Annotated in this window: 49 protein-coding genes (1 of these 49 running past the window's edge); 15 read left to right on the plus strand and 34 right to left on the minus strand. The window is 55.0% G+C overall.

Translation table 11 applies throughout. The features are described from left to right. Positions 1 to 227: 227 nt before the first annotated feature. The 4 genes from PZBJ_RS14405 to PZBJ_RS14420 all read right to left on the minus strand — a co-directional run bounded on the left by PZBJ_RS14405 (position 228) and on the right by PZBJ_RS14420 (position 4,923). Positions 228 to 1,868, minus strand: a complete 1,641-nt coding sequence (locus PZBJ_RS14405; protein WP_101763032.1) for a dihydroxyacetone kinase subunit DhaK — start codon at positions 1,866 to 1,868, stop codon at positions 228 to 230. A 122-nt stretch (positions 1,869 to 1,990) separates the two neighbouring features. After that, positions 1,991 to 3,043 carry a 7-bladed beta-propeller protein YncE gene (gene yncE / locus PZBJ_RS14410; RefSeq protein ID WP_101763033.1) on the minus strand — a complete coding sequence of 351 codons (1,053 nt, stop codon included), beginning with the start codon at positions 3,041 to 3,043 and terminating at the stop codon, positions 1,991 to 1,993. Between the two features lie 214 nt (positions 3,044 to 3,257). Next, a complete protein-coding gene (locus PZBJ_RS14415; RefSeq protein ID WP_101763034.1) occupies positions 3,258 to 3,467 on the minus strand; it encodes a YdgH/BhsA/McbA family protein in 210 nt (69 codons plus the stop codon). 268 nt (positions 3,468 to 3,735) lie between these two features. Further along, a complete protein-coding gene (locus tag PZBJ_RS14420; protein WP_101763035.1) occupies positions 3,736 to 4,923 on the minus strand; it encodes an MFS transporter in 1,188 nt (395 codons plus the stop codon). 104 nt (positions 4,924 to 5,027) lie between these two features. On the opposite strand from PZBJ_RS14420, the gene PZBJ_RS14425 reads away from it, so the two are divergent. Further along, positions 5,028 to 5,978, plus strand: a complete 951-nt coding sequence (locus tag PZBJ_RS14425) for an AraC family transcriptional regulator (protein WP_101763127.1) — start codon at positions 5,028 to 5,030, stop codon at positions 5,976 to 5,978. On the opposite strand, the gene PZBJ_RS14430 is transcribed toward PZBJ_RS14425, so the two are convergent. The 6 genes from PZBJ_RS14430 to gltP form a co-directional block, all read right to left on the minus strand. Further along, positions 5,975 to 7,519 (minus strand): methyl-accepting chemotaxis protein, encoded by a 1,545-nt coding sequence (locus PZBJ_RS14430; protein WP_101763036.1) that lies wholly within the window; start codon positions 7,517 to 7,519, stop codon positions 5,975 to 5,977. The genes PZBJ_RS14425 and PZBJ_RS14430 overlap by 4 nt on opposite strands. 501 nt (positions 7,520 to 8,020) lie before the next feature. After that, positions 8,021 to 14,092 carry an autotransporter outer membrane beta-barrel domain-containing protein gene (locus PZBJ_RS14435; RefSeq protein WP_101763037.1) on the minus strand — a complete coding sequence of 2,024 codons (6,072 nt, stop codon included), beginning with the start codon at positions 14,090 to 14,092 and terminating at the stop codon, positions 8,021 to 8,023. A gap of 489 nt (positions 14,093 to 14,581) precedes the next feature. Further along, positions 14,582 to 16,012, minus strand: a complete 1,431-nt coding sequence (gene murP / locus PZBJ_RS14440) for a PTS N-acetylmuramic acid transporter subunit IIBC (RefSeq protein ID WP_101763038.1) — start codon at positions 16,010 to 16,012, stop codon at positions 14,582 to 14,584. After that, positions 16,012 to 16,923, minus strand: coding sequence for an N-acetylmuramic acid 6-phosphate etherase (gene murQ / locus PZBJ_RS14445; RefSeq protein ID WP_101763039.1), 912 nt, complete (start codon positions 16,921 to 16,923; stop codon positions 16,012 to 16,014). Before murQ ends, murP begins: the two co-directional genes overlap by 1 nt. Before the next feature lie 140 nt (positions 16,924 to 17,063). Beyond that, complete coding sequence (locus tag PZBJ_RS14450) at positions 17,064 to 17,468, minus strand: type II toxin-antitoxin system HicB family antitoxin (protein ID WP_101763040.1); 405 nt, start codon at positions 17,466 to 17,468, stop codon at positions 17,064 to 17,066. A 193-nt stretch (positions 17,469 to 17,661) separates the two neighbouring features. Then, positions 17,662 to 18,963 (minus strand): glutamate/aspartate:proton symporter GltP, encoded by a 1,302-nt coding sequence (gene gltP, locus PZBJ_RS14455; RefSeq protein ID WP_007888562.1) that lies wholly within the window; start codon positions 18,961 to 18,963, stop codon positions 17,662 to 17,664. Positions 18,964 to 19,544: 581 nt separating this feature from the next. Between gltP and acs the strand changes: the two genes are divergently transcribed. From acs to actP, 3 genes are all read left to right on the plus strand, one after another. After that, positions 19,545 to 21,500, plus strand: a complete 1,956-nt coding sequence (acs, locus tag PZBJ_RS14460; protein ID WP_101763041.1) for an acetate--CoA ligase — start codon at positions 19,545 to 19,547, stop codon at positions 21,498 to 21,500. A 146-nt stretch (positions 21,501 to 21,646) separates the two neighbouring features. Next, positions 21,647 to 21,973, plus strand: a complete 327-nt coding sequence (locus PZBJ_RS14465) for a DUF485 domain-containing protein (protein WP_008109989.1) — start codon at positions 21,647 to 21,649, stop codon at positions 21,971 to 21,973. After that, complete coding sequence (gene actP / locus PZBJ_RS14470) at positions 21,970 to 23,622, plus strand: cation/acetate symporter ActP (RefSeq protein ID WP_101763042.1); 1,653 nt, start codon at positions 21,970 to 21,972, stop codon at positions 23,620 to 23,622. Before PZBJ_RS14465 ends, actP begins: the two co-directional genes overlap by 4 nt. Positions 23,623 to 23,794: 172 nt before the next feature. Here actP and PZBJ_RS14475 read toward each other — a convergent pair whose 3' ends face one another. The 4 genes from PZBJ_RS14475 to PZBJ_RS14490 form a co-directional block, all read right to left on the minus strand. After that, positions 23,795 to 24,340, minus strand: a complete 546-nt coding sequence (locus tag PZBJ_RS14475; protein ID WP_008109987.1) for a YfaZ family outer membrane protein — start codon at positions 24,338 to 24,340, stop codon at positions 23,795 to 23,797. A gap of 140 nt (positions 24,341 to 24,480) precedes the next feature. Then, positions 24,481 to 25,023, minus strand: coding sequence for a YfaZ family outer membrane protein (locus PZBJ_RS14480; protein ID WP_101763043.1), 543 nt, complete (start codon positions 25,021 to 25,023; stop codon positions 24,481 to 24,483). 84 nt (positions 25,024 to 25,107) lie between these two features. Next, entirely contained in the window at positions 25,108 to 25,803 is a 696-nt protein-coding gene (locus tag PZBJ_RS14485; protein WP_101763044.1) for an LrgB family protein, read from the minus strand. After that, complete coding sequence (locus PZBJ_RS14490) at positions 25,796 to 26,218, minus strand: CidA/LrgA family protein (protein ID WP_101763045.1); 423 nt, start codon at positions 26,216 to 26,218, stop codon at positions 25,796 to 25,798. Before PZBJ_RS14490 ends, PZBJ_RS14485 begins: the two co-directional genes overlap by 8 nt. A gap of 104 nt (positions 26,219 to 26,322) precedes the next feature. Here PZBJ_RS14490 and PZBJ_RS14495 point away from each other — a divergent pair, with 104 nt between their 5' ends. Next, complete coding sequence (locus tag PZBJ_RS14495) at positions 26,323 to 27,225, plus strand: LysR family transcriptional regulator (RefSeq protein ID WP_101763046.1); 903 nt, start codon at positions 26,323 to 26,325, stop codon at positions 27,223 to 27,225. Between the two features lie 71 nt (positions 27,226 to 27,296). Here the strand turns inward: PZBJ_RS14495 and PZBJ_RS14500 are convergent, their stop codons facing one another. The 4 genes from PZBJ_RS14500 to soxR form a co-directional block, all read right to left on the minus strand. Next, positions 27,297 to 28,946 (minus strand): Na+/H+ antiporter, encoded by a 1,650-nt coding sequence (locus PZBJ_RS14500; protein WP_101763047.1) that lies wholly within the window; start codon positions 28,944 to 28,946, stop codon positions 27,297 to 27,299. A 139-nt stretch (positions 28,947 to 29,085) separates the two neighbouring features. Then, complete coding sequence (locus PZBJ_RS14505; RefSeq protein ID WP_101763048.1) at positions 29,086 to 30,435, minus strand: NCS2 family permease; 1,350 nt, start codon at positions 30,433 to 30,435, stop codon at positions 29,086 to 29,088. 358 nt (positions 30,436 to 30,793) lie between these two features. Continuing rightward, positions 30,794 to 31,459, minus strand: a complete 666-nt coding sequence (locus PZBJ_RS14510; protein ID WP_101763049.1) for a glutathione S-transferase family protein — start codon at positions 31,457 to 31,459, stop codon at positions 30,794 to 30,796. 43 nt (positions 31,460 to 31,502) lie between these two features. Continuing rightward, positions 31,503 to 31,979: a redox-sensitive transcriptional activator SoxR gene (gene soxR, locus PZBJ_RS14515; RefSeq protein WP_101763050.1), complete on the minus strand. Its 477-nt coding sequence runs from the start codon at positions 31,977 to 31,979 to the stop codon at positions 31,503 to 31,505. Positions 31,980 to 32,077: 98 nt separating this feature from the next. Between soxR and soxS the strand changes: the two genes are divergently transcribed. Together soxS and PZBJ_RS14525 are read left to right on the plus strand one after the other, a co-directional pair. Beyond that, a complete protein-coding gene (gene soxS / locus PZBJ_RS14520; RefSeq protein ID WP_036649992.1) occupies positions 32,078 to 32,509 on the plus strand; it encodes a superoxide response transcriptional regulator SoxS in 432 nt (143 codons plus the stop codon). Positions 32,510 to 32,763: 254 nt separating this feature from the next. Then, positions 32,764 to 33,045 (plus strand): YjcB family protein, encoded by a 282-nt coding sequence (locus tag PZBJ_RS14525; RefSeq protein WP_008109973.1) that lies wholly within the window; start codon positions 32,764 to 32,766, stop codon positions 33,043 to 33,045. A gap of 55 nt (positions 33,046 to 33,100) precedes the next feature. On the opposite strand, the gene PZBJ_RS14530 is transcribed toward PZBJ_RS14525, so the two are convergent. Together PZBJ_RS14530 and PZBJ_RS14535 are read right to left on the minus strand one after the other, a co-directional pair. Continuing rightward, positions 33,101 to 34,051, minus strand: a complete 951-nt coding sequence (locus PZBJ_RS14530) for an ATP-grasp fold amidoligase family protein (protein ID WP_101763051.1) — start codon at positions 34,049 to 34,051, stop codon at positions 33,101 to 33,103. A gap of 8 nt (positions 34,052 to 34,059) precedes the next feature. After that, positions 34,060 to 35,316, minus strand: coding sequence for an oligosaccharide flippase family protein (locus PZBJ_RS14535; protein ID WP_101763052.1), 1,257 nt, complete (start codon positions 35,314 to 35,316; stop codon positions 34,060 to 34,062). A 526-nt stretch (positions 35,317 to 35,842) separates the two neighbouring features. Here PZBJ_RS14535 and PZBJ_RS14540 point away from each other — a divergent pair. After that, positions 35,843 to 36,238, plus strand: coding sequence for an IS3 family transposase (locus tag PZBJ_RS14540; protein ID WP_008109970.1), 396 nt, complete (start codon positions 35,843 to 35,845; stop codon positions 36,236 to 36,238). 934 nt (positions 36,239 to 37,172) lie between these two features. Here the strand turns inward: PZBJ_RS14540 and PZBJ_RS14545 are convergent. Next, positions 37,173 to 38,126, minus strand: a complete 954-nt coding sequence (locus tag PZBJ_RS14545; RefSeq protein WP_101763053.1) for a DMT family transporter — start codon at positions 38,124 to 38,126, stop codon at positions 37,173 to 37,175. Between the two features lie 72 nt (positions 38,127 to 38,198). Further along, the gene (locus tag PZBJ_RS14550; protein ID WP_101763054.1) at positions 38,199 to 39,029 is read right to left on the minus strand and encodes an AraC family transcriptional regulator; all 831 of its coding nucleotides are present in this window, start codon (positions 39,027 to 39,029) and stop codon (positions 38,199 to 38,201) included. Positions 39,030 to 39,150: 121 nt separating this feature from the next. Between PZBJ_RS14550 and PZBJ_RS14555 the strand changes: the two genes are divergently transcribed. The 3 genes from PZBJ_RS14555 to PZBJ_RS14565 all read left to right on the plus strand — a co-directional run bounded on the left by PZBJ_RS14555 (position 39,151) and on the right by PZBJ_RS14565 (position 40,652). Next, a complete protein-coding gene (locus PZBJ_RS14555; RefSeq protein ID WP_101763055.1) occupies positions 39,151 to 39,678 on the plus strand; it encodes an isochorismatase family protein in 528 nt (175 codons plus the stop codon). Between the two features lie 72 nt (positions 39,679 to 39,750). Beyond that, the gene (gene parS, locus PZBJ_RS14560; RefSeq protein ID WP_101763056.1) at positions 39,751 to 40,194 is read left to right on the plus strand and encodes an Xre family toxin-antitoxin system antitoxin; all 444 of its coding nucleotides are present in this window, start codon (positions 39,751 to 39,753) and stop codon (positions 40,192 to 40,194) included. Next, positions 40,191 to 40,652, plus strand: coding sequence for an RES family NAD+ phosphorylase (locus PZBJ_RS14565; protein WP_101763057.1), 462 nt, complete (start codon positions 40,191 to 40,193; stop codon positions 40,650 to 40,652). The genes parS and PZBJ_RS14565 overlap by 4 nt, the downstream gene beginning before the upstream one ends. A gap of 72 nt (positions 40,653 to 40,724) precedes the next feature. Here the strand turns inward: PZBJ_RS14565 and ssb1 are convergent, their stop codons facing one another. Then, on the minus strand, positions 40,725 to 41,279 hold the full coding sequence (ssb1, locus tag PZBJ_RS14570; RefSeq protein WP_061718369.1) for a single-stranded DNA-binding protein SSB1: 555 nt from the start codon (positions 41,277 to 41,279) through the stop codon (positions 40,725 to 40,727). Between the two features lie 222 nt (positions 41,280 to 41,501). On the opposite strand from ssb1, the gene uvrA reads away from it, so the two are divergent. Next, positions 41,502 to 44,330, plus strand: coding sequence for an excinuclease ABC subunit UvrA (gene uvrA / locus PZBJ_RS14575; RefSeq protein ID WP_101763058.1), 2,829 nt, complete (start codon positions 41,502 to 41,504; stop codon positions 44,328 to 44,330). Positions 44,331 to 44,549: 219 nt separating this feature from the next. After that, the gene (locus tag PZBJ_RS14580) at positions 44,550 to 45,614 is read left to right on the plus strand and encodes an NAD(P)-dependent alcohol dehydrogenase (protein ID WP_101763059.1); all 1,065 of its coding nucleotides are present in this window, start codon (positions 44,550 to 44,552) and stop codon (positions 45,612 to 45,614) included. Between the two features lie 6 nt (positions 45,615 to 45,620). On the opposite strand, the gene PZBJ_RS14585 is transcribed toward PZBJ_RS14580, so the two are convergent. The 7 genes from PZBJ_RS14585 to dnaB all read right to left on the minus strand — a co-directional run bounded on the left by PZBJ_RS14585 (position 45,621) and on the right by dnaB (position 52,337). Further along, the gene (locus tag PZBJ_RS14585; RefSeq protein ID WP_101763060.1) at positions 45,621 to 45,971 is read right to left on the minus strand and encodes an MmcQ/YjbR family DNA-binding protein; all 351 of its coding nucleotides are present in this window, start codon (positions 45,969 to 45,971) and stop codon (positions 45,621 to 45,623) included. A 3-nt stretch (positions 45,972 to 45,974) separates the two neighbouring features. Further along, complete coding sequence (locus tag PZBJ_RS14590; RefSeq protein WP_061718371.1) at positions 45,975 to 46,391, minus strand: secondary thiamine-phosphate synthase enzyme YjbQ; 417 nt, start codon at positions 46,389 to 46,391, stop codon at positions 45,975 to 45,977. Positions 46,392 to 46,499: 108 nt separating this feature from the next. Continuing rightward, on the minus strand, positions 46,500 to 48,035 hold the full coding sequence (locus PZBJ_RS14595; protein ID WP_101763061.1) for a catalase: 1,536 nt from the start codon (positions 48,033 to 48,035) through the stop codon (positions 46,500 to 46,502). A gap of 190 nt (positions 48,036 to 48,225) precedes the next feature. Further along, entirely contained in the window at positions 48,226 to 49,419 is a 1,194-nt protein-coding gene (locus PZBJ_RS14600; RefSeq protein ID WP_101763128.1) for an amino acid aminotransferase, read from the minus strand. 48 nt (positions 49,420 to 49,467) lie between these two features. Further along, a complete protein-coding gene (locus PZBJ_RS14605) occupies positions 49,468 to 50,082 on the minus strand; it encodes a YitT family protein (protein ID WP_008109953.1) in 615 nt (204 codons plus the stop codon). 228 nt (positions 50,083 to 50,310) lie between these two features. Then, complete coding sequence (locus PZBJ_RS14610) at positions 50,311 to 50,802, minus strand: Lrp/AsnC family transcriptional regulator (protein WP_097095220.1); 492 nt, start codon at positions 50,800 to 50,802, stop codon at positions 50,311 to 50,313. Between the two features lie 128 nt (positions 50,803 to 50,930). Continuing rightward, complete coding sequence (gene dnaB / locus PZBJ_RS14615) at positions 50,931 to 52,337, minus strand: replicative DNA helicase (RefSeq protein ID WP_101763062.1); 1,407 nt, start codon at positions 52,335 to 52,337, stop codon at positions 50,931 to 50,933. A 73-nt stretch (positions 52,338 to 52,410) separates the two neighbouring features. On the opposite strand from dnaB, the gene PZBJ_RS14620 reads away from it, so the two are divergent. Continuing rightward, positions 52,411 to 53,394, plus strand: a complete 984-nt coding sequence (locus PZBJ_RS14620; RefSeq protein WP_101763063.1) for a quinone oxidoreductase — start codon at positions 52,411 to 52,413, stop codon at positions 53,392 to 53,394. A 194-nt stretch (positions 53,395 to 53,588) separates the two neighbouring features. Here the strand turns inward: PZBJ_RS14620 and pspG are convergent, their stop codons facing one another. The 3 genes from pspG to PZBJ_RS14635 form a co-directional block, all read right to left on the minus strand. Continuing rightward, positions 53,589 to 53,855: an envelope stress response protein PspG gene (gene pspG / locus PZBJ_RS14625; protein WP_101763064.1), complete on the minus strand. Its 267-nt coding sequence runs from the start codon at positions 53,853 to 53,855 to the stop codon at positions 53,589 to 53,591. A gap of 234 nt (positions 53,856 to 54,089) precedes the next feature. Continuing rightward, positions 54,090 to 55,088, minus strand: coding sequence for a tRNA dihydrouridine(20/20a) synthase DusA (dusA, locus tag PZBJ_RS14630; RefSeq protein ID WP_101763065.1), 999 nt, complete (start codon positions 55,086 to 55,088; stop codon positions 54,090 to 54,092). 96 nt (positions 55,089 to 55,184) lie between these two features. Next, positions 55,185 to 56,435 carry a conjugal transfer protein TraF gene (locus tag PZBJ_RS14635; RefSeq protein ID WP_101763066.1) on the minus strand — a complete coding sequence of 417 codons (1,251 nt, stop codon included), beginning with the start codon at positions 56,433 to 56,435 and terminating at the stop codon, positions 55,185 to 55,187. Positions 56,436 to 56,886: 451 nt separating this feature from the next. Between PZBJ_RS14635 and zur the strand changes: the two genes are divergently transcribed. Continuing rightward, positions 56,887 to 57,405, plus strand: a complete 519-nt coding sequence (gene zur / locus PZBJ_RS14640) for a zinc uptake transcriptional repressor Zur (protein WP_101763067.1) — start codon at positions 56,887 to 56,889, stop codon at positions 57,403 to 57,405. A 75-nt stretch (positions 57,406 to 57,480) separates the two neighbouring features. On the opposite strand, the gene PZBJ_RS14645 is transcribed toward zur, so the two are convergent. Further along, positions 57,481 to 57,671 carry the 3' portion of a CsbD family protein gene (locus PZBJ_RS14645; protein WP_101763068.1) on the minus strand. Its footprint extends 22 nt past the window's final position, so the window shows 191 of its 213 coding nt (coding positions 23-213); its start codon lies beyond the right edge, outside the window — the gene reads right to left on this strand; its stop codon occupies positions 57,481 to 57,483.

The raw sequence follows: 57,671 nt of genomic DNA on the forward strand, positions 1-57,671 counted from the left end.
AATGACATGGTATCTCTCGCATCCCAGGACATAAGCGACTCCATAAACGGGTTCTTATGCCTTAGTTGTAAGTGTCTACCATGTCCCCGAACAAGTGTTCACCATGTCCCCGGACTGTACACTCCCACGGGGAGAGGGAGACACTGCCAAATGTCAAATATGTGCTCGGTCAGTCCCCTCTCCCGCTTGCGGGAGAGGGTTAGGGTGAGGGGCCAGGCGCACTCTGTTTAACCCGCCAACACCGCAAACACCTTCTCAATCGCATACGCGCCCGGATCTTTCACCCCATCCAGACTCTGCTGATTCAGATACGCGGAACGCCCCGCTTTGGCGCTCTGCATCTGCGCAGTGGCGTCGGCGCCTTTCTGCGCCGCTTCTGCCGCCGCAGCCAGCGACTCGCCCGCCACTAACGCTTCCAGCGCCGGTTGCAGCGCATCCACCAACGTACGATGACCCGGCTGCGCGCCGCCGTAATGTTTCATGCGCTCCAGCCCGTGCATCAATGCCTGCGGCAGCGCGCTGCCCTCTTCCAGCTGCTGGCCGGCGCTGGTGAACAGAATTGACATCAACACGCCGCTCGATCCCCCCATCACCGTCGCCAGCTGCTCGCCAATCAGCGCCAGCAAGGTTGGCAGCTCATCCAGCGGCAGCTGTTTTTCCTGCAGGCCGCGCTGAATTTTCTTCGCCCCGGCGGCAAAGGTTGAGCCGGTATCGCCATCGCCCACTTTGGCATCCAGCGCGTTCAGCTCGCTTTCCAGATCGATCAGCGTCTGCGTGACGCTGGCGACGATGCGCGCCACCTCCGCATTCTCAGAGGCATCAAAATCCAGCACACTGCCGATTTTCTCTGCACGTTGCAGGCTGATCGGCGCAAAGTCATACACCGGCACCCAACCCAGCACCTGAACCGGCGCGTTTAACGCTTCAAGGAACGGCTCCTCCAGCGCCAGCAGCGTCAGCGAGAAACCTTTCATATCCAGCGCGCTGACCAGCGTTGCCGGCCCCAGCAGATGCGTGATTCGTGCCGCCAGCGGCGACTGCAACACTTCACGCGTTAACAGCGCCAGCTCCAGCTGCGAGAAGCCACCGAGATTGTTGATCAGCAACAGCGCTTGCTTGCCGTCCGGCAGCGCCTGCGCCAGTTTATCGGTCATGATGCTGGTGATTTGGCGGCTGTCTTGCGTATCCAGCGTGATTACACCCGGCTCGCCATGAATGCCCATGCCGAGCTCGCTGTGCCCGGGCGCGACGCGCTCATCGCGTTTTTCGCCCGGCACATGACAAGTGGCAAAAGCCAAACCGATGGACGATGTGGCATCAATCGCACGCTGTGCCAGCGCTTTGACCTCATCCAGCGATTGTCCCTGCTCCGCCGCAAAGCCAGCGATTTTGTGCACCAGCACAGTCCCGGCGATACCGCGCGGCTGCGGGTTTTCCGGCAGCGCGATATCATCCTGCACCATCACCAGCTCAACTTTGTAGCCGAGGTTTTTGGCTTTCTCTGCCGCCAGACCGAAGTTAAGACGGTCGCCGGTATAGTTCTTCACAATCAGCAGGCAACCGGCATCGCTGGTGACGTTAACAATGGCGTTCAACACCGCATCGACGCTCGGCGAGGCGAAAATATCGCCGCACACCGCCGCCGTCAGCATGCCTTTGCCGACAAATCCGGCATGCGCCGGTTCATGGCCAGAACCGCCGCCCGAGATCAGCGCCACTTTGCTTTTATCCCAGTCCGAACGCACCACCACGCGAATCTCATCACCGAGATCGAGGCGACTGAGGTTGTGCCACGGCGTACTCAGCAAAACCCCTTCGATGGCTTCGTTAACCAGATCGTTTTTCTCATGCATAAAAAACTGGCTCATTGCATCCTCTCCATTGGTGTTGTCGTCCTACAAGGTAGCGTATGTGCGTAAAGAATAGGCGCAGCGAAGTGCGGAAATGCAAAGGGCGGCACAAGCCGCCCTTTAATTCAGACTATTACCGCTTATAAAGCGATACGCAGCACGCTATCTGGATTCTTTGGTGGTTCTTTGCGTGAACCCGGCTGCTTGATGCTGACAAACAGGGTTTTGCCATCGGCGGAAAGCGCCAGGCTGTTTGGCAGGCCCGGCGCTTTCACCGTGCGTTTTACTTTGTAACTGCTGGCGTCGATGATACTGATTTCGCCCGCTTTACGGTGCGTGACGTACAGCTCATCACGATCGGCATTAAACAATACCGCCAGCGATTCCGGCACATCGATCTTGTGGATCACCTGCTGGGTGCGGGTATCCAGCACCAGCACCTGCGGTTGTTTTGAGTCGCTGAGGAAGGCGCGATGGCCTTTGGTATCCAGCGAGATATTGAGGAAGAAGTGATCGTTGTCGCCATCGATTTTCTGACGCTTTTCAATCGCGTTCAGGCGCGTATTGATGGTCACCAGTTCGCCATCGGAGTTAGTGACGTACAGTTTTTGCGCCGCAGAATCGATCGCTAAACCGGTGCCCATTTTACCGGTGTTCGGCACGGTGCTGATCAGTTGCAGGGTTTTGCCATCCACCACCCACACCACGCTCTGCTCACCGAGGCCAGTGATGTAAACGCGATCGGTCGCCGGATCAACCGCCAACTGGCGCGGCTGCAGCGGACGCACGGTTTCACTGCGCTGACGACCATCCAGCACCAGCGTGTTGATCACCTTGCCGCTGGTGGCATCCACTGCAGTCAGTGCAGCATCGCGGGTGTTACCCAAATAGAGAATGTTGGTTTTCTGGTTGATCGCCGCGCCAAAGGTCGGCAGATCGGTGTTAATGGTTTGCTTTACCGCCAGATCCTGCGGATCGAGACGATAAACGGTGCCGCCTTTTTTGTCGGTGGTGCTCTGCGCGGTCGCCAGGAACAGCGCATTATCGCTGTTGCTGAACGCCAACTCGTAAGCGCCTTTTGAGATCGCCTGGTTCAACGGCTGAGACTCCGCCGCCATCACCGCAGAGGTTGAGAACAGCGCTGTTGCCAGCAGCAGTGGACGCAGCGCCCACGATTTTTTATTCGCCTTCATAACTTCTCCATAGCAAAAACACCGCCTGATGGCAGTGAAGTGAAAGCCCGACATTACAACCAATGTTAAAAAGACAGCCCGAGGCGAGCCGACGAAGGGTGCTACTTTTTGAGAATAGTAATCATTTCGAAGGGAAAGTGACAGGATTTTATCGGCTTACCAACGCCGCCAGGGCGCCCGAGGGCACCCTGTCAGCACAGAACATTAATGCAACTTATTTGGTTAGTTCAGCAGTCATGTGCACGCCGTTGTTGAAGTTGGCTTCGGTCACTTTATACGAAGCACCAGCTTCATGCGCCTGAGCAGCGATTTGCGCTTCTGCTCCATCCAGCGTTGAAGCGGTTGCAGTGATGCTTTGCGCAAAAGTAGCGAATGGCAGAACGGTCAGAGCAACAACAGCAGCAAAAGTTTTGATGGTTTTCATGGTCAATTCCTTAATGTACGTTTGATTGAGTAAGGCGTCATCGCCTTGTTGAGAGATATAATAGGCGCAGAATTGATCAGTAAAAAGCGGAGAGATTTGCCGTTGTAATTCGAATATTTTGAACATAAAAAGCACGTTTGGATTAACCTTTGTGCAAAGGGTTAAAAATCTGACATCTAATTAAAAGGCAGGATATATGGCTGTGATAGGCAGAGCGTACAACGCTGTCGCGGCGCGATTAATCGCGCCGCGACGGATGGCATAGGTGTTAACCGTGATGACGAACACGGGTGAAGATGGTGATGGCCGCCAGCAGCATCAGCACGCCGCTGGCGAGGAACACGCCGCCAGCGCCTTGCAGATCAAACATCCAGCCGCCGGCTGCGGCACCGGCGGTGATCGCCAGCTGAATGGTGGCGACCAGCAAACCGCCGCCTGATTCCGCATCGTCTGGCACCGCGCGGGAGATCCACGTTGACCAGCCGGTTGGCATCGAACCAAACGCCAGGCCCCACAGCGCCACGCCCGCCGCCACCAGCCACGACACCTCGCCGAAGCTCACCAGCAGCAGCGCGGTCACGCTCATCACCAGCGCCATCGCGGTTAACGTCAGCGATACGCTGCGCGTCACCAGATATCCTGCCAGCGAAGTACCGAAGAAGTTCGCCACGCCAAACGCCAGCAGCACCAGCGACAGCTGATTGACGTTCAGCTGCGCGCTGCCTTCGAGGAACGGACGCAGATAAGTAAAGAAGGCGAAGTGGCCGGTAAACATCATGATCACCGCCAGCATGCCCCAGCGCATCACGCTTTTACGCAGCAGATCCAGCACGCCACCGCTGCGCGCTTTATTAATCGGCGGCATCGCGGGCAAGGTGAAGAACTGCCACAGCAGCGCCAGCACGCCTAATGCGGCGGTCAGAATGAAGATGTTACGCCAGCCAATAATGCCGCCCAGATAGCTGCCGAGCGGCGCAGCAATAATGGTCGCCAGCGAAATACCGCTAAACACGATGGACAGCGCGCGCGGCACCTGATCGCTCGGCACCAGACGCATGGTAATCGCGGTCGAGAGCGTCCAGAAGCCGCCAATTGCCACGCCCAGCAGCACGCGGGCCAGCAGAATCATCGGCAGATTCTCGGCAAAAGCCACCAATAGCGCCGAGGCAATCAGCAGCAGCGTAAAGGCCAGCATCACCACGCGACGATCGAGCTGGCGCGTCACGTTGCCAATCACCAGGCTGGTGAGCAGCGCCACCAGCGCAGTGACGGTCACGGTTTGTCCCGCCTGCCCTTCGCTGATACGCAGCGTGTCGGCGATGGGCGTCAGCAAGCTGACCGGCAGAAATTCTGCGGTAATCAGGCCGAACACGCCAAAGGCCATGGCAAACACCGCGCCCCAGGCCGGTTTATCCACGTCTAACGGTGTTTCGACTATTTCAGTATCCAGGCTTATCTGTGATCCCCATCACAAAATATTTAGCGTTAAGCATAGTGACTGATCACCAGACGATCTATGATGCAGAAACTTTGTTTTTTGATTATTCGTCTGGGATTGGTATGAGTCGCTATGAAGATCTGACCAGTGAATTGCTGATGGGCATGCGCCTGTACGGCGTCAAATACCAGCGTATCGCGCTGCACGCGCCTTTTGGCCTGCAATATGACGACGCGCCTGGTCGCGCGCAGCTGCATTTTGTTGGGCGCGGATCGTTACTGATTCGCTCGGCGTCAGGCGTGATTTATCCGCTGCAGGCGGGCGATGCGCTGCTGATCCCGCACGGCAAACCGCACGCGCTGATCTCCAGCGAAGAGGCCGTTTGCGAACCCATTTCGACGTTTAATAGCCGCCCGATTTGCGCCAGCGTCTGCGCCATCGACGACAGCACCGAACTCTGCCCGGATAACAGCGATGTGATTCTGTTCAGCGCCTGCATGGCGTTTGAACTGGGCGGCATGCAGCCGCTGGTGCACACCATGCCAGACGTGATGCTGGTGAGTACGCTGCTGGCGCAGTACCCGGAAATTCAGCCGATTCTCGATGCGATGGAACGCGAAACGCGGCAGCGCAAAGCCGGTTTCGCCGGGATTTTGTCGCGGCTGGCGGATGTGGTGGCGGCGCAAATTGTGCGGGGCTGGGTGGAGAACGGCTGCGGCAAAGGCAGCGGCCTGGTGCAGGCGCTGCGCGATCCGCGTCTCAGCCTGGCGATGGCGGCGATGCATCGCGCACCCGGCGAAAATTGGACGGTGGAGCGGCTGGCGCGCGAATCCGGCAGTTCACGCTCGGTGTTTGCCGCGCGTTTCCAGACGGCAACCGGCATGACGCCGCTGCGCTATCTTACCGAGCTGCGCATGCGGCTGGCGGTGGAACGTATCGTGAACGAGGGCGAAGCGGTGGAAAGCGTCGCCTTCCACCTCGGTTACGGTTCGCTGGCGGCGTTTAGCCGCGCCTTCAAACGCATTGTTGGCACGCCACCCGGCGCACTGCGCGCCGAACGCGACATGCGTTAACGGAACACGCTGATCGCTTCCACCAGACGATTGGCCTGATGCTTCATGCGACCGGACGCTTCGGCGCTTTCCGCCACGCGCGCGGCGTTTTGATGGGTGATATCGTCGAGATCTTCCACCGCTGTGCTGACCTGCGTTAGGGCGATGGCCTGCTCGGCGGTCGCGCCGCTGATTTGCGCGATCAGCGCAGTGACATTCTGCACCTGATCGACAATCTCCTGCATGGTGTGCCCAGCGGCATCGGCGTGGTCGCTGCCCGATTGCACGCGGCTGGCGCTGGTTTCCACCAGATGTTTGATTTCGCTGGCGGCTTTGGCGCTGCGTTGCGCGAGATTGCGCACTTCACCGGCCACCACCGCAAATCCTTTGCCCTGCTCACCGGCGCGCGCGGCTTCCACTGCGGCGTTAAGCGCCAGAATATTGGTCTGGAAAGCGATACCGTCAATCACGCTGGTGATGTTGGCGATGCGCTTCGAGCTGTCGGCGATCTCCGCCATCATGCCCACCATCTCCTGCATCACTTCGCCGCCTTTGATCGCCGCATGACTGGTGTTTTCCGACAGCCCATTGACCTCTTTGGCGGTATCGGTGTTGCTCTTCACCGTGGCGGTCATTTCGTTCATGGTGGCGGCGGTTTGCTGCACGTTAGCCGCTGCTTGTTCGGTGCGGCGGCTCAATTCGTCGTTGCTGCGCGCAATGGCATCGCTGGCGCTCAGCACGTTGATCGCCTGGCCGCTGACATCATCCACCAGCCAGCGGAACATCAGACCAAGTTGGCCGATGGCGCGCAGCGTCACGCCAATCTCATCGACGCGATCGATCTGCTCCACTTTATGGCTGGCACCGGTCGCCACGCTCAATGCTTGACGGCACATGCGCTCCATCGGACGCGAAATTTGCTGCTCCAGCCACAGACTCGCCAGCAGTAAAAGGCCCGCCATACCGCCGGCAAAGCAGCCAACGGCAAGAGGTGCAAGGCCCAGCAGCCAGACGCCAATCACCGAGAGCGGCAGCAGCGTTAATAAGGTTGAGCGGATGCGCCAGCGCAGCGGCAGAGTTTTCAGGATCGAGCCCAGCCGACGCCAGCCGGTGCCGACCATCAAGCCTTTATGGAAGCGGCGTCCTTTGACGCGTCCTTCGCGGAAGTCGCGGTACAGCGCTTCGGTCTGGCGAACCTCCTCCACCGACGGCTTGGTGCGCACCGACATAAAACCCTGCACTTTGCCTTCACGCACCACCGGAATGGCGTTGGCGCGCACCCAATAGTGATCGCCATTTTTACGGCGGTTTTTCACCAGCGCCGTCCACGGCTCGCCCTGTTTGAGGGTCGCCCACATATCGGCAAAGGCTTCCGGCGGCATATCCGGGTGGCGCACCATGTTGTGTGGCTGGCCATTCACCTCTTCCGGACTGAAGCCACTGACTTCAATAAAGGCATCGTTGGCATAGGTGATGTAGCTGTTGAGATCGGTAGTCGACATCAATGTGGCGTCATCGTCAAAAGCGAATTCACGCTGAGTGACGGGCTGGTTGTTACGCATGTGTGTGTCCTTGCAATACGCAGGCGAAAAGAAGCAATCGATAATACTTTTTTATCTTTTCGGCATCGTACGGCTTGAGCTTTAGCACCAGTTTCAAATTCAGGGCAATAAAAAAGCCGCTTTGCAGCGGCTTTCACACTTTTTCACTTAGCTCATCGATTAACCGGGTTTTACAGTAAACCAAATCAATCTTTAATTTAAACGCATTCATCAGACCTGCAGCGCAAAGGGCGCAGAGAGATGGGATTCCCCAAAGCCATTTGTGTCGCAGGAAGGCGGCAAGCTCGTTCATCCCCGGGAGCAGAGTGAACTCTGTGACCGGGGTGAGCGAGCGCAGCCAACGCACCTGCAACGCAAAGGGCGCAGGGAGATGGGATTTCCCAAAGCCATTTGTGTCGCAGGAAGGCGGCAAGCTCGCTCATCCCCGGGAGCAGAGTGAACTCTGTGACCGGGGTGAGCGAGCGCAGCCAACGCACCTGCAACGCAAAGGGCGCAGGGAAATCAGAATTGCCAGCGGACCCCCACGTTATACCGCCACCCTTTGGCACCATTACCATCAATCTCTTTGCGATAATCCGCTTCCGCATACAACGAAACATCCTTCTGCAAGGTTGCGGTGCCGCCTGCGCCCACTTCCCACATTTGACCAAATTTTCCGCTGCTGAAGGTTGCGCCAAACGCCGGATTATCCACCGAAGACACTGACGTATCCGCAGAGCCGCCCCAACCTTTGTAGTAGTTCGCGCGCAGATAAGGAGTGTATTGACGATTGCTGTCGTCGGTCCAGGTACGGTCGAGGCGCGCGCCGAGACGACCAATAGTTTGGTTATAGTCGCCGTAACGCACGTTGTTGCCGTCTTTATCGGTGAAATCATTCATATTCAGCTTCATGTACATCAGCTGCGCCTGCGGCTCAAGCTTATAGCCATCGCCCAACGCAAACGGATAGCCGCTCTCCAGCGATGCCGTCCAGCCGTGGCCTTTCAGCTTCGCTACTTCTTGCGTGCGGGCGATATCGGTTTCGCCGCGATGCCAGTCAAATGACAACACACCGTCCAGATAGAAGCCGCTCTGACGCTGCCAGGTGCCGTAAAACGCCAGGCTGTCGCTGTCGAAAGTGGTGCTGCTGTAACCGTCGGCCGCATGCGGACGAATGCGCGTATTACCGCGCGTATAGGCTAAACCGCCGCGCAGGCTATCCTGCTCGCCATCGAGTCGCAGCAGATTGCCGCCCACCTGCACCGCACTGTAATCAAGGTCAAAGTCATAACCGAAGTCACGGAAACTCTTATCGCTCTTGTACTTCAGGTTCGAGCCGATATAGCGCAGGAACATCTCGCCGTCGTTGCCTTGCGGACGTGTCTGCTCGTGGCGCAGTTCACCAAGACGTTTATGCAGATCGTCGATAATCGCCGAGGTGTAATAGGCCAGGCCAACCGGTGCCGACACATAAGATGGCACCTGCGGCACCACCGCCGGACGCGAATCGTAGCTTTGCGGCGTGCCAAAGGCATCGGTGACGAAGGTCGGCTGACAGTTAGCGCTATCCTCACACACGTAGTAGTTCGCCAGACGGTAATCCCAATAGTTATTGCCGCTGCCGCTGACTAAACGCTGGCTGGGATCGCTGCTGCCCGGTGCAAAGGTGTAGAGCCGATATTGCCACGGCCCGGCACCGAGATAGCCATCCTTCAACGCGAAGCTGTTGGCGCTGGCATTACCGCCTACCTGCGCCAGCGAGATCCCTTCGTTGCCCTCTACCCCTCCATTTTGATTGAGATCGGTGAGTGCGCCGGTGCTGGCATCCGCCAGTTTCACATTCACCAGCGTGGTACCGCTGGCATTACCGGTGACGTTAATGTGGTCGGTGAACTGATTGCTTAGCGCACCACCCTGGTTGAGGTTAGTGATCAGATTGAGCTGGCCGCCGCTCGACGCCAGCGAGCCAGCAATATCCAGCGTGTTGCCTGGCGAACCCGCACCGTTGGTGAGATCCAGCGTACCGGCGTTGTTCACCAGCAGCGAATCGGCGGTGCCGCCGGATAGCGTCGGATGCACGTTATCGCCGGCATACAGTGTGGAATCCGCATCGACATTGATGGTGCTGTGCGCCAGCTGCAGGTTATCGGTTAGTGTCCATTGGGTATTGGCGAAGTTGATGGTGCTCCAGCCGCTGCCAAGATTAACGCCTTTGCTGAGATCGTCGGCGCTGAAGCTGCCGCCGCGCGCGCCAATCTGATTGAAGGTCAAGGTGTTGCCGGTGCCATTACCGCTGGTGAGATGGTAGGTGGTGCCGAGATCGACATTGCTCACTTCAGCGGTGTTGTTGTTGTCGTTGCCCATGGTCAGGCTGCCGTTGAGCGTTCCGCCCGTCCAGCGGAACCGATCCGATCCGCCGCCCGGATTGATATCGCCCTGCACCGCGCCTTCGGTCAGCAGAATTTCGTCATCGGCGTTGCTGCCCGCTACCGCCACGGTTTGTGGATTAGCGGTGATGATGTTGCCGAGGTTCTCGAAGATGGTTTTACCGCCGCGCAGATCCACCACCGGCGCCGTCAGGCTGTTGGAGGTGAAGTTGCCGGTATTGACGATGGTGCCCGCCGTGCTGGAGACCAGCGCCGATCCGCCCGCCGCATTGTCGATATTGACGTTGGCGGCGGTGGTGACATTGCCGGTGGTATTGGCGCGAATACCGGTGCCGCCTGCGCCGGTAACATTAAATTGATAGCCCGACCCCAACGTCAGATCGCCGCGGGTGGTGGAACCATCGGCATTGGCGATATTCAGGCCGCTGCCGCTGCCGGAGACGTTGGTGGTCACCGTCGAAGCCGGATCAAATGGCACGGCGGTGCGAATCCCGTTGCCGTCGCCGACGTTAATGGTGAGATTGCTCAGACCAACGTTGCTCAGTTCGGCGCGGTTTTCGATGCCGTTGCCACTGCCCAGCACGTTCACCGTGGCGTCGCTGGCGCTGAGAGCGGTCGCACCGCTGTCCAGCAGGATGCCGTGCGCATTGCCGCGCGTGGTGATCACCGTGTCGCTGCCGGTAAGCGCCAGCTGCGCGTCGTCGCTGATGCGCACGCCCGCGATACCGTTATCGACATTGATGGTGCCGCCTTTCGCCAGCGTGCTGCCGCTGCCGGAGACATCCAGCCCGGTGCCGTTGGCTACGTTGACCACGCCGTTGTTGGTCAGCGTGCTGCCGGCGCGCGAACGGATCCCAATATTGTTGCTGCCGGTGAGGTTCACATTGCCGTTGTTGACCAGCTCTGCGCCGTTAGTGACATCAAAACCCATCGCGCCATTGCCCGCGCCGCTCACATTGCCGTTGCTGGTAACGCGGGTGGCCGCCGCGCTGCCATCCAGCGCGTTACTCAAATCGGTACGCAGATTATTAATCAGCACGCCGACCGCGTTGCTGCCGCTGAGATTGATGCTGCTGCCGCTATCGAGCGTGGCGTTCGCACCGCCTTCGGCACGGATCGCCGTACTGCCCTGGCCGCTGGCGGTGAAGTTGGCGTTGCTGCTATTCAGGCTGCTGCCGCTGCCGGAGATAATCGCGCCGGTGCTGTTGCTGGCGCTGGCGGTGAGGGTGGTCGGCGTGGTGAAACTCAGCGCCGCGCCGTCATCAATGCGATAGCCGGTTGAGCCGCTACTGTTGATATTTAACGCATTGGTGGCGGAGCTAATGCGCGATCCGCTGCCCGCCGCGTGATAGGCAATTTGGTCACTGTTATTGAGTACCGGCGCTGAACCGGCGGCGATATTCACCAGCGCGCCGTTGAGCGCTTCCGCCCCAATCGCGCCGGTGCCGTTGAGATTCAGCGTGCCAGCGTTCAGGTTGGCTACCGCGCGATTGCCGCTGGCGCTGACGCCTCGGCTGCGGTTAGTGGTGCTGCCGCCATTAACATTGATGGTGCCGGTGTTATTGGCGGTGGTGGCAAAGGTGCTGCTGCCGCTGTTCACCGCGATGCCGGTGCCGCCATCGTTGATGTTGATATTGCCGCTGTTGGTGCCGGTCGCACCGCTCTCGACGCGAATGCCGGTGGCGTTGGCGCCGCTGAAGGTGATATCGCCGCTGTTGGTCAACTGCGCGCGATTGCGGGCCAGATAACCAGTCAATCCACTCTGTGACGCATTCAATGACGCCGCAGAGTTCAGGCGGGTGCTGGTCACCGGCGAGCCGCTGTTTCTGCCAAAGATATCGTGTTTTTGTCCGTCAACGATCGCGCCAATTGCGTTGCTACCGGTGAGATTCATGGTGGTTGCGGCATCAATAATACCCGTTGCGCCCCCTTCCACCGTGATGCCATTGGCACCGCTGCCGCTGACGTTGATCACCGCCGCATCGCTGCTCACTTCGGTGCCTGCGCCGCTACCGAGCACGGCGGTAGAACCGGCACCCGACGCGGTGAGCGACAAGGCGTTACCGTTGAAGTCTGCGCCCTGCTCAACACGAAACAGCGTGGAGTTCTGCGTGGTGACATCAAACGGATTGTTGCCCAGCACGTTAATCAGCGCATTGGGGCCGTAGGCAAAGAAGGCGATCTGATTGGTACCGTTAGAAAAGGTCGGCACGGCAGCCGGGTCCACGGTCACCGTGGAATTGCCGCGCGCATGTACGCCGATCGCGCCATTGCCGCTGAGATTGATCGGGCCATCGACGGTGGCCTGCGCCGTGCCGGTTGCACCTTGCCCTTCCACCCACACGCCATAGTTGCGCGTGCCGCTGGCCGGATCGGCCCCGCCCGCCACGTTGATGGTGCCGGTTGAGGTGGCGCTGGCGGTGTTGCCATTGGTCGCCAGCACTTTCAGGCCGGTGCCGTTCACGCCATTCAGGTTAATGGTACCCGCGTTATTGATGTTGCCGGCACTGTTGGTCACCAGCATGCCGACGTTTTCACGCGGAATGGTGGCAGCCGCACCGTTCACATTGATGGTGCCGGTGTTGATCATGGTGGCGTTATTTGCGCCGGTCGCCGACATCCCCGCCGCATTTTGCGTTCTCGTGCCGAGGGTAATGCTGCCGTTGTTAACCGCGTTGCCGTTGGCGACCAGGGCGATACCGCTGGTCAACCCGCTTTGGTTCATCGCGGTATCCGCAGTCGCTTCACCCAGGCTGTTTTGCGGTCCGCGACCAATGTAGATATTGCCGCTGGCGTTATTGGTGAAGCTGGAAGTGGCGTCGGTCAGTAACACGCCAGACGCGGTACCGCGCGCGCTCGAACCGTTGACGCCGACGTTGATATTGCCGCTGTTATTGGCGGTGGATGACACGCCAAGATTGATGCCCGCCACGCCATACTGTGAATTGCTGCCGGTGGTGGCGAGGTTGAGGATGCCGTTGTTGTTAAAGGTGCTACCGGTTTGCACGGCTACGCCATTGGCACCGTAGCCGGTCGAGCCAATGCCGGTACCATCCTGACGATTGAGGAAGCCGCCGTTAATTACCCCATTATTGGTTCCACTGCTGTTATCGGTTAACACCAGCGCCGTGCCGTTATTGGTGATGCTGCCGCGACTCGCCAGTTTGCCATCAATCACCGCTTGCGCGCCGTTGGAGGCTTTGATCGCACCGCCCGTCGCGCCCACCACTTCCAGCGTTTTACCCGCCGCCAGATTGACCCTCGCGTCCGCGCCATTGGCATTGATCACAATGCGATTGCCGATCGCCTGCGTCACCTCGTCTGGCGGCGTGGCGCTAACGTTGTAGACGATGTTGGCATTGGTGAAGGTGACAGCTTTATTGAACTCAGGCAGATAACGGGTTTTATCAAGATTGCCCGCCTGCAGCTGACCGATCAGCCAGTTGTTGTAGTTTTGCAGCTGGCTGGCGTTGGTGACGGTAAAGCTGGTGCTTTTGCCATCCAGCGTCTGCACGCTGAATGCGCCGTTATAGGTGGCGAGGTTTTGCACCTGATAGCTGCTGGTGGCCGATCCCGCGCCGTCCGGCGTGGCGGTGGCACCGAAAAAGCTGATGCGGTTATTGCTGTTCCAGTTCACCGTGCCAGTGCCGCTCACATCAAATAGCTGTGTCTGTTTGGCGGCCATGGTCCAGCTGTTGGTGCTGGCGCTGCTGAGCGCATTCGCCTGGCCGATATTCACATCCAGCGTGCCGCCGGTGACATCCGCAATGCGCGCATCGATGTACTGCGCATCATTGACGTTCTGCACATCCGGCACGCTGGTGGCGCTGGTGACGGGCGCTAAGGCGACAAGACTGGCGGAGTTATATACCTGGAATGTGCTGTTGGTGCCGGTTGCGGGATCGGGCGTGGTGATCGCAAAGTTTTGCGGGCCGGGATCCAGGCGATCCTGATTGAGATACTGCGATCCCGAGGTGATCGCCACTTGCCCGAGCGTGGTGGTGACCGCGCCATCCGTTCCTGCCGTGAATGCCTGATTGCCGGTCAAAGTTTCATTGCCGCTGCTAACGGTAATTTTACCGGTTTGGTTGTCATTATTTTCTGGTGTGTAAGTCCCCAACGTAACAGCCTGACTTTGCATTGCTGGATAGATCAGCAATTGCGCCGCCAACATCCCTAATGCGATAGGATTTAATGTAAACCTCATACTTCCTCCAGTGGGCGTGCAGCGTCCGCGCTGTTATTGCAACAGCGTTAAATTCTTCGCGTGGGGATAAAGCGGCAGATAATGACCAATCCCGTGTAGCATTTAATTTGAGAACAACTGTGTGAAGAAATATGGTGCAGCGAAAAAAGGGATGGAATTGTTGTTATAGATTAATTGGCTTTAGGTATAGACTTTTTCGCTGGTGAGTGCAAAAGACAATTATGAGTAACCTATTGTCATCTCGGGGAATTAATTGCGATGCAGGTTGGATATTCTAAATAAATTGAGGCCATTTTAAATTTAAGGCCTGACCTTCTATCTCCTTAATAAAACCTTTATTTTTTGCTAACGCTTTACTTACAAACGGTACTTAAGTGGTGAATGTGGCTGTGACGGGTTAAGCGACTTGAGAGAGTTTAAAAGCGTGATCGTGATCACGGTTAGACCAGGTCACGCTTTATGCCGACCTGGTCGAAATCCGTACTTCACTCAACTTAAATCCACATTGCGGGTGCCGCCCCACCAGGTAAAGGCGAACCCGCCAATCCATGCCACGATCAGCCCGGCGAGATACACCGCCATGCCGGCAAAAATGCCCTGCGATGAGGTCATTAGCGGCAATGTGACTAATCCTGAAGGGCCAAACACGGTGTTCATTCCCACTGGTAATCCCAGCCATGCCACCAGCCCGATAAAGAAGCCGCCCAGCGCACCGCCAAAACAGGCGGTGATAAAGGGTTTCAGACGCGGCAGCGTGACGCCATAAATCAGCGGTTCGCCGACACCGAGCAAGCCCGGCACAATGGCGCCTTTGATCTGTTTACGCAGCAGTGAGTCTTTATCCGCTTTGCACCATAACGCCAGTGACGCGCCGACCTGCCCGGCGCCGGCCATCGCCAGAATTGGGAAGAGCGAGTTAAAGCCCTGGGTTTCCATTAGCGCGAAATAGACCGGAATAAAGCCTTGATGAATGCCAAACATCACCGCGATCAAAAACAGTCCGGCCAGAATAGCGCAACCAAACGGATTGTTATTTAGATGAATGAACAACCACGACATGCCTTTAAATAATTCGCCGCCGATTGGCATAATCACCAGGAAAGTCACCGCGCCGGTAATTAATAACGTCAGCAACGATGTCAGGATCATATCGAGATTATCGGGAATGATTTTTCGCAGCTGTTTCTCAATCCAGGCACCAAATATTGCCGCCAGCAGCACGCCAATAATATTGCCGCGCGGATCGATCACCATGCCGAAGAAATCCTGCATCCCGCTGTAATAACCGACCTTCGCGTCAGGGATATAACCGAGCACAAACAGCGAGGCGATAATGGCCCCGTTGACGCCGGTACCGCCAAAGGCTTTCTGCGCGTTATAGCCAATCAAAATACTCAGGAAGGTGAACAACCCTTTGCCAAACACCTTCATGTACGCCACGGTATCCAGCAGCCAGCGTGCATGATCGCCAGGCTGATTAAGGTGGAAGATCTGCTCAATCAGCGTGGCGAAACCCAGCAGCAAGCCGGCACCGATAAAACCGGGGATCAGCGGCGTAAAGATGGTGGCGAAGCAGGAGAGAAAACGGTGCAATGCGCTGGTCTGCTTCGCCTTCATCTGCTGCTTTTGCGCGCTGGCGATGGCCTGCAGATCGCCCGGCGCCTGTTGATTAAGCAGTGCCTGCATTTTCTCTGCTGCAGTTTGCGCTTTACCGGGACCGAGCACGATCTGCAGCTGCGCATCGCTGTCGATCACGCCCAGCACGCCCGGCAGCGTTTTGAGTGTGGCGCTATCCACTCGCGCGGCATCGTTTAGTGTCAGACGCAGGCGCGTCATGCAGTTGCCGCACTGCACCACATTATTGGCGCCGCCCACCGCCAGCAAAATGTCGCGCACCAGATCTTCGGTAATGGCCGCCATTATTGCGCTCCTGCGTCACGCAAAGCGTTGCGAATGAAGCCCTGATTCTGACTCAGCAGCGATTTTGCTTCATCGGCCGTTAATCCCGCCAGCACCATGACAATCGCGGTTTTACAGTGCCCATTACTCGCCGCCAACGCCTGCTGTGCGGTAGCATCGTCACAGTCGGAGGCTTGTTTGACGATGTTCACCTGGCGCTGCACCAGCTTCTGGTTGGTGGCTTCCACATCGACCATCAGATTGCCGTACACCTTGCCGCTGCGAATCATCGCGCCGGTGGTGAGCATATTTAGCACCAGCTTCTGCGCCGTGCCGGCTTTCATGCGCGAAGAACCGGTGACCACTTCCGGGCCGACCACCGGGGTCAACGCCACATCCGCGGCCTGCGACATTGGACTGTTGGGATTACAGGTTAACGCTGCGGTAAATGCGCCTTGCTGACGCGCGTACGCCAGCGCGCCCAGCACATAGGGCGTGCGGCCGCTGGCGGCAATCCCGACCAGCACATCGTTAGCGTTGAAATTGATATCACGCAGATCCTGCGCGCCCTGCTCCACGTTGTCTTCGGCGTTTTCCACCGCCTGCAGAATTGCGGTGTGGCCGCCAGCAATTAGCCCAACCACCTGGCTGCGCGGCGTGCCGAAGGTCGGCGGACATTCGCTGGCATCCAGAATCCCCAGACGACCCGACGTGCCTGCGCCGCAATAGATCAGGCGACCGCCTTTGCTGAAGGCGTGGGTGATGGCATCCACCACCTGCGCAATCTGCGGCACGATGGCTTCCACCGCCAGCGCCACTTTTTTGTCTTCATCATTGATCACCCGCAGCATCGCTTCGGTGGTCAGCTCATCAATGTTCTGACTGGCGGGATTACGACCTTCGGTGATCATCTGGCTCAGATCGATCTGCATGAGACACTCCTGTGTGAGAATAATTTATTCGTGAAACTATATATCACACAGAATTGTTAATTCCTCTGCTGCGCGGGATTTTTTTGTTTTTTGCCGCAGCGGACATAAAAAAACCCGCCGAAGCGGGTCGTTTTCGTGGTTCAGGCGTTTGCCAATTCTTTGCGCGCTAACGCGGCCAAAAAACCGCTTCTGGAACCATATTCACGATGGTGATCGACATAGCTATCAATTTTAGTTAACAGATTCTGCGGCAAGGTGATGTTGAGCTTTACTGCTTTGCCTTCATAGCGACTGAGATCGATATCGACAAAGGCCCAATAACCACCCTGACAATTTTCATCCTCAATATGCGTTTCAATGTTCGTTGCCACCGGCACCTCGTAACCCGCATCAGTCGACGACTCAACATGCGAATCAATCGCAGCAGAAGCATCGGTTAATGCATCATCCACTGTCTCGCCAGCAAAAAAACATCCAACAACGTCCGGTACAAAGCCAGAATAGGTGTTGCTTTCTGTCTTATGAAGATAAACGGGGAATCTCATGTTGAGCCCTCACTTGAAAATGATTTTAAAAGACTTGAAGAAAATATGGGTAGTTATAGTGGGTATGGATTTAAGCAAGGGTTTGAGGCAAAGGGTTATAAGACTTGTCTGTAGCAGGCATAAAAAAACCCGCCGAAGCGGGTTTCTGTGCGTAGTGGTCGCCATGAATATCGACCACTACGGCGCAGGTGCGTTAGCTGGCGCTTTGCGTGCGCAGCTGCTGCTCGTAGGCGGCGGCTTGTTTGGTGTCGAACTGGTCTTCCCAGCGCGCAATCACCAGCACCGCCAGCGCGTTACCGATCACGTTCAGCGCGGTACGCGCCATGTCCATGATGCGATCGACACCAGCGATAAATGCCAGGCCTTCCAGCGGAATGCCCACGCTGCCCAGCGTTGCCAGCAGCACCACGAAGGAGACGCCCGGCACGCCAGCGATGCCTTTCGAGGTCACCATCAGCGTCAGCACCAGAATGATCTCGTCGGTCAGCGACAGATCGATGCCATACAGCTGGGCGATAAAGATCGCCGCGATGCTCTGATACAGCGTTGAACCGTCAAGGTTGAACGAGTAACCGGTCGGCACCACGAAACTGGTGATGGCTTTCGGCGCACCGTAGGCTTCCATCTTCTGCATAATGCGCGGCAGCACGGTTTCTGAGCTGGAGGTAGAATAGGCAAGAATCAGCTCATCTTTGAGAATGCGCATTAGCGTGGTAATGCGCAGCTTACAGAAGCGCGCCACCGTGCCGAGCACCACGAAAGCAAAGAACAGAATCGCCACGTACACCAGCAGCACCAGCTTGGCGAGCGGATAGAGCGACGCAAAACCGAAGTTCGCAATGGTGACCGCAATCAGCGCAAACACGCCGACTGGCGCATAACGCATGATCATGTGCGTCACTTTAAACATGGTTTCGGAAATCGAACGGAATACCGTGACCAGCGGATCGCGATGTTCCGATGGCAGCGCCGATAAGCCCATACCAAACAGCACCGAGAAGAAGATAATCGGCAGCATGTCGCCCTTCACCAGCGAGGCGAAGATGTTCTGTGGGATCAGCGACAGAATGGTGGTGACCAGACCGTGCGGTGCACCCTGAACCGCTTCGGTGGTGGCTTCGTATTTAGAGATGTCCACCGTTGCCAGCGTTGACATATCTATGCCGCTGCCGGGTTGGAATACGTTGGCCAGCGTAATGCCGACCACAATGGCAAGGGTGGTGATCACTTCAAAATAGATAATGGTTTTAACACCAATACGTCCGAGCTTTTTCGCATCACCCACGCCAGCAATGCCGACAATCAGTGAGGAGATAACAATCGGTACCACGATCATCTTGATCAGATGAATAAAGATGTCACCCGCTGGCGTCAGAATGTTAGTGATTAACCATTCACGATCGTCGGGCTGATTATGCAGCACGGTTCCCACAATCACGCCCAGAATCAGCGCGACTAAAATCTGCCATGCAAGGGTGAACTTAAAACCTTTCATAACGCGTTATTTCCTCAGTTAAAAACCCCTTTGCTCTGCTGCGAAGGTGCAGGAGAAATGTCACACAGGGAAGTGAGCAAAAGCCCGATAAAATAGAGGGTTATTTATGACTACGTCGGTTACAGCTGTGCAGGCATTTTGCGCCTGCGGGGTGATGCAGTCTGAGTTGATACCTGCTGAACAGGGCCGAGATAAGTACCATTTTCACTACGGTAAATGCAACCCCCGGCGCGATAGCGCAAATCTTATTCAGGTTAGTAGCACAAAATGCTGACGAAGGTTAACGGCCATAACTCGCTGTTATGAAAAGTGTTAATTCGATAAGTTTCAGCATAGCTATGCATTATTGCGCAAAAAGCGGCCCGGCTCGTTTGCTGATTATTTGCACAGCAGAGGCAGAGATCTCGTAGGCTTAAAGCAGAAGATCACGCTGCTGGCGCGGCGTTTTTGCCCGCCGTTCGCCGGGGATTTGGCAGTGATAAAAGGTCGTGATCCAGACTACAAAACAGAAACAAAGCCCTGTCGTGGTCTTCAATTAACCATTGATTGACATATGATTAACATCTTCAAGGAGGTCAGCCATGAGCCAAATACACAAGCATCCCGTACCCGCTGCCATTGCAGCGAATGCTCTCATTAATGCCGATCAGTATGCGGCGCTGTATCAACAATCGGTTGACGATCCCGACACCTTTTGGGGTGAGCAAGGCAAAATCCTCGACTGGATTAAGCCTTACAGCAAAGTGAAAAATACCTCCTTTGCCCCCGGCAATATTTCGATTCGCTGGTATGAAGATGGCGCACTGAACCTCGCCGCGAACTGCCTCGATCGCCATCTCGCCACGCGTGGCGACCATCCCGCCATCATCTGGGAAGGCGACGACGCCAGCGAAAGCAAAACCATTACCTTCCGCGAACTGCATGCGGACGTCTGCCGCTTTGCCAATGTGCTCGGCAGCCTGGGCGTGAAGAAAGGCGACGTGGTGGCGATCTACATGCCGATGGTGCCTGAAGCCGCCGTTGCGATGCTGGCCTGTGCGCGCATTGGCGCAGTGCATTCGGTGATCTTCGGTGGCTTCTCACCGGAAGCCGTCGCCGGGCGCGTGGTCGATTCCAACGCCAAACTGATTATTACCGCCGATGAAGGCGTACGCGCCGGACGCAGTATCCCGCTGAAGAAAAACGTTGATGATGCCCTGAACAATCCAAACGTCACCACGGTGAAAAATGTGGTGGTGTTTAAGCGCACCGGTAAAGACACCGGCTGGCGCGAAGGCCGCGATCTGTGGTGGCACGATTTAGCGGCAAAGGCCAGCGATCAGCATGAACCGGTCGCCGTTGATGCCGAACATCCGCTGTTTATCCTATATACCTCCGGTTCCACCGGCAAACCGAAAGGCGTGCTGCACACTACCGGCGGTTATCTGGTGTATGCCGCCAGCACCTTTAAGTACGTGTTTGATTATCATCCTGATGATGTTTACTGGTGTACCGCCGACGTCGGCTGGATCACCGGCCACAGCTATCTAATTTACGGTCCGCTGGCGTGCGGCGCGACCACGCTGATGTTTGAAGGCGTGCCGAACTGGCCGAAGCCGAGCCGCATGGCGGAAGTGGTGGATAAACATAAGGTGACGCTGCTGTATACCGCGCCAACCGCGATTCGCGCGCTGATGGCCGAAGGCGATAAAGCGATTGAAGGCACCGATCGCAGCAGCCTGCGCATCATGGGTTCGGTGGGTGAACCGATCAACCCGGAAGCTTGGGAGTGGTACTACAAAAAGATTGGCGACAGCCGTTGCCCGATCGTCGATACCTGGTGGCAAACCGAAACCGGCGGCTTCATGATCACGCCGCTGCCGGGCGCGACCGAACTGAAAGCCGGTTCCGCTACTAAACCGTTCTTCGGTGTGCAGCCAGCGCTGGTGGATAACGAAGGCAATCCACTTGAGGGTGCCACCGAAGGAAACCTGGTGATTGTCGATTCCTGGCCAGGCCAGGCGCGTACGCTGTATGGCGATCACGATCGTTTCGAACAGACCTACTTCTCCACCTTCAAAAATCGCTACTTCAGCGGTGACGGCGCGCGCCGTGATGAAGAGGGTTATTACTGGATCACCGGCCGCGTCGATGACGTGCTGAACGTCTCCGGCCACCGTCTCGGCACCGCCGAGATTGAATCGGCGCTGGTGTCGCATCCGAAGATTGCCGAAGCGGCGGTGGTGGGCATTCCGCACAGCATCAAAGGCCAGGCAATCTATGCGTATATCACGCTTAACCACGGCGAAGAGCCTTCGCCAGAGCTGTATACCGAAGTGCGTAACTGGGTGCGTAAAGAGATTGGCCCGATTGCCACGCCGGATGTGCTGCACTGGACCGACTCGCTGCCAAAAACCCGCTCCGGCAAGATTATGCGTCGCATTCTGCGCAAAATCGCTACGGGCGATACCAGCAATCTCGGCGATACCTCTACGCTGGCCGATCCGGGCGTGGTAGAGAAATTGCTGGAGGAGAAACAGTCCATCACCATGCCGTAACCGGCTTCTGTTGTAGGGGCGACCATTTGGCCGCCCTTATATGCCACGTATTTCTGAGTTCGCACAACTTATAAAACTAGAATATTCAGACAGTTAAATCATTTAATCGTGAGTATGCTGGCCGCCTTGCCTCTGGAGAAAATGTGATGAACGAAACCCCTGAACAGGAAGCAGTCTGGCAACAAGTCGAGAATAATCCGCGCTTTCATGAATTGGTGCATAAGCGACAGGCGTTTGCGCTGCTGCTCAGCGTGATCATGCTGGTGCTCTATATCGGCTTTATTCTGCTGATCGCTTTTGCGCCCGCCTGGCTCGGTACGCCGCTGCACGCGGGCACTAACGTTACGCGCGGCATTCCGATTGGTGTCGGTTTGATCGTGATGTCATTCGTGCTGACCGGCGTCTACGTGTGGCGCGCCAACGGCGAGTTTGATCGTCTGACCAAACAGATCCTGAGCGAGGTAAAATCATGAAGCGCCTGCTTTCGATATTTCTCGCGGTAGTGCCCGCCAGCGTGTTTGCCGCCGATGCCATTACCGGCGCGGTGCAACGGCAAGCCACCAACTATGAAGCCATCATCATGTTCGTGGTGTTTGTCGCGGCGACGCTCGGCATCACCTATTGGGCCTCGAAACGCACCCGCTCGCGCAGCGATTACTACACTGCAGGCGGCAATATCACCGGTTTCCAGAATGGCCTCGCCATCGCCGGTGACTTTATGTCCGCCGCCTCCTTCCTCGGTATTTCTGCGCTGGTTTACACCTCGGGTTACGACGGTCTGATCTACTCGCTCGGCTTCCTCGTCGGCTGGCCGATGATCCTGTTTTTGATTGCCGAACGTCTGCGTAATCTCGGACGCTATACCTTCGCCGATGTCGCCTCCTATCGCCTCGCGCAGAAACCGATTCGTACGCTGTCAGCCTGCGGCTCGCTGGTGGTGGTGGCGCTGTATCTGATCGCGCAGATGGTGGGTGCGGGTAAGCTGATCCAGCTGCTGTTCGGCCTCGATTACCATATCGCGGTAGTGATGGTCGGGATTCTGATGGTGCTGTACGTGCTGTTCGGCGGCATGCTGGCGACCACCTGGGTGCAGATCATTAAAGCGGTGCTGCTGCTGTTTGGTGCCAGCTTTATGGCGATTATGGTGATGAAAGCCACCGGCTTTAGCTTCAATACGCTGTTCACCGAAGCGATGGCGGTGCACCCGAAAGGCGCGGCGATTATGCAGCCGGGCGGGCTGGTGAAAGATCCCATCTCGGCGTTGTCATTGGGTCTCGGCTTGATGTTCGGTACCGCCGGTTTGCCGCATATTCTGATGCGCTTCTTCACCGTGGCCGATGCGCGTGAAGCACGTAAAAGCGTGTTCTGGGCCACCGGCTTTATGGGCTACTTCTACTTCCTGACCTTTATTATCGGCTTCGGCGCGATTTTGCTGGTGGGATCGAACCCAGCCTTTAAAGACGCCAGCGGCGCGTTGCTCGGCGGCACCAACATGGCAGCGGTGCATCTGGCGAACGCGGTCGGCGGCAGCCTGTTCCTCGGCTTTATCTCGGCCGTGGCCTTCGCCACTATTCTGGCGGTGGTGGCAGGTCTGACGCTGGCGGGAGCTTCGGCAGTTTCACACGATCTCTATGCCAGCGTGATCCGTGAAGGTAAAGCGACCGAACGCGATGAACTGCGCATCTCGAAGATCACCGTGCTGGTGTTAGGTGTGGTGGCGATTGCGCTGGGGATTCTGTTTGAGAAACAGAACATTGCCTTTATGGTCGGTTTGGCGTTCTCGATTGCTGCCAGCTGTAACTTCCCGATTATTCTGCTGTCGATGTACTGGTCAAAACTGACCACGCGCGGCGCGATGGTGGGCGGTTGGCTGGGACTCGTTACTGCGGTACTGCTGATGATCCTTGGCCCAACGATTTGGGTGCAGGTGCTCGGGCATGAGAAACCGATCTATCCGTATGAGTATCCGGCGCTGTTCTCAATGCTGGCGGCATTTATCGGTATCTGGCTGTTCTCAATTACCGACCATTCTGCACGCGGTGCCCAGGAACGTGCCCGCTTCCGTGGGCAGTTTATTCGCTCACAGACGGGGATTGGGATTTCGCAGGGGAAATCGCATTAAGTCCGTGCTGGCTTCCCCTCACCCTAACCCTCTCCCATAAATGGGAGAGGGAACCGATCGGCGCGTTTTCTCCTTCTCCCGCTTGCGGGAGAAGGCCGGGATGAGGGACAGACCGCACCCAAACAAAAATGGCGACCCATTGGGCCGCCATTTTTCATTCTAATTTAAACAATTAGAAACGCAGTGATGCGCCAACATACGGGCCATCGACCAGTACGTTATCTTTACGGCTACCTTTGTTGTTCAGCTCAATGTACTGATAACCCACACGCAGGTTCAGCAGCGAAATCGGCGTGAAGCTCAGGCCACCTGAGGCTTCCTGGTAGCTATCCAGACGATCGGAGAACGCTTCTGGCGCATAGTAATATTCGCCGTACAGGCCCCACATGCTGTTGAAGCTGTATTGCGCTGCGCCACCGACTGCCACGGTGAAGCCATCACGACCATCTTCCGGATGGGTGAACAGCGCTTTCGCAGTAGGCGCAATGCGGAAATCACCCACGTCGATGTTATAGCCGAGGCCCGCACCGTAGGTGCTGCCATCGTGATCGCTGCGCAGCCAGTTGCCTTTCAGGAACAGGCCCGGTGAAGTGGTGCCGAGGCCAAGGTTCAGGTTGGTGCTATGCTCACCCACGTCAACACTGCCCTCAATTGCCTGTGCGCCGCTGCTCAGCAGTGCCAGACCCAAAACGCTTCCAGTAACAAGTTGCTTTAACATGTGATTCCACTCCATGAAGGACAATTAATTCGGCGGCAAGGGTACCAGCCTGGCGACGAGAGACAACATTATTTGGAAAGCTTTACGTAAAAATGGATTACGGCGGGGAAAAAAGTGGCCCTTAAAGGCCACTTTTCAGATTAGAAGCGCCAGGCTGCGCCGATAAAAAGACCATCAATCGCACGATGGGTTTTATATTCGTGCAAGCCACTGCCGAGATAGCGGTAACCGGAACTCAGCGTTAACCAGTGGGCCGGTTGGTAGTAAACTCCGGCCTCAAACTGATGCAGATGATCGAGCTTATAGGTGCTGAAGTTAGGCGCCATGCTGAAATCGAGATAGAGCCAGGTATGGCGCGCTTGTGGCAGTGGAGCCATCGCGCGTATACCCGCGTTAACGCCGTAGCTGGACGTTTTATCGTGGTTCAATTCAGCCCAGAACAAACCGACGCGCGGCACAATGCGCATTGCGCCTACAGCCACGCCGTAACCCAGATTGGCGTCCAGCAATTCTGACTGATGTTTGGCATTCACGTATTCCACGCCATATTGCAGGCCTGGCGCGGTTTTTTGGCTGTTGATGGCGGCCGCAAAGAAATCATTGCCCCCCTTCACGCCGATTTCCTGAGCAGTTACCCCAGCGGAGGCCAACAGGAGCCCCATTGCAAAATACTGACTTTTCATTTTTCGCTTCCTTATCGTTTAAGCGGGCAAACAATAAGCAAAGCGATCGGGCTGCTGTATGAGCAATGACTCAAAACCAGCGGATTACGATACCCACAGTAAGTGGCTTAACAGCGGCGCGAGAATGACGGTGACGACGCCAGACAGCATCATCACCAGGCTCGACACCACGCCTTCCTGCTGGCCGAGTTGATACGCGCGTGCGGTGCCTGCGCCATGTGATGCAGCACCAAAACCGGCGCCTTTAGCCACGCCCTGCTTGATGGCGAGACGCAGAAACAGCACGTCGCCCACCGCCATACCAAACACACCGGTGATCACCACAAACAGCGCCACCAGATCCGGCTGGCCGCCAATCGGCTGCGCGGCTGCCAGCGCAAACGGCGTGGTGATTGAGCGTACCGCCAGGCTGCGCTGAATGGTTTCCGGTAACGTCAGCCAGCGCGCCAGCCACACCGAACTGCATACCGCCACCAGCGTGGCCGTCAGCACGCCCACGCTCAGCGACAGCCAGTGACGCTTGATGATCTCAAGATTCTCATACACCGGCACGGCAAATGCCAGCGTCGCCGGGCCAAGCAGCCAAATCAGCCAGTGGCTTTCAGCGATGTAATTTTTCCAGCTGACGTGAGTGAGCAGCAACAGCGCCACCAGCACCAGCGGCGTCAATACCAGCGGCATCAACAGCAGCGTGCGCCAGCGGCGATAAAGAATTTTGTTGAGGTAGTAGACCAGCAGCGTGAACGCCAGACACAGCAGACTAATCAGCAGATCATTCATGATGCGCCTGCTTGCGTGCGGCGCGCGCCAGTTCGAAGCAATATAAACGATCAACCACCAGTGACGTCGAAGCCAGCACCAGCAAGGTACTGACGCCGATCACCACGCAGATGCGCCAGCCTTCACTGCGCAGCAAATCGCTGTAGTTCACTACCGCCACCACCGCTGGAATAAAGAACAGCAGCATTTCTGCCAGTAGCCAGTTGGCGCCAGCTTTTACCCAGCGCAGCGGCACGATGCGCGTCATGATCAACACCAGCAGCAGCACCATGCCCACTACGTTGGCGGGCAGCGGCAGATGCAGCCAGCTCACCAGCCTGTCGCTGAAAATAAACAAACCGACATACAGCACCAGCTGCAGCGGAACAAACGTACGTTGCAGGAGATCCGTTCTGCGCGGACTTAATGCCATCATTGCTTGTTACCTGGATGAAGAATTGAGGTGACCAGTATAAATCCGCCGCAAACTGTGAAAGAAATGAATTAAAATTATTCAAACTATGCCAAAAAGGAATGTTTATGGATGTGCGCGCCCTGCGCTACTTCACTGAAGTGGTGCGCCAGCAAAGCTTCACCCGCGCCGCTGAGAAGCTTTTCGTGACGCAGCCGACCATCAGCAAAATGCTGCGTCAGCTGGAAGAGGAGCTCGGCTGCACCTTACTGCTGCGCGAGGGCCGCAAACTGCATCTAACGGATAGCGGTCAGGCGGTTTACCAACGCGGACTGGTGATTCTGCAAGAGTTCCACCAGCTTGAAGCGCAGTTGGGCGATATCAACCAGCTGAAAACCGGCGAGCTGCGGCTGGGTATTCCGCCGATGGTCGGCATGCAGATGGCCGGATCGATCTCCGCCTTTCGCCGCCGTTATCCTGGCGTACAGCTGAAAATATCCGAGTTCGGCGGACTGACGGCGCAGCAAGCGGTGCTGAGTGGCGCGCTGGATATCGCCCTCACCGCACTGCCGATCGAATCCGAACTGCCGCTCAATACGCTGGAGTTGATGCACCATCCGCTGTGCGTGCTGCTGCCGCGCAGTGAACAATGGCGCGATCACCGTAAAGTCGGTTTGGCAGAGTTAGCCGAACATCCGCTGCTGATCCTCAATGAAGAGTTCGCCTTGAATCGCCAGATTCGTAAAGCGTTTCAACGCCAGAACCTGACGCCAACTATTGCGCTGCGCAGCGCGCAGTGGGATTTTCTCGCCGCGATGGTGCAGGCGGGTATGGGACTGGCGATTCTGCCGGAGCCCATTTGTCAGCGGCTGGATAAGCAGTCGCTGCTGTGGCTGCCACTGGAATCGGAGCTGCAGTGGAGTTTGGGGTTGATTTGGCGGGAAGGCAGTTATCTGTCGCGCAGCGCCGAGGCGTGGATTGCGTGCTGCCGTGAACACTGGCCGGATAGTGCGCCGCGGCTGTCGGTGTGAAAATAACCGCAGCACATTAGCGTAGCGGCGCAATGAATTGCGCCGCTACCGATGAACAATATAGCTTGCCTCTATTCCTCTTTCTCAATCAGCAGCGCTTCCAGCAGATCAAGATCGTGCAGCAGTTTCTGCATTGTCTCGTTAGAGATCTCCTGCGTGGCGCGCAGATGATAGACCTCGGCGCGCTCGGCGCGCAGCGCATTGAGGCGGAAACGACGCTCGAGATTTTCGGCAAATTGCGCCTGCTCGATATCGTTTTTCCCCTCCGCGCGACGACGCAGATTACCAATCACGCGCAGGCTGACCTCTTTCAGCAGCTCAGGATCGATGTTCTCTTCGGTGTCGCTCTCAAGACGCTGCTCCATTTTATGCAGGCTCTCAATCGCCACACCCGCCATCGCGGCACGCGCAAACTGAATCTCACGACGATGGCCGACCTTATCGATGCTTTCCACGTCGCGCAGCAGAATCGGCAGCAGCACCACGCCAACCAGCAGCGACACCAGAATCACGCCGGTAGCGATGAAAACCAACTCATAGCGCGCCGGGAACGGATCGCCGTTGCTCAGGAACAGCGGAATCGACAGCACACCGGCCAAGGTAATGGCACCGCGCACGCCGGCAAAAGAGGCAATCAGCAATTCACGCAGTGAGTAATTGGTAAACTCCAGCGGCTTCTTCTTCAGCAGACGCATGCTGGTGCGCTTCATGATCCACAACCAACCGAAACGCACCACCATCAGCGCGGCGTACACCAACAGAACGTCGGTAAACAGCATCCACAGTTCCACGTTAGGATCGGCTTGCGCCTGCGCAATCGAGGTGGAAAGGATGTCGGGCAGCTGCAGGCCGAGCATCAGGAACACCATGCCGTTGAACACGAACTCCAGCATCTGCCACACGCTGTTCGCGCGCAGACGCATCGCCAGCGGTGCCTGGCGAATAATGCCGGAACGCGTAATGGTCATACCGGCGGCGACGGCGGCGAGAATGCCCGACACGCCAAGGTGTTCCGCAATCAGGTACGAGGCGAACGGTAACAGCAGCAGCAGCACGGTTTGTGTTGCCGGGTCATCCCCGCTCCAGCGGCTCAGCAGACGCAGCGAGCGGCCATACAGCCAGCATATCGCCACACCAGCGACCAAACCGCCGACCGCCACTTTGAGAAACTCAACGCTGGCGCCGCCCCACGTAAACACCATGGTGCCCATCGCCACCGCGACGGCAAACTTCAGCGATACCAGGCCCGACGCGTCGTTCATCAGGGCTTCGCCCTGCACAATCGACATGATTTTTTTCGGGATGCGTCCTTCACCGACAATGCCGGACAGCGCCACGGCATCGGTTGGCGAAAGCACCGCCGCCAGCGCGAAGGCGGGAATCAGCGGAATCCCTGGCACCAGCCAGTAGATCAGGTAGCCAATCCCGACCACCGTGATCAGCACCAGAACCAGCGCCAGCCCCATGATTTCGCGACCGTGATGCAGGAACTCGTTTATCGGCGTTTTCCAGCCATCCGCAAACAGCAGCGGCGGAATGAACAGCACGAGGAACAGTTCCGGATCAAAATCGACATGCAGGCCGAAGACGGGAAATGCGAGCAGTGCACCGGCGGCAATTTGCACCAGCGGCAGGGGAATTTGAAACGGCAGAATACGTGCCGCCACGCTGGAGAGTGAAACCACCAGCGTCATGATGAGAATAGTAAAGAAGATTTCCATGCTTTCCTTAGGCGAATCAATTTCATTAAAGCGATGTTGTTGCGTGGGAAAGTGTAAAACAAAACGCCGCACAGCGGAGCAACCCGATGTGCGGCGTGATGCAGAAAGCGAATAATCCTGGAATTATTCAACTTTCAGGTCAGATGGCCCAGCCACCGGCATAGAACGCGACCAGCGCGACAGCAATCACCACGGTGCCCACGTTCAGCTTGCGCCACTCACCGGCAAACAGGCGTCCAATCACCAGTGAAGCGAAGCCGAGCATGATACCGGTGACGATGTTGCAGGTCAGCACGATGAACACGGCGGTCAGCAAGCCGGACATCGCATCAACGAAATCGTTGAAGTCGATTTTTGCCACGTTACTCAGCATCAGCAAGCCAACGTACATCAGCGCCGGCGCGGTCGCGTAAGCCGGAACCAGATAGGCCAGCGGCGACATAAACAGGATCACCAGGAACAGCAAACCCACCACAATCGCCGTCAGACCGGTTTTACCACCCGCCGCCGTGCCCGCCGCCGATTCGATATAGACCGCAGCTGGCGAAGCGCCGACCAAGCCGGCGAACAGGCTGCTGACGGAATCGGTGGTTAACGCACGACCGCCGTTGATGATCTGCCCCTCTTTATCCAGCAGATTCGCCTGCCCCGCGACCGCGCGGATGGTACCGGTGGCATCAAAGACGGCGGTCATCACCAGCGCCAGCACGCTTGGCAACACCACCGGTTGCAGCGCACCCATGATATCGAGGCTAAACATCGCTGATTGCCCGTTAGCATCCTTCAGGCTCGGCATGGCAAACAGACCTTGATAGGTCACCGCCGGATCGAAAATCAGGCCGAGAATCGAGATGGCGATGATGGTCAGCAGAATGCCGCCCGGCACGCGGCGTTTTTCCAGACCAAAAATCGCCGCCAGTCCCACCAGCGACATGATCACCGGGAACGAAGCGAATTGACCCAACGCCACCGGCAAGCCCGGAGCCGGATTTTTCACCACTAAACCAATACCGTCAGCGGCGATCAGCAGCAGGAACAAGCCGATACCTACGCCGGTGCCATGCGCCACGCCCATTGGTAGGTTGCGCAGAATCCATGCGCGGATGCCGGTGACCGAAATCAGCGTGAACAGCAAGCCCATCAGGAACACCGCACCAAGCGCCACCGGCACGCTAATGTGCTGGCCGAGCACCAGGCTGAACGCGGTGAAGGCGGTCAGCGAGATGGCGCAACCAATCGCCATCGGCAGATTGGCCCACAAACCCATGATGATCGATCCAAAACTGGCGACCAGACAGGTAGCGACGAACACCGCCGTTGGCGAGAAGCCCGCTTTGCCCAGCATGCCGGGCACCACGATGACGGAGTACACCATCGCCAGAAACGTTGTCAGACCCGCCAATACTTCCTGACGCACGCTGCTGCCGCGTGCAGAGATATTGAACCAGGCGTCCAGTTTTCCACTGGCCGGGCGCGATTCGCCAGACATAATTCTTCCTCAATTTTTTTGTGATGTGAGTCGCCGCGCGGCGCACGTTTGCCGTTCCCTGATGGCGGTTTTTCATGATGAAAATCCAGGCAAACGTTTACGTCGCCGCGTATTCCAGGCCGTAAAGGGGGACGCGGAAAAAAGGCAAACGATTATCTGGCGTTTGCCCTGGGGTTTTCAACTCTTAATCACGGGCATGACAGGATAAATCCAGGCGATTGTTCGCCTTTAGGCGTGTCGCAATGGCATGCACAATTTGTAGCGGCGCGATTTATCGCGCACATAAATGGCGGCTCCGTGCCCGTCCATATATTGCGCAATAAATTGCGCCGCTACGATGCGTACGAGATTCGATAAATCAATTGCTTAATTCAATCGCGCCGCCCTGCTGAATCGCCCGCTGCCAGGCCGCGCGCTGCTGCATGGTTTCCAGCCAGCGGGCGGTGGCGGGCGTATCGCTCAGGGAACCACGCAGTTGCAGCGCCAGCAGCGGGAAGCTCATCTGCACATCGGCGATGCTAAAACGTGAACCGGCAAAAAACGCATGCTGCGTGAGATGCTCTTCAATTACCCGACCATGTAGAGCCAGCTGTTTATTCAGCCAAGCTTTCTGAATCCCTTTGCTCAGGGCGATGCCGGCCGGACGCAGCAGCCACGGCACCGGCTTTTTGCCAAACTGCGCAAACACCAGTTTCATTACCAGCAATGGCATCAGCGAACCTTCAGCGTAATGCAGCCAGTAACGCGCCTGAATCTGCTCATCTTCATGACTCAACGTCAGCTGATGCTCGCTGTCGTACTTCAGTTGCAGGTATTCGAGAATTGCGCCTGACTCGGCAATCACGCGATTGCCGTCGGTAATCACCGGGGATTTGCCCAGCGGATGCACTTTCTTTAAGGAATCGGGTGCCAGCAGGCTGTTTTCACGCTGATAGCGTTTGATTTGGTAAGGCACCGCAAGCTCTTCCAGAAGCCATAACACGCGATGCGAGCGGGAATTTTCCAGATGGTGAACGGTGATCATACGGTTTCCTTGCCGGTAAAAGTGTTCCGCCAAGTATAGTCGATCAGCGTTTTTGCTCGTCCTGTTCCGGATCGAGTAACACCGCGCCCGAACCTTGCTCGCCCAACCGGTCACCGGGATTGCGCAGCGGGCAATCGCGCATCGATAAACAGCCGCAGCCAATGCAGCCATCAAGATCGTTACGCAAGCGCGTGAGGGTTTCGATGCGTTTATCCAGCTCCTCGCGCCAGTGCTGCGTCAGCGCGTCCCACTCTTGTGTCGACATCCGTTTATTAGCCGGCACATGCGTCAGGCTGTCGCTCACCGTCGCCAGCGGAATGCCAATGCGTTGTGCAATTTTGATGATGGCAACGCGACGCAGCACGTCACGGCTGTAGCGACGTTGGTTGCCGCCGTTGCGCGAGCTACAGATCAATCCTTTGGTCTCATAGAAGTGCAGCGCAGACACCGCCACGCCGCTGCGCTTCGCCACTTCACCCGGCGTCAAAACCGGCTTCGGGTAATTGCGTTCTTTTTTCATTTAGGGCCTTTACCTCAAGTTAACTTGAGGAATTATACTCGCACCCCAGCAAAACTTCGAATTTCTTACCAGGCAAAAAACATCAGAAGGATGAGGCTATGATGCAACAGGAAATCATTCATTCGCTGTCCAACTGGATCGATCAGAATCTGGATAAAGCGCTGTCAATTGATGAAGTCGCGGCAAAATCAGGTTACTCAAAATGGCATCTGCAGCGTATGTTCCGTGCCGTCACGAAACAAACGCTGGGTGGCTATATTCGCGAACGTCGTCTGACGCTGGCCGCTGAAGCGCTGCGTCAAACCCAGCGTCCGGTGTTCGATATCGCGATGCAATACGGTTACGATTCGCAGCAGACGTTCTCGCGCGTGTTCCGCCGTCAGTTCTCGCAAACGCCAACCGCTTATCGTCACACCATGCGTCGTCAGGCGATGATTCAGCGTCCGCGCTTGCTCAGTTTTGACTGTGCAGACAACAACATGACCAGTTTTGCCCAGCGTACCACCGGCGAGTGCTGCCCGGTTAGCTAACCCTCTCTGCGCGCCCCTTGCGGGCGCACCTCGCTTTTCCTGCCTATTTTTTTCCTCAGTTCGATAAAAATCTTTCTACCTGACCCGGTATAAATTTTGTTCAAAATTTAAAATCGAGTGATATAATGTGAGCCAAGTCACACTTTTCTGTCTTCAGTAAGACGGCCAGAAGGACTTCCCTGACCTTCCTTCTTAGCCGCCAGTGATGTCGATTGAATGTCGGGGATATCACTGATTCTAAGAGGTTTTTGCAGATGGCCACCCTAACCACCAGTTTGATTGTAATGCGCTGGGAACTCCTGAGTGCGGTAATGATGTTTTTCGCCAGCACCATGAAAATTCGACTGCGTCAGAACAGTCACCACGTGATGGCGCTGCTGTGCGGTGGCATCGGCGTTGGCATGTCTTGCTGGTTTGTGACCGGCCTGCTCGGTATCACGCTGAGCATGGAGAATCTGCATAACTTTATGGAAATCTCCAAAAACGCCTTTATCGAAGTGATGAGCCAGACGCCAACCGATTGGCCAATGCCTTAATCGCCGCCAATAAAAAACCCCGCCGAAGCGGGGTTTTTTATTTTGCTGTGTGATTCTAAATTTTCTTCAATACGGCCGGAATGGTCACTTCCGCCACCGTGATGCCCGGTATCTTCGTACCGCGACGATCCTGAATCCACATATCACCCATCATCTGATTTAGCCCGCGATCCAGACCGGTCACCAAACCCGCGCCCGGCGTGAAGGTTAATTCGCCGAAGTAGATCTGCTCGTTATCGATGTACCAATCCACGCGCACATAATCGAAATCGCTCGCCAGCTTTTTACTCAACGCCAACGCGTGCTGCAACGAGGCCATTTGCGGCGTCACGTCCAGGCCGGTATCACGAATTTTGTGATACGCCTCGTTGAGGTTGTTGACGTAGAAGTTCATCGACAACAGCGGATTGCAGCGGTTGTAGATCACCTGCAGCACATACTCAAAGCTACCGTCGCGCTTGTTGAACATGTGGAACTTGTAGTCAATCGGTGCCGATTTACCATCGCCAATGTACTGCTCCACCAGAATGCGTGGCTTGATGTAGCGATAGTGAATCTCGCGCGCTTCGTTGGCGAAATCGGTCTTCAACCAGCGATGACAATCGTTGATAATCTGCTGCTTCTTCAACGCATCCGGCTCTTCCAGCAGGATCTCCACCATGTTGGAGGCGTGATTCGGCTTGATAACGGTATTTTTCCAGCTCGGCAGCGTGTGCAATGAGCTGGGATCGCTGGTCTCGTAAACCAGCGGGATCAGGTATTCGCTGCCCACCTTCTCGGCGATATATTCACGCACCGAATATTTGTCCGACAGACGACCATAAATCTGATAATCGCCATGGATGAATTTGCGATACAGCACCTTCTCGTTAAACACTTTCGGCTCGCGCAGATTAGGCAATTTGCGGAACTTGTGAAAATAGTAGATACGATCCTGGTATGCCCAGGGCATCTTCTTGATGAAGTACTGAACGCTTCTTCTGAGTTCATCTTTCAACTTGAGCATATCTGACCTCATTTGTAGGTTTTGTAGTTGAGTGAGGAAACCTGGATTTTTTGGATGACGCCGTTTTTGAAGAAGTAATTCATTACGGTAAGAGACAGCAATTCTGAGATGAAAACGCTCCATGCGGCACCCATGATGCCGTAGCTCTGGATCAGCCACCACGACAGCGGCAAGCTGATGACCATCAGGCAAACGATTTTCTTCAACAGATAATTAAACCCGCCTTCTTTGACCATGTAGCGATACGCTACGGTCCCCATCGCCGAAAAGCAGGTTGCTAACGACAACAACGTAATGAGACTTCCTGACTGTGTGTACTCGTGACCATATAAAGCGATGATGATTTTTTCGCCGTACATCGCGATCACCGCTAACAACAACAATGAAACACCCATGACATAACCATTAAGCCGTGCTGTCAGCTTGATGGCGGTTTCTCCACGCTCACGGAAGATTTCCGAAAAGCAGGAAGTGATGATGGCGACCGGGATAAAAATCCAGGAGGCCGAAATGGTATTGGCGGCGGCGAACAAACCAAGATCGCGCGCTGAGGCGATGCCTGCCAGGAACATCTGTGCCGCTTTCACCTGCACCGAGATAAAGATGCTGGAGATGGCCAGCGGCAATCCGGCGTACAGCAAATAGCGCAGATAGGTGTTGCGCTTATCCTGTGGCGGCGCCACATCCTGATTTTCGCGATAAAAGTTAAAACGCTTAATGACGTACGGCACCAACGTGACGGCGACAATCGAAACGGTCAGCCATAGCGGATTGAGGTGCAGCCAGGCAATGGCGAAACTTAAGCTGAAGCCCAGCAGCAATCCGACAGAGTTGGCGATGGTATTCAGCCGCGACGCTAAGCGCGCATTGTTGTAGACACTGAAGGTGTCCTGCGTCACGAAAACCGAAGAGATAAACGAGGCCAGTGCAAAAGCGAGGAAGTTTTCCTGCATGTTGTACCAGACCCAAATCAAGACGGGCAGCGATGTGAGCAACAGCAAAACCATGCGCATGTTGCGCGCTACGGTCATCAGGCGGAGCCCTTTCGGTGCACTCTTACTGATACGTTTAAACAGAATGGTTTCCGTACCGAAAATCGCCACGGTCTGCACCATGGAAAACAGTGAGGTCGAAAACGCCATTTGGCCAAAGATGGTTGGACCAAAGGATTTTGCCACGTAGGAGGTCACAAATATGACGCCGAACACGGAGACGATCTTTTCAGACATCATCCAGGCGGCATTCGACATTACGCTCAATTTCATTGACTGATCCTTAGTATTACGAACTACAACAACTTTCGGTACAACGTCCTTGAAATGAATTAACAAGCGCTCAGTGGGCCTGACTTAATTTATTAACTTCAAACCAAACTGGTCCGAAAAATGAGACTCGCGTCAGCAATTAGGAATTATATTCAGGAAAATTCCGATTATATCCGGTGCGAAACTCGGTGGATGTAAACGATTTCAGCCTAAATTCTAAGCAAAAGTTTACTGGCATACCCTGACATTTCTGCAAGTGGTTTATGCCGATTTTCCAATGAATGTAGTATTTTTCTGCATTTGGGATGGAGAGAATTTATATCAAAAACCTAAAGCCAGGAAGGCGTTCAATGCCATTCGGAATAAAATAAGATTTATCCCATGATGATATTTCTTCTAAATATCTTAATTTAACCCTCGCAATTCAAATCGCGCACTTTAATACTGCATTAATAGTGTTTTTGCAGTGCCAGATATTAATACAGTAATTCTCATCCACTAATTGATAAGAAAGGTAATAGCATTTATGAGAAAGTCACGATATAGCGAAGAGCAAATCACAAATGCCATTAAAGCTTCTGAAACGGGAGTGAAAGTCAGGGAGATTTGTGAGGAGCTTGGCATTTCCGAGGCCACTTTCTATAGCTGGAAGAAGAAGTTTTCTGGGCTCTCTTCCGAAGAAGGTAGAAAAATCAAGGAGCTGGAAGATCAGCTACTTAACCTCACGCGTGAGCTGCAATCACTGAGTTCCGATAAAGAGATGCTGCAAAGCGTATTGAAAAACTTCTTCACCACCAATGAAAAGCGTCAGGCGGTTAACTTTCTGCAAACGACATTCGACATAGGTACCCGTCGTAGCTGCCGTTTACTGGATATTAGCCGTAGCGTTTATCATTATCCTGCAGGTACAGATAATCGCTAATACCATTAAGGCCGATGTTATTTGACCTAATGCTGAGATTTGTTCTTACCAGAAGATATGAAGATCATTTAATACGGCGTTCACAACATAACAATTCGCACCAATTTTTCCTGATGAATACCATCGCGGAATTGCTTCCTTTTTTGCGGTAAAATAGATTCACATCAGCAAAAGTCTCTCTATTCAAGCCATTCTAACGAAGTCCAATCTCATTTCGGTGAGATTGGCGCTTCGATTATTACTTTACCAACATTAATCATCAGTCCTGAATGCGGATAGTTCTGTTAAGCATTAATGAACAACCGCGTGTAACCGCTCACACACAACCTCTGTTTTCATCTGGATCTGTTCTGCGATCGATTCGTCAATCGTTTGACGCGCGTAGACCATAACTCCCTCTTCTGTTGCCAGGAATAATCCTGATAACAAAGGTTACCTGTCCTAAACAATAACGGCCAAAAAGCGGGAAATAAGTTAAATTCCTGCACCCTATTCATCGCTACGCTTAATGGTTTTTTGCCAAAGGTTAATGGAATCTTTCTTAACATCTCTCGATTCCCTTAAGCAAAAAGTGGTTTTCAAGTGCCAATCTTCAGTGCCAAATGGCAATAAACGGTAGGTTAGATGCATGTTTTTGCGCGTTAATGCGTCGGTTTTTTACGCTTTAGGGCCTGCGATAGCCAGGAAGATCGGAGATTTGTGAAGGTTCAGGAAGCCTTAATACGGTTAAACACTCATGCGCCGGATGAAACGGTATGACTTTTTATGACAAATCAGCGCTAAAAAGAGGGCTGCAATTAGCCAAAATGTTATATCGATGGCCAGCTGAGCGCCTGAATGGGCGAAGAGGCGAGTGAAAAGGGTTAGTCAAATTCTTAAAATACAGCGTAGTACGCTGCCGAAATGATTTTTCAGCAGCGCTGATTTTGATGACCTATACCGCAGTGATGTGCGGCTGGGGTTTAATACGCATCGCGTAGATCACGCCAATAATCAAACAACCAATGCCAAGCGCGGTTAGCAACGGCGGCCAGCTTTGTCGCCACAGAAATGTCCACAGCAAACCGGCTAAGGTTTCGAACACAATCAGCGGCCCCATGATCACCGTCGGCACGCGTTGGCTGGCCGCATTCCAGCAGAGCGTGCCCAACCATGAGCAAATCAGCCCGATACCTAACATCAATAATAGAAAGCGTTGCGGCTGCGTCCCGAATGGCAGCGCAAATGCAGGTTGCTGCCAGTGAAGCTGCACGCAGACTAATAGATAGAACACTATTGCCAGCGGCAGCGTCACCAAACCTTGTGCCGTCGCCCAGCTGGATGGCTTGTGCTGGGGATGCGCGCGTAACCATAAACCATTACGCAGCGGATACCATGTCCAGCATGCCACCGCCAGAACCGCTAACCCTAAACCGGTGAGATAGCGTGACCAATCAAAATCGGGGCCTTGCGTCTGGAGTTCGGCGGCATTCACGCAAGCCAGGCCCACAGCAATAATCAGCAACGCTGGCGTCAATTTACGCCACGGCAAGCGCCCTTCAAGATGGCCATAACAGAGATTGGCCGTCACGGTAATCACCACCGGCAAGGTGCCGATAATCATGGTAGAAATGGGCGCACCGGTGCGTTGAATCGCGCTGGCGAGAAACGCGTAATAGAGCAAATTGCCAATCAGCGACAGCTTCAGCGCTTCAATCCAGTCTTTGCGCGACAGCTGACGCAAACGACGGCGATCCAGCCAGGCGAGCGGCAACACCACCAAACCAAAGGCAACGTAGCGTCCGGCCGATTGCAAGGTGCCGGGATAATCCGGTATTAACAGCGGGCCCACAAAGATCAATCCCCACATCAGTCCCGCCGCCAGCGCAAACAGTATTCCAGCAAACATAAACTCTTCCTTTATATGCATTCCGCTGCAGTGTGACGCAGGCGGGGGCTAAAGGCTTGTAGCAGATTGCGGTTAGCGTGAAGGGAACACTTGTTTTTGATAGCGGCCCGGCGTGATGCCGTAGCGATGCGCGAAGGCGCGGGTGAGATGAGCCTGATCGGTAAGACCAACCGATGCCGCGACGGTTGCCGCACTGTCGCCGCGTGCCAGCTGCTGTTTTGCTGCGAACAGACGAAAAGCCATCAGCATTTGATGCGGCGTGACGTGGAAGTGTTGTTTAAAACTGCGCAGGAAATGCCACGGCGACAGTGATGCCAGCGCAGCAAGTTCTTCGAGGCGCACCGGTTCGGCGAGATTTTCACGCAAATAGTCTCTTACCGCATCAAAGCGATGTGCACCTTCGACAGGTCGCTGCTGTCCCTGACGCGCCAGCGGACGCATTAACTCCAGCAGTTCGAGCAAAATGCTTTCACGCTCCAGCGGGGTTTCCGCCTGCCACATCTGCGCCAGCAATTGAGAAAACGGCTGCGCCAGACGCGCATCGGTGCGCAGAGCATCGGTGAACCACCAATGACGATCGCCGGTCAGACGATCCATCTCCTGCGGATCGATATAGATCATGCGATAACGCCAGCCTTCGTCGCAGGCAGATTCACCGGTGTGCAGCTCGTCAGGATTCATCATCACCAGCGAATGCTGCGGCGCGGTGTAACTGGCTCCGCGATAGCGAAAGCGCTGGGCGCCGGATTCGATAGTGCCGATGCCAAAGGCTTCATGGGTATGCGGTTCAAAAGCGTAGCGGGAGATGTGCGCCTGATACAGCTCGATGCCCGGCAGCTCAGCAAAATGCTGAAACTGCGCACGATCTTGCTCACAAGGAAAGATTTCAGGAACCACCTTCACGACACACCTCCGGGAAAAATCGCTTATAAGCATGCGCGGCAGTGGCGATAAATGCAAAGCGGATTTGCTTTACCTCGTTGCGAGTTCACCGGACACTGTCAAAACTTAACAGGAGATCAAAATGGCTAATCGTGTGGTTGTGGTAGTGGATATGCAAAATGGCGTGCTGGCATCGCCGCGTTTTGATCGTGCCGGACGCTGCGAGCGGATCAATCAGTTAACCGCTGCGGCCGATCAGGTGATCTTCATCCAGCACGTTGGGCCAGGTTTAGAGGTCAATTCAGCAGGCTGGGCCATCGTCCCCGAGTTGAATCAGCTGGCCAACGCCATCTTTGTCAATAAAACCGCCTGCGACAGTTTCTGGCAAACCGATCTCGCCGCTCAGCTCGACCAACGCGGTATTAAAAGCTTCGTTATTTGCGGCTGCGCGACCGATTACTGTGTCGATACCACCATCAAAGTCGGCGCCAGCCTCGGCTATCACATCACCGTCGCCGCCGATGCGCATACCACCGCCGACCGCACCTATGTTTCCGCACAACAGCAAATTAATCAGCACAACGAAGTGTGGGCCGATTTGATTATGCCGGGCAACCCGGTGCTGGTACGTGAGACGGAAGCGTTATTGCGGGAATGGCGACCGCATTAGAGGTTCTGCTATTGAAAACTTCTGACAAGTGTCAATAATAGAGTATGACATTTGTCAGACCTGGAGAATTTTATGAGAGCCTACATTCCTGATGGCAAATCACATGACAATGCACTTTGGCGCTTTGCTGGCTTACCCCCACGCGGATTGGAGCTAACTCGCATGCTTGAGGCGGGCTTGCCGGTCGCGGTGATTGATGACATTCGTCATTGGTCGGCAATGAGTAGAGCCGAAATTATGAAGGTCACTGGCATCAATGAGCGAAATATTGCCCGCCGTAAAAGCGCAGGTAAAAGCTTGTCACCCGATGAGAGCGAACGCATAGCCCGCTTCGTCCGAGTGATGGATGCAGCCGTTCAATTGTTTGGTGGTAATAAAGAAGATGCTACGCAATGGTTAAGCCGGCCGGTCAAAGGATTAGGCAACATTGCACCTATTACATTGCTAGCCACGGAAAGCGGCGCACTGGATGTGCTCGATTTGATTGGCCGTTTGGAGCATGGTGTCTTCTCGTGATTTTCTATCGGCTAACCAAAACGCTATACGCTTCTGAAGCCTGGACCGGCAACGGTGCGAAACAGTACGGTGGCCGCTGGAATCACAAAGGCCACGCAACCATTTATGTCGCAACCTCGGTTTCACTTGCTGCACTTGAAGTGCTGGTGCACGTTTCGAACGAGTCGATTTTGGATGATTACACTTTATTCAGCATCGAGATTCCTGACGATGAAGTCTCCTATATTGGAGAAGAATTTTTGCCAACCGATTGGCGACAGGATCCGGCTCCGGTTTCGACTATGGATTTGGGTACAGGTTGGCTTCAATCGGGGGAAGGTGCAGCGTTGATTATTCCCTCAAGCATTATTCCGATGGAAAATAATGCGATATTGAATCCGGAACATACGGTATTTGAGGATTATCTGTCGAGCATAAAAAAGCTGCCGTTTTCATTCGATAAGCGATTGATTAAATAATAAAAATATCTTTTTTGAGCAATAAAAAGCCCCGCATTGCGGGGCTCTAAACAGATACTACATTCTGTATTTTTAGAACGGAATATCGTCGTCAAAATCCATTGGCGGTTCGTTGTTGGCTGGCGCGCTCTGCTGCTGTGGACGCTGCTGCGCACCGCCGCTGAACTGGTTGCCACCGCCTTGCGGCTGCTGTTGTGGCTGCTGTGGCTGGCCCCAACCGTTATTATTGCCGCCGCCCTGGCCGCCCGCCGGTGCGCCACCTGCGTTCGCGCCCTGCTGACGTCCGCCCAGCATCTGCATGGTGCCGCCAACGTTAACCACCACTTCAGTGGTGTATTTTTCCTGGCCGGCTTGATCGGTCCATTTGCGGGTACGCAGCTGACCTTCGATGTAAACCTGAGAACCTTTACGCAGGTATTCGCCAGCCACTTCCGCCAGCTTGCCGAACAGCACAACGCGGTGCCATTCCGTGATCTCTTTGTTTTCACCGGTTGTCTTATCGCGCCAGCTTTCTGACGTGGCCAGCGTAATGTTGGCTACCGCGCCACCATTTGGCATGTAGCGCACTTCCGGATCCTGACCCAGATTCCCGACTAGAATCACTTTGTTTACGCCACGACTGGCCATGTTGCTGTCTCCCGATGAGTTGATGCTAAAAGTCTAAGCGAAAAATTGTATCACGTCACATTGGCGTGTGCCCACTTTAGAGCGGGATTCCAAAATTTATCGGCGGACAGAATAGCAAAAACACTGGATATTTATTCAGTTTATTTTTTGTGCCATAATGGACCGTTTCTGCTGGTCGTGCTGGCAAGGCATGGCGAGTGTTGTTCAATCCGGGAAAGGTGAATGGATAAGATCGAAGTCCGCGGTGCTCGCACCCATAATTTGAAGAACATCAACCTGATCATCCCTCGCGATAAGCTCATTGTGGTCACCGGTCTGTCAGGTTCCGGTAAGTCTTCGCTGGCGTTTGATACGCTGTATGCGGAAGGCCAGCGTCGCTATGTCGAGTCGCTTTCGGCCTATGCGCGCCAGTTTCTTTCATTAATGGAGAAACCGGACGTTGACCATATTGAAGGTCTTTCGCCCGCCATCTCCATTGAGCAGAAATCGACTTCGCATAACCCGCGTTCCACTGTCGGCACCATTACCGAAATTCATGACTACCTGCGCCTGCTGTTCGCGCGCGTGGGTGAACCGCGTTGTCCGGATCATGACGTTCCACTGGCGGCGCAAACCGTGAGTCAAATGGTCGATCAGGTGCTGTCGCAGGAAGAAGGCCGTCGTCTGATGCTGCTGGCGCCGGTGGTGAAAGATCGCAAAGGCGAACACACCAAAACGCTGGAAAACCTCGCCGCGCAGGGCTATATCCGTGCGCGTATCGATGGCGAAGTGTGCGATCTGTCGGATCCACCGAAGCTGGAGTTACAGAAGAAGCACACCATCGAAGTGGTGATTGACCGCTTCCGCGTGCGCGAGGACCTGGCAACGCGTCTGGCCGAATCCTTTGAGACCACGCTGGAACTGAGCGGTGGCACGGCGATCGTCGCCGATATGGACGATACCAGCGCCGAAGAGATGCTGTTCTCGGCCAACTTTGCCTGCCCAATCTGTGGCTACAGCATGCGTGAACTCGAACCGCGCCTGTTCTCGTTCAACAACCCGGCTGGCGCCTGCCCGACCTGCGATGGCCTGGGCGTGCAGCAATATTTTGATCCCGATCGAGTGGTGCAGAACCCCGAGCTGTCGCTGGCCGGAGGCGCCATCCGCGGCTGGGATCGCCGTAACTTCTACTACTTCCAGATGCTGCGCTCGCTGGCAGAGCATCTGCAATTCGATGTTGAAGCTCCGTTTAACAGCCTAAGCGACAAAGCGCGCGAAGTGATTCTGTACGGTTCCGGCAAAGAGAATATCGAATTCAAATACATCAACGATCGCGGTGACACCTCAGTGCGCCGCCATCCGTTTGAAGGCGTGCTGCACAACATGGAGCGCCGTTATAAAGAGACGGAATCCAACGCGGTGCGTGAAGAGCTGGCGAAATTTATCAGCAACCGTGCCTGCGCCAGCTGTGAAGGTACGCGTCTGCGTCGTGAAGCGCGTCATGTTTTTGTTGAAGACACCAACCTGCCGACCATCTCAGAAATGAGCATCGGTCACGCGATGGATTTCTTCGCCAACATGAAGCTGAGCGGCCAGCGTGCGCAGATTGCGGAAAAAATCCTGAAGGAGATTGGCGACCGCCTGAGCTTCCTGGTGAACGTCGGCCTGAATTACCTGTCGATGTCACGCTCGGCGGAAACGCTCTCCGGCGGTGAAGCGCAGCGTATTCGTCTGGCCAGCCAGATTGGTGCCGGTTTGGTCGGCGTGATGTACGTGCTGGATGAACCCTCAATCGGCCTTCACCAGCGCGACAACGAACGCCTGCTGGGCACGCTGATTCACCTGCGCGATCTCGGTAACACGGTGATTGTGGTGGAGCACGATGAGGATGCGATTCGTGCCGCTGACCATGTGATCGATATCGGTCCGGGCGCGGGCGTGCACGGTGGTCAGGTGGTTGCCGAAGGTGATGTGCACGCGATCATGGCGAATGAAAATTCCCTGACCGGCCAGTTCCTTAGCGGCAAACGCGAGATTGCGATTCCCCAAGAGCGCGTCAAAGGCGATCCAGCCAAAGTGCTGAAACTCACCGGTGCGCGCGGTAACAACCTCAAAGATGTCACGCTGACGATTCCGGTCGGCTTATTTACCTGCATCACCGGCGTGTCCGGATCGGGTAAATCGACGCTGATCAACGATACGCTGTTCCCGATTGCGCAGCGCCAGCTCAACGGCGCGACCACCATCGAAGCCGCGCCTTATCGTGAAATCGCCGGCCTGGAGCATTTCGATAAAGTGATCGATATCGATCAGAGCCCGATCGGTCGCACACCGCGTTCGAATCCCGCGACCTACACCGGCATTTTCACTCCGGTGCGCGAACTGTTCGCCGGCGTGCCGGAAGCGCGTTCACGCGGCTACAATCCGGGGCGCTTCAGCTTCAACGTGCGCGGCGGACGCTGCGAAGCCTGTCAGGGTGACGGCGTGATCAAGGTAGAGATGCACTTTCTGCCCGACATCTACGTGCCGTGCGACCAGTGCAAAGGCAAGCGCTATAACCGCGAAACGCTGGAGATTAAATACAAAGGCAAGAGCATCCACGAAGTGCTGGATATGACCATCGAAGAAGCACGCGAATTTTTTGATGCGGTGCCGGCGCTGGCGCGTAAGCTGCAAACGCTGGTCGATGTCGGCCTGTCGTATATCCGTCTGGGCCAGTCAGCTACCACGCTTTCTGGTGGTGAAGCGCAGCGCGTCAAGCTGGCGCGTGAGCTGTCAAAACGCGGCACAGGCCAGACGCTCTATATCCTCGATGAGCCGACCACCGGCCTGCACTTTGCGGATATTCAGCAGTTACTGGAAGTGCTGCATCAGCTGCGCGATCAGGGCAACACCATCGTGGTGATTGAGCACAACCTCGACGTGGTGAAAACCGCAGACTGGATTGTCGATCTCGGCCCGGAAGGCGGCAGCGGCGGCGGTGAAATCCTGGTGTCCGGCACGCCAGAAACGGTGGCGGAGTGTGAAAAATCACACACGGCGCGTTTCCTTAAGCCAATGTTGAAGAAGTAAATTTCTCTCAGGCCCGCCATTGCGGGCCTGTTTTTTTCTGTCGGATTCCGCAACGAAATGCAGGAACAGGCAAGAATCAGACAACTTCAGGCATATACGCATTCCCCCCTGCTGACTATCCTTACAACGTTCCTTTTGGCGTCCCTTACGCCCTTTATCCCTTCAGTGTGCTGAACGGGATCCCGCATAGAAATCACGACATATCCTACTGGAGACACCATGAATATTACGCATGCCTATGCCGCACAGGACGCGAAAGCAAAACTCGCCCCGTTCGATTTTAAGCCACGCGAACTGCGCGCTCATGATGTGCAGATTGAAGTGTTGTACTGCGGCGTCTGCCACTCGGACCTGCATACCGCGCGCAACGAATGGCGCAACACCATTTTTCCTGTGGTGCCTGGCCATGAAATTGTCGGTCGCGTGACGGCCGTTGGCGCTCACACCCACAACTACAAAGTGGGCGATTTGGTCGGCGTTGGCTGTATGGTTGATTCCTGCCGCAGCTGTCCAAGCTGTCAGGAAGGGCTGGAGCAGTATTGCGAGAATGGCTTCGTTGGTACTTACAACGGTGAAGACCGTGAAACCAAAGCCATCACCTACGGCGGTTATTCCACCAGCATGGTAGTAGATGAAAGCTTCGTGCTGCGCGTACCAGAAAATCTCGATCTGGCGGGCGTTGCGCCACTGCTGTGTGCCGGTATCACCACTTACTCACCGCTGCGCCACTGGAATGTCGGTCCGGGTAAAAAAGTTGGTATCGTTGGTTTGGGCGGCCTTGGTCACATGGGCGTGAAGCTAGCTCATGCGATGGGCGCACATGTGGTGCTGTTCACCACGTCACCGTCAAAAATTGAAGATGGTAAACGTCTGGGCGCTGATGAAGTGGTGATCTCGAAAGATGCCGACCAAATGGCCGCACACACCAACAGCTTCGACTTCATCCTGAACACCGTTGCAGCGCAGCACGATCTCAACCCGTTCATTGCCCTGCTGAAGCGTGATGGCAACATGACGCTGGTCGGCGCGCCGGAGCACGATCATCCGGCACCGCAGGTCTTCAACCTGATCTTGAAACGTCGCAGCATTGCCGGTTCACTGATTGGCGGCATCGCGGAAACCCAGGAAATGCTGGATTTCTGCGGCAAGCACGGTATCACTTCAGATATCGAACTGATCGCGATGAATCAAATCAACGAAGCCTACGAACGTATGCTGAAAAGCGACGTGAAATACCGCTTCGTGATTGATATTAATACCCTGCGTGAGGAATCTGCGGCTTAATTCGCCTCAGTGTTCATCATGGTTGACGCCCGCCGCGCGCGTGGCGTCAGCCTGTTGCCAGGAAGCATCCACCAGATAATAAATCTGCGAATCTTTTAGCGAACCATCCAGCCACAGCGTGCTCCAGTGCGACTTATTTAAATGTTCGCTGGGAAACACATCGTTGTGCTCCTCACGTAACAATTCCGCCAGCGCAGGCGTGGCTTTCAGCGACAAGGCCGGACGCCCTTTTACCTCATAAAGCATGGCAAACAGCACACCTTCACTTTTAATCTGCGTCGCCTGCCAGCACTCTTTAAAGCTTTGCTCCGCGCCCGGCTTGCTCATGCAGTACGTCAGTAAATCCGAAGTATTCATCTTTTATTCCCCTTGTAAGGTCGCCACGATACGCCGCGCACCGCCCTGCACCCGATGTTCACCCAACCAGATTCCCTGCCACGTACCTAACATCAGGCGACCGCGGTTAACCGGAATCAGCAGCGAGACGCCGAGCAGTGACGATTTGATGTGTGCCGGCATGTCGTCAGCCCCTTCGTAATCGTGCTGATAAGGCGCACTTTCCGGAACATGGCGTAAGAAATGCTGCTCCATATCGCTGCGCACGGTGGGATCGCAATTCTCATTGAGCGTTAACGACGCCGATGTATGTTGCAGCAGCAGATGCAGTTGGCCGACGCGCACATCGGATAAGCCATGAAGCTGGCCGACAATCTCGTCGGTGATCAGATGAAAGCCGCGCGCTTTGGCGCCAAGCGTAAGCGTTTGTTGATGCCACATGCCAGAATCCTAAAAGTAATTACACCGTTTAAGTGTGCAGCATGTCGGCGAAAGGTAAACCCTGAAGAGAGGAAAAAACGGCAGAGCGTGAACTCTGCCGACTGAAGGTTAGTCGCTCAGCTTAGCGGCCATGGTTTTGATGCTGCCCACATCGTCTTTAGTAATTGCAGCCAGACGTTCGCCGTACTCTTTATCAGCCTTGTAGAAGTACGACAACATAATGGCGCGGCTCTGCACATCCACGCCTTTCAGCGCGCCGCCCAGAGAATTGATCAGATCGGTTTTCTCTTTGTCATTGAAGGAACGATACAGATCGCCCGCCTGCTTAAAGTTCTGCGTTTTAGCAATCATCGCCTGCTGCGTGGTGCCGCTCAGCGGGCTGTGGCTGTATCGGGCGCTCTGCAGCTCTTCGCGTGGATAGACACGGCTTGGCTGATAGTTGACGCCATGATCGTCAGCCTTGCCGCTGTTCATCGCGCCGTCCTGATTACCGTTGCTCACCGGCACGCGCGGCGCGTTGACCGGCAACGTCAGGCCATTGGCGCCCAAACGGTGCATCTGGGTATCGGCGTAAGAGAACAAACGACCTTGCAGCAAGCGATCTTCCGATGGCTCTATGCCCGGAACCAGATTCGATGGCGCCATCGCCACCTGCTCGGTTTCCTGGAAGAAATTATCCACGTTGCGGTTCAATTCCATCTGGCCGACTTTCACTTCTGCGATACCCGGCCAGATTTTGGTGGCGTCCAGCGGATTGAAGTCGAACTTATCCAGATCGCTGGCTTTAATGGTTTGAATATAGAGATCCCATTTCGGGAAGTCTTTGTTGTTGATCGATGCCACTAAATCTTCGGTCATGTGGCTGAAAGTGCTGCTCTGAATAGCCGCCACTTCGCCCGGATCGAGATTTTTCTCGCCCTGCAGGGTTTTCCAGTGGAATTTCACGTAGTGCACTTCGCCTTTGGCGTTGACGAACTTATAAGCGTGCACGCTGTTGCCATCCATCTGGCGATAGTTTGCTGGCGTTCCCATATTGGAGAACAGCATGGTCAGGCCATGCGTGGCTTCCGGTACGTGAGAGAAGAAATCAAAGGTGCGCGCGTCGTTGCCAAGATTGGTGCGTGGATCAGGCTTAAAGGCATGCACCATGTCCGGGAATTTAATCGCGTCGCGGATGAAGAATACCGGCAGGTTGTTACCCACTAAATCCCAGTTGCCCTGGCTGGTGTAAAACTTGGTGGCAAAACCGCGCGGGTCGCGCAGCGTTTCCGGTGAATGTTTGCTGTGCACCACGGATGAGAAGCGCACAAATACTGGCGTCACGCTGCCTGGTTTAAAGACTTCGGCAATGGTTAAGTCGCTGATATCTTTGCTGGCGCGGAACTCGCCGTGCGCGCCGGTACCGCGTGCATGTACCACGCGCTCTGGAATGCGTTCTCGGTCAAAGCGTTGCAGCTTTTGGATCAGCTGCACATCTTGCAGTAACACTGCGCCATTTTCGCCTGCGGTTTGTGAGTTCTGGTTATCGCCGACGGGTGCGCCGTTATCACGCGTTAAAGCGGTGCTGTAAACCGGAAGGGAAAAGGCTAAGGCTAATACATAAGCGAGGGGTTTGACTGCAAAAGAGTAAGCGGTCCGGGTCATAAGCGTGCTTCCTTGTGAGTTTAAATATGCGACTACATTGCCGCTCTCGCGCCGTTTCAGGCTGGAGGATATTTACACTCATGGGGAGAAGCGCTAACGAGACCAGTCCGGTTTATAGTTAAAAAAAGTTATAAATAAAAAACCGCCAAACCATGTTGGCGGTTTTTTGTGGCGCGCCGTCGCAGTGAAGTTACATCACCGCAGCAAACGCCTCAGCAACCTGGTTGACGTTACGGCTGTTCAGGCCGGCAACGCACATGCGACCGCTGGCGATCAGATACACGCCAAACTCATCACGCAGACGGTCAACCTGCTGCGCGCTCAAGCCGGTATAGCTGAACATGCCACGCTGTTTCAGCAGGTAATCAAAGTTTTGTCCCGGCAGTTTGGTACTCAATACTTCAACCAATGCCTGACGCATGTCGATGATGCGCAGACGCATCGCTTCGACTTCTGCCAGCCAGTTGTTGAGCAGCGCTTCGTCGTTCAGTACGCAGGAAACCACCTGCGCACCGAAGTTTGGCGGGCTGGAGTAATTGCGGCGCACGGTGGCTTTCAGCTGGCCCAGCACACGAGCAGACTCTTCCGCGCTATCGCAGACAATAGACAGGCCGCCAACGCGCTCGCCATACAGCGAGAAAATCTTGGAGAACGAGTTGCTGACCAGCGCAGGCAGACCCGCTGCCGCAATCGCGCGAATCGCATAAGCATCCGCTTCCATGCCCGCGCCAAAGCCCTGATAAGCGATATCGAGGAACGGAATCAGCTCCTGCGCTTTCAGTACTTCGGTGGTTTCATCCCACTGTGCGTTGGTGAGATCGGCGCCGGTTGGGTTATGGCAGCACGGGTGCAGCAGCACGATGGATTGCTTCGGCAAGGTTTTCAGTTTGGCGATGAACGCATCAAACTTCACGCCGTTGGTTTCCGCGTCATACCACGGATAGGTATTCACCTCGAAACCGGCACCGTTGAAGATCGCGACGTGGTTTTCCCACGTCGGATCGCTCACCCACACGTTGGACGCCGGGAAGTAACGCTTAAGGAAATCAGCACCGACTTTCAGCGCGCCTGAGCCGCCCAACGTCTGGATGGACGCAATGCGGCCCGCTTGCAGCATCGGATGTTGTTTACCGAACAACAGCGGTGCAATGGCGTTACGGTAAGCGTTCAGACCTTCCATCGGCAGATACAGCGACGCCTGATGCGGCTGCGCCTGCAGGCGCTCTTCTGCTGCGGCAACCGCCTGCAGCTGAGGAATGATGCCCGCTTCGTTGTAATAGAGACCAATGCTTAGGTTTACTTTGTTATCGCGCGGATCTTGTTTGAAGGTTTCCATCAACGACAGAATCGGATCGCCGGCATAGGCATCAACGTTTTGAAACACGGTGCAGATCTCCATGATTGGTCATAAATAAGAGGTAAAGATGCGTCATCAAACCATGTAACGGCCGGGACGATGATTCATTGCGATGATGAGATTGAGGATCACCGCGCCCGCGATTGAAGCAAACAGCATCGGTAACGACACCACAAACAGCGACGCTAATACCACGCAGGTATCGACCGCCATTTGCAGTTTTCCGGCACGCAGACCGATGCGGTCCTGCAGCCAGAGCGCCAAAATATTAATACCGCCGAGGCTGGCTTTGTGACGGAACAACACTATAAACCCAATGCCCATCACCACGTTACCGAACAGTGTCGCATAAAACGGATTTAGCGCAGAAAAATGCACAAACAGTGGATGCAGATGGGTGAACAGCGACACCAGGCCAACCGCGCAGAAGGTTTTCAGGGTAAATTCCCAGCCCATGCGCCGCACGGCCAGCCAGTAAAATGGCAGGTTGATCAGGAAGAAGGCGCTACCGAAGGAGAGCGGTGACAAATAGCTGATTAAGAAGGCAATACCGGCAGAACTGCCGGTGAGTGCGCCCGCCTGTTTCAGCATAATGACGCCGAAAGAGACCATTAGCGTGCCGAGGACTATCGCCAGCGCATCTTCAATCAGCGAATGCGGAACTTTAGTGGGTTGAACAACGTTATCCATGGGTTAATCTCATTGCAAATGATGCGGTTCAAATGCAAAAAACGCACCACATCGGCGGCGTACGCTCGCCGCCGATGGGTGCCAGTGATTATCCAATTGATAACTAAGGCGCTTTATTGCAGGTTTTTGTGCATCAGTTGAGACTTAAACCATCAACCCATGCACAAATCTGTTTTCTGGTGCGCGTTTTTTGCATTATTAAGGCAATAATTGCACCAGATTAGCACGTCACGCACTTTTTTGGCGCGTTTTGTGCTGCGGGATGATCATCAAACCGTTCTCTTTCAAACGGCTCAATACCACGGAAGTTTTCACGTGCGCCACGCTTTGATGGCCAGCCACTAACTGGCTGATCAGCGCGCTCAGTGAAGCCAGATCGGCCACCGCCACTTTCAGCAGATAATCAGCATCGCCGGTGGTTTTGAACGCATCAACGATCGCGGCTTCTTCTTCCACCATGCGATGGAAACTCTCTTCATAATCCGGCGTATGGTTTTTCAATCGCACTTCAATCAATCCCACCATGCCAAGGCCCACCGCGTCGGGCGAGAGGCGTGCGTGATAGCCGAGAATGAGATTGGCCTGCTCAAGATTGATGCGGCGGCGTGAACATTGCGACGCCGAAAGTCCGACTAAATCACTGAGTTCCTGGTTGGTGAGGCGTCCGTTAGATTGTAATAATGTCAATATCTTAAGGTCGTGATCGTCTACCTGAGTCATTCTGTTTCCACAGCGTAATAAGGGGCGCTTTGCTACAGATAACCTGATTAAAGCCGGGGTTGTCCAACACTATTTTCTGATGACGTGAAATGCATGCACAAAACGTGCATGCATCCGGAATGAAAGGGTTATTCGTCGTCGTATTGCGGGCCAGCGTAGTTATCAAAGCGCGACCATTGGCCATTAAAGGTCAAGCGTACCGTACCGATCGGGCCGTTACGCTGCTTACCCAGGATGATCTCGGCGATGCCTTTAAGATCGCTGTTTTCGTGATACACCTCGTCACGGTAGATGAACATGATCAAGTCGGCATCCTGCTCGATCGAACCTGATTCACGCAGATCCGAGTTCACTGGGCGCTTATCCGCACGTTGTTCCAGTGAGCGGTTTAGCTGCGACAGCGCCACCACCGGCACATTCAGCTCTTTCGCCAGCGCTTTAAGTGAGCGCGAGATTTCAGCGATCTCCAGCGTACGATTGTCCGACAGCGCAGGCACGCGCATCAGCTGCAGGTAGTCGATCATGATCAGGCTCAACCCGCCATTTTCACGGAAGATGCGGCGCGCGCGTGAGCGCACTTCGGTGGGCGTCAGGCCAGAAGAGTCATCGATAAACATGTTCTTCTTCTCAAGCAAAATCCCCATGGTGGCGGAAATGCGCGCCCAATCTTCATCTTCCAGCTGACCGGTACGAATGCGCGTCTGATCTACGCGCGACAGCGACGCCAGCATACGCATCATCAGCTGCTCGCTGGGCATCTCCAGGCTGAAAATCAACACCGGCTTGTCCTGCAACATCGCGGCGTTTTCGCACAAATTCATGGCGAAGGTGGTTTTACCCATCGAAGGACGCGCCGCGACGATGATCAGATCCGAGCCCTGTAAACCGGCGGTTTTTTTGTTCAAATCCTGATAGCCGGTATCGACGCCGGTGACGCCGTCGTGCGGCGTTGAGACCAGCGACTCAATGCGCGATACCGTGGCTTCCAGAATCTGCTCGATATTCTGCGGGCCCTGATCTTTATTAGCGCGCTGTTCAGCAATTTTGAAAACGTTCGATTCGGCGAAGTCGAGCAGATCTTCACTGCTCCGTCCTTGCGGATCGTAACCGGCATCGGCGATTTGGTTCGCCACCGAGATCATCTCGCGCACCACTGCACGTTCGCGCACGATATCGGCATAAGCACCAATGTTCGCGGCACTTGGCGTATTTTTTGCCAGTTCGGCCAGATAGGCGAAGCCGCCGGCCATCTCTAATTCACCTAGCGTTTCCAGCGATTCAGAGAGCGTAATCAGGTCGATCGGCTGGCCAGCTTCCAGCAAACGCTGCATTTCCGTGAAAATCAGACGGTGCGAGCGGTTGAAGAAATCACTGGCGACGACGCGTTCAGAAACGTTGTCCCAGCGCTGGTTATCCAGCATCAACCCACCGAGCACCGACTGCTCCGCTTCTATGGAATGCGGCGGCATTTTCACGCCTTCCAGTTGCCGATCGCGGGGTTCGTTCGATTTGTTGGTGGGTTTATTTCCTGCCATAGTGAATGCATTACCGATCGTGAAAGGGACGCGCAAGTATACCGTCCCAGGATGAACAATCACAGGAGTCAGAATGGCAAAGCGTATTCAGTTCAACCAACACGGCGGCCCAGATGTACTGCAATGGGTCGATTTCGAACTGGCCGATCCCGCCGAACATGAAGTGCAGGTGGAAAACAAGGCAATTGGCATTAACTACATTGATACCTACGTGCGTAGCGGCTTGTATCCGCAAAGCAGCTTCCCTTCCGGCCTGGGTACCGAAGCAGCCGGCGTGGTGAAGCGCGTCGGATCGGCGGTGACGCGGTTTAAGGCGGGCGATCGCGTGGTCTATTGCCAGGCCGCGCTGGGCGCCTACAGCGAAGTGCACAATGTGGCGGAAGATCGTCTGGTGATCCTGCCGGACAGCATCTCCTTTGAGCAAGGCGCGGCCTCTTTCCTCAAAGGTTTAACCGTGCAGTATCTGCTGCGCCAAACCTATAAAGTGAAAGCTGATGAAATCTTCCTGTTCCACGCCGCCGCGGGTGGCGTGGGTTTGATCGCCTGCCAATGGGCCAAAGCGCTCGGCGCACATCTGATTGGCACGGTGGGTTCGGCTGAGAAAGCGAAGATAGCTAAAGATGCCGGTGCCTGGGCGACAATTAACTATCGTGAAGAGAATATCGCGAAGCGCGTCAGCGAGTTGACCCATGGCGAGAAAGTGGCCGTGGTGTATGACTCGGTGGGGAAAGATACCTGGGAACCTTCGCTAGATAGCCTGCGTCGCCACGGGTTAATGGTCAGCTTTGGTAATGCGTCGGGTCCGGTTACCGGCATTGATCTCGGCATTCTCAACAAGAAAGGCTCGCTGTTCGTCACCCGACCTTCGCTGTTCGGTTACATCACCAACCGTGAAGAACTGGATGCCGCCAGCAATGAGTTGTTCTCATTGATCGCCAGCCGCGCGATTCAGCTTAACGTGCCCGAGCAGCAGAAATTTGCCTTGAGTGACGCGGTGCGCGCGCATCAGGTGCTGGAGAGCCGCGCGACTCAGGGTTCCAGCCTGCTGATTCCCTGATCGCTAAATGCAAACGGGGCTTCCCGTAGGAAGCCCCTTTTTTCTTTCTTTTTATAGTTCGCGCTGGTGTAGGGACAGCGGCGATGAATTCGTTTGAAACAACGCCAATCATCCTGACAGAAAACATAAGTAAAAAATATGTTTAAATGCGGAATAATGCTAAGCAATATCCGAGTCTGTGATCGTCACCGCAATTAGCGCCAGTCCCTTCTATCTAAGTCGCTGATTTTTCTTTTCAGCCTGCGCATCTTTGCCTCACCTGAAGGCGTGGTAAATGCCCGATAAAGCCAGACAGCGACAACCGCCAATACCAGCCATGGCAACACTTTAATAACAATTGCCAGCAATCCGCCAAAGAACATCAAAGCGGTCGCCACCACCAATGCTGCAATAACGCCCAGCAACGAAACGCCGGTGAACAGCAGCATCAGAAAAAAGCCGATAACAAATAGAATTTCCACGAAGGCTCTCCTGTGTAAGTAACATCAGGAACATTACAAGATACGTGCCAGGTTATAAAAATAGCTAACTGCTTGAAAGCATTGGACAATAGTTGAATGAAGAAATAATGAGGTGATGAAAAAAACTAATTCTCGGCGTAGAAATAACCATCTATAAAATTATGATACTGGCTTTACGGTGCGCATGAAGGCGCACCGTATCAAACCGGAAGGTTCCGGCATGCTAAACAGTGATTACATCACTTCTTGGGGGATCTTATCCGCTACCAGCGCTAACGCCGCTTCCAGCACGCGCACATCGGCGCCGGGTTTGTGGGCGTTTTCACTTAAATAGCGACGCCACTGGCGCGCACCCGGAATGCCCTGGAACAGGCCAAGCATATGGCGCGTCACATGGCCGAGGTACATGCCTTTGGATAGTTCAGCTTCAATGTAGGGATACATCGAGCGCACCACCGCTACCGGATCGACGCGCGGCGTATCGCGACCGAACAGCTCGCGGTCAACCTGCGCCAGAATGCCCGGATTCTGATAGGCTTCGCGCCCCATCATCACGCCATCCATATGCTGCAGATGCAGTTTGGCCTCTTCCAGCGTTTTGATGCCGCCATTAATCGCCATGGTCAGCGCCGGGAAATCGCGCTTCAGCTGGTAAACGCGGGGATAATCGAGCGGCGGAATCTCGCGATTCTCTTTCGGACTTAAACCCGATAGCCACGCTTTGCGCGCGTGGATAATAAAAGTATCGCAGCCGCCCTGTTGCGCCACGGTGCCAATAAAATCACACAGGAATTCGTAGCTGTCCTGCTCATCAATACCGATGCGAGTTTTGACCGTCACCGGAATGCTCACCACATCACGCATCGCTCTAATGCAGTCGGCAACCAGCGCCGCATCGCCCATCAGGCAGGCGCCAAAACGGCCGTTCTGGACGCGATCGGATGGACAACCCACATTGAGGTTGATCTCATCGTAGCCACGCTCTTCTGCCAGCTTAGCGCACTGCGCCAGTGCGGCGGGATCGCTGCCACCCAGCTGCAGCGCCAGCGGATGTTCTTCCTCGCTGTAGGCCAGATAGTCGCCTTTACCATGAATGATCGCGCCGGTCGTCACCATTTCGGTGTACAGCAGCGTGTCACCGCTCAGCTTACGGTGAAAATAACGACAGTGACGATCGGTCCAGTCGAGCATTGGGGCGATGGAAAAACGTTGCGAGGAGAAAGTATCGGTCATGAAACGCAGTAAATCCGCAGTAAGTAAGTGATGAGAAACTGCGCAATCATATCACAGCAAAACGGGCGGCACAGCCGCCCGTTATCAGACGGGTAATTAGAAGTTGAATCCGAGCTGCAGCATGGCACCTACGGTGTTGTCTTTACCTACAGAACCGGCCAGGTCCAGATGGACAGCATTGTTGAACGGTGACACACCCAAACCGGCGGTGAACACGTCAGTATCGGTCGACTTCAGATCGGCGCGATAGCCGGCACGCAGCGCCAGCCAATCCAGCACACGATATTCCGCACCTACGCCAGCATATTGGCTGGTGTCTTCCGACTTGAAGCGCTTGGTTTCAGTCAGATCAACATCCCCAGCCAGCGTGAATGGCCCGTTATTCCAGGAAAGCCCTGTAGTGACCAGCGGACGAATTTGATAAGTATCGCGGTAACCGTTTACCTCTTTAGTATCGAGATCGCGCGAGATCAGGTTTTGTCCGGTCACGCCAAAGGTCCAGTTCTCACCGAAATCTGTTGCGACACCCGCATCCATGTTGAAACCGGTATCGCTGCTGCGGTAGCGGCTGCTGTTGATGTCGCTCTTGTCGTAGTTGTAGATACTCGCGGTGTAGTTATACAGCCAGGTTTTCTGCAGCTTTGGCGTCACGCCGACAGAAACCGGATGGCCGGCAATCGAGAACTCATGCGCGACTGACACACCATAATCGGTGACTAATGCCGCCAGGCCATTGGCGCTGGAGCGCAAATTATTTTCATCACCCGGCACAGGCACTCTCGTGCCATTGGCAACCGCGCGCAGGTAGGCAATATCGCTATCTGCCACGTTGGCGCGCACAATCGCAGTGCCGTAAGCCTTGGTGATAAAGGCAAAAGGTAAGGTTTCATTCGGAACGGTGACGGCCACGGCCACACCGGCTGTCGCGTGAGCTTTATTACCACGCAGATCGCTGAGCTGGTTTGCCATATCGCCTGCGGCGGCCTTCAGCTGCGGGTAACCATTGAGGTAATCCTGAAAGGTTAGGTCATCGATCACGTCCTGATAACGATCAACGGTATCGGTAATGTCGTCAACGCGATCAATCAATTTGTCTTTATCGGTAACCTGTGCGCCGGCTGAGGGCAGAATGATGCTGACGTTATCTTCAGGCTGCGCCTTGGTCATCAATGCTGGGTTAGCCAGCACCGCTGAACTCCAGGTGGAGGAGGCTACGCCGGTACCGCCCATTGCGTCGTTACGCGCGTCGTACCATGTACCTGCTGCCAGAGCTGAGGAAGAGAGAAATACTGCATTCAAACCAACAAGATAAGCTACTTTTTTGTGCCTGAATAATGTCTTCGCCATGAGCCTGCCATCACCTTTGAAATGTCGCTGAATCACTCACCGACTGAAAGTTTAGTTAGCCGCTATTCTGAACCCTGGCTAACGCTTCATTGCTGTGAATTAAAAGGAAATAGCACTGCTATTCGCAGAATTGGACGCTTCCACGCCATTCCGCTGTGTTTTTATGCAGAAAAATTAACAGTGGGTTAATTGATACCAGAAATTACTTAAGACCTTTTGAACCATAGCCGCTAACCCGGTGAGTTGCAAAGCAAAATCCGTGCAGGCGTTGCGCTGCCTGGTCGGACGCATTTTACAGACATAAGGGTTGCAGCAATATTGACGGGAAAATGGCGATGGTAATCTATTGATTGGGGAGAATTTTCTTAGGGATTTTAAGGACAATAAGCAATCACAGCAGCGTAAAAATTTGTGTGATAAAATAACATCACCTGCAACCCGGAGAATGCGTATGTCAAACCTCACGCCAGAACAACTTCTTACCCAGGCCGAATCACTTTGCCTTGATCGCGGCGTGCGCCTCACCACTCAACGCGCCGAAGTGTTGCGCTTAATGGCAGAGCAGAATGGTTCGATAAGCGCTTACGATTTGCTAGATCAACTGCGTGTCAGTGAACCGCAAGCAAAACCGCCCACCATCTATCGCGCGCTGGATTTCCTGCTGGAACAGGGATTTATTCATCGCGTAGAGTCAAATAATAGTTACGTGGTTTGCCATCATTTTGATGAGCCAGCACATACTTCGGTGATGTTGGTGTGTGACGGTTGTGCGGCAGTAAGCGAAAAACATGCTCATGGCGTGGAAAAAACCATCGCTGCATTAGCGGATCAGGCGGGATTTTCTCTGCGACATACCGTAATTGAGGCACATGGCCTGTGCGAAAATTGCGCAGAAGTGGCGGCTTGCACGCACCATGAAAGCTGCGAGCATGACCATCAAGTCGAGGGTAAAAAGCGGGTAAGAAAATAGGGAGGCACATCCTTGTGCCGGGCCAATCACTACGCTAAATGATTGGCGGGTAGGAGCATCATCCGTGAAGTGAGATTACCAGCGGTAATCTTTGTTGGTTGTTTCCCAGTCTTTCACTTCTTTCTCGGCCTGGTCTTTACCATAACCGTAGCGTTCCTGGATTTTACCAACCAGCTGTTCGCGTTTGCCTTCGATCACAGTGAAGTCGTCGTCGGTTAGCTTGCCCCACTTCTCTTTGAATTTGCCTTTGAACTGCTTCCAGTTTC

The organism is Pantoea endophytica (assembly GCF_002858935.1).
Lineage (GTDB): Bacteria > Pseudomonadota > Gammaproteobacteria > Enterobacterales > Enterobacteriaceae > Pantoea > Pantoea leporis.

Coding starts and splice junctions, on each gene's coding strand:
- PZBJ_RS14405 (WP_101763032.1), bottom strand. CDS start 1,868: ATGAGCCAGTTTTTTATGCATGAGAAAAACGATCTGGTTAACGAAGCC.
- yncE (WP_101763033.1), bottom strand. CDS start 3,043: ATGAAGGCGAATAAAAAATCGTGGGCGCTGCGTCCACTGCTGCTGGCA.
- PZBJ_RS14415 (WP_101763034.1), bottom strand. CDS start 3,467: ATGAAAACCATCAAAACTTTTGCTGCTGTTGTTGCTCTGACCGTTCTG.
- PZBJ_RS14425 (WP_101763127.1), top strand. CDS start 5,028: ATGAGTCGCTATGAAGATCTGACCAGTGAATTGCTGATGGGCATGCGC.
- PZBJ_RS14430 (WP_101763036.1), bottom strand. CDS start 7,519: ATGCGTAACAACCAGCCCGTCACTCAGCGTGAATTCGCTTTTGACGAT.
- PZBJ_RS14435 (WP_101763037.1), bottom strand. CDS start 14,092: ATGAGGTTTACATTAAATCCTATCGCATTAGGGATGTTGGCGGCGCAA.
- murP (WP_101763038.1), bottom strand. CDS start 16,012: ATGGCGGCCATTACCGAAGATCTGGTGCGCGACATTTTGCTGGCGGTG.
- murQ (WP_101763039.1), bottom strand. CDS start 16,923: ATGCAGATCGATCTGAGCCAGATGATCACCGAAGGTCGTAATCCCGCC.
- PZBJ_RS14450 (WP_101763040.1), bottom strand. CDS start 17,468: ATGAGATTCCCCGTTTATCTTCATAAGACAGAAAGCAACACCTATTCT.
- gltP (WP_007888562.1), bottom strand. CDS start 18,963: ATGAAAGGTTTTAAGTTCACCCTTGCATGGCAGATTTTAGTCGCGCTG.
- acs (WP_101763041.1), top strand. CDS start 19,545: ATGAGCCAAATACACAAGCATCCCGTACCCGCTGCCATTGCAGCGAAT.
- PZBJ_RS14465 (WP_008109989.1), top strand. CDS start 21,647: ATGAACGAAACCCCTGAACAGGAAGCAGTCTGGCAACAAGTCGAGAAT.
- actP (WP_101763042.1), top strand. CDS start 21,970: ATGAAGCGCCTGCTTTCGATATTTCTCGCGGTAGTGCCCGCCAGCGTG.
- PZBJ_RS14475 (WP_008109987.1), bottom strand. CDS start 24,340: ATGTTAAAGCAACTTGTTACTGGAAGCGTTTTGGGTCTGGCACTGCTG.
- PZBJ_RS14480 (WP_101763043.1), bottom strand. CDS start 25,023: ATGAAAAGTCAGTATTTTGCAATGGGGCTCCTGTTGGCCTCCGCTGGG.
- PZBJ_RS14485 (WP_101763044.1), bottom strand. CDS start 25,803: ATGAATGATCTGCTGATTAGTCTGCTGTGTCTGGCGTTCACGCTGCTG.
- PZBJ_RS14490 (WP_101763045.1), bottom strand. CDS start 26,218: ATGATGGCATTAAGTCCGCGCAGAACGGATCTCCTGCAACGTACGTTT.
- PZBJ_RS14495 (WP_101763046.1), top strand. CDS start 26,323: ATGGATGTGCGCGCCCTGCGCTACTTCACTGAAGTGGTGCGCCAGCAA.
- PZBJ_RS14500 (WP_101763047.1), bottom strand. CDS start 28,946: ATGGAAATCTTCTTTACTATTCTCATCATGACGCTGGTGGTTTCACTC.
- PZBJ_RS14505 (WP_101763048.1), bottom strand. CDS start 30,435: ATGTCTGGCGAATCGCGCCCGGCCAGTGGAAAACTGGACGCCTGGTTC.
- PZBJ_RS14510 (WP_101763049.1), bottom strand. CDS start 31,459: ATGATCACCGTTCACCATCTGGAAAATTCCCGCTCGCATCGCGTGTTA.
- soxR (WP_101763050.1), bottom strand. CDS start 31,979: ATGAAAAAAGAACGCAATTACCCGAAGCCGGTTTTGACGCCGGGTGAA.
- soxS (WP_036649992.1), top strand. CDS start 32,078: ATGATGCAACAGGAAATCATTCATTCGCTGTCCAACTGGATCGATCAG.
- PZBJ_RS14525 (WP_008109973.1), top strand. CDS start 32,764: ATGGCCACCCTAACCACCAGTTTGATTGTAATGCGCTGGGAACTCCTG.
- PZBJ_RS14530 (WP_101763051.1), bottom strand. CDS start 34,051: ATGCTCAAGTTGAAAGATGAACTCAGAAGAAGCGTTCAGTACTTCATC.
- PZBJ_RS14535 (WP_101763052.1), bottom strand. CDS start 35,316: ATGAAATTGAGCGTAATGTCGAATGCCGCCTGGATGATGTCTGAAAAG.
- PZBJ_RS14540 (WP_008109970.1), top strand. CDS start 35,843: ATGAGAAAGTCACGATATAGCGAAGAGCAAATCACAAATGCCATTAAA.
- PZBJ_RS14545 (WP_101763053.1), bottom strand. CDS start 38,126: ATGTTTGCTGGAATACTGTTTGCGCTGGCGGCGGGACTGATGTGGGGA.
- PZBJ_RS14555 (WP_101763055.1), top strand. CDS start 39,151: ATGGCTAATCGTGTGGTTGTGGTAGTGGATATGCAAAATGGCGTGCTG.
- parS (WP_101763056.1), top strand. CDS start 39,751: ATGAGAGCCTACATTCCTGATGGCAAATCACATGACAATGCACTTTGG.
- ssb1 (WP_061718369.1), bottom strand. CDS start 41,279: ATGGCCAGTCGTGGCGTAAACAAAGTGATTCTAGTCGGGAATCTGGGT.
- uvrA (WP_101763058.1), top strand. CDS start 41,502: ATGGATAAGATCGAAGTCCGCGGTGCTCGCACCCATAATTTGAAGAAC.
- PZBJ_RS14580 (WP_101763059.1), top strand. CDS start 44,550: ATGAATATTACGCATGCCTATGCCGCACAGGACGCGAAAGCAAAACTC.
- PZBJ_RS14585 (WP_101763060.1), bottom strand. CDS start 45,971: ATGAATACTTCGGATTTACTGACGTACTGCATGAGCAAGCCGGGCGCG.
- PZBJ_RS14590 (WP_061718371.1), bottom strand. CDS start 46,391: ATGTGGCATCAACAAACGCTTACGCTTGGCGCCAAAGCGCGCGGCTTT.
- PZBJ_RS14595 (WP_101763061.1), bottom strand. CDS start 48,035: ATGACCCGGACCGCTTACTCTTTTGCAGTCAAACCCCTCGCTTATGTA.
- PZBJ_RS14605 (WP_008109953.1), bottom strand. CDS start 50,082: ATGGATAACGTTGTTCAACCCACTAAAGTTCCGCATTCGCTGATTGAA.
- PZBJ_RS14610 (WP_097095220.1), bottom strand. CDS start 50,802: ATGACTCAGGTAGACGATCACGACCTTAAGATATTGACATTATTACAA.
- dnaB (WP_101763062.1), bottom strand. CDS start 52,337: ATGGCAGGAAATAAACCCACCAACAAATCGAACGAACCCCGCGATCGG.
- PZBJ_RS14620 (WP_101763063.1), top strand. CDS start 52,411: ATGGCAAAGCGTATTCAGTTCAACCAACACGGCGGCCCAGATGTACTG.
- dusA (WP_101763065.1), bottom strand. CDS start 55,088: ATGACCGATACTTTCTCCTCGCAACGTTTTTCCATCGCCCCAATGCTC.
- PZBJ_RS14635 (WP_101763066.1), bottom strand. CDS start 56,435: ATGGCGAAGACATTATTCAGGCACAAAAAAGTAGCTTATCTTGTTGGT.
- zur (WP_101763067.1), top strand. CDS start 56,887: ATGTCAAACCTCACGCCAGAACAACTTCTTACCCAGGCCGAATCACTT.